Raw genomic sequence first — 50788 nt, forward strand, 5'->3', positions numbered from 1 at the left:
GCCGCCTGCCGGCCGAGCGGCTTGAGCTGGCGCCGCAGTTCGTCCGTCAGGTCCTGCACGCGCGCGAGGTTCGCCTGCATGGCGTCCAGCTTCCGCAGCGCCTTCTCCTTGCGCTTACGGTGCTTGAGGACGCCCGCGGCCTCCTCGATGAAGGCACGGCGGCCCATCGGATCGGCGTGCAGCACGGAGTCGAGCTGGCCCTGGCCGACGATGACGTGCATCTCGCGGCCGATGCCGGAGTCGGACAACAGCTCCTGAATGTCCAGCAACCGGCACGTATCACCGTTGAGCTGGTACTCGCTGCCGCCGTTGCGGAACATGATCCGCGTGATGGTGACCTCGGCGTACTCGATGGGCAGCGCGCCGTCGGAGTTGTCGATGGTGAGGGACACCTCGGCACGGCCGAGCGGTGGGCGCCCGGTGGTGCCGGCGAAGATGACGTCCTCCATCTTGCCGCCGCGCAGCGACTTGGCGCCCTGCTCGCCCATGACCCAGCTGAGCGCGTCCACGACATTGGACTTGCCCGAACCGTTCGGTCCGACGACACACGTGATCCCCGGCTCGAACCGGAGCGTGGTCGCCGAGGCGAACGACTTGAACCCTCTCAGGGTCAGGGCCTTGAGGTGCACGCCGCCGGACTCTACCTTCCGGGTCTGTCTCACTCCATGAACGAACGGTTTCGCCCATGAACGTGCAGGGCACACCAGACGTTAAAGAGAGTGAAAGAGTGCGCGGGACAGACTCGGGGGCAAAAAGAAGGGACGCCGAAGCGTCCCTTGCAACACTGGTTAGCGGCTGACACGGACAGCCTGATCACAGGCGGCCTTGTGGGCCCGAGTGGTCAGGTGAGCGCAGGCTCCGCCTGGGGTACGTCGATGCTCTTCAGGAGCTGTTCGTGAGAAGCGGCAGCCGTCAGCTCGTCGTTCTCGGCCTGGATCCGTACGAGCTCGGATTCCAGGTCCTGGACGCGCTGCTGGAGCCGTCGCATCTCGGCGAGGAGTCGCGGGTCGGAGCCGCCGACGTAACCGAGAAGCGCCTTTGCCATGATGGATGGTCCTCCACAATGAGTGACCGACCGAAGCGGTGTGGGTCGTGAGGGAATCGCACCCGTGGTGCTTGGCACTGTTCAGTTGTTGCTGCCGTTCTTACATGCCAAACAGCTAAGGTGCGCGGGGTTTTCAGCGTCTCACCAAAAAGTTTGACGGTCAACACGATCACGCCCCGTATTGACGGGCAACCCGGGGCGCGCGGCCTGAAAACGGGCGGCGCTGCCTCTCCTTCGGGGCCCTGAGGGCGTAGAGATCATCCTTCCTGCGCGAGCCTGCCACGGCAAGCGGTTCTTGGCAACCACCAGGTAGTTTCTGCCTCGGGCAGGTGCCCGGGGCTGCTCTCGGGTCCCGGCCTGCGGTGTTGCGGCCGGCGAGGAGCAGTGGATCTCAGCGGATGGCGAAGCCGTCGTAGCCGCCGCGGGGTGTGTCCCAAATCTCGGTGACTCCGTCGACCCGGCCGGGTGTGTCGTCCCCCCGCAGCCAGTCGAGCAGGCCCTCGCATCCGGTCCGCGGGCCCTCGGCGACCACCTGAACCCGTCCGTCGGGCAAATTGAGAGCAAAGCCACTCAGACCGCCGAGCTCCAGCGCCTTGGCACGGGTGAACCAGCGGAAGCCCACACCTTGGACGCTTCCGCGCACCCATGCCACGAGTCGCACATCGTCGTTCATGGGTGCACGCTAACCAGTCATTTGGTTCCGGAGCACTTCCTCCTCATGCGTCATGCGGTACCGTCCCGACGCAATGCACCTCATTCGTTCGAGTGAGGAACGTTGACTGCAAGATGAGGAAGGCCAGGAGATGGGACGCCACCGACGCTCCGCCGCCGGCCGCGCCGCCACAGGCCGCGCCACCGGCGTCACACAAACGTACGGATCACACACCGGCGGCTACTCAACGGCCGGCGCGGGTGCCTACGCGACCGACGCCATCTCTGCGGCCGGACAGGGCCGCCACGAGGGGCATGCCCTCCACCCGCAGAACGATGCCTACGCGCACAGTGACGCATATCTCTTCGCGACGGGCGACACCACCCAGGGAAGCGCCGCCTACCTCTACGCGACGGGTGACGTCGACGCATACGCCACGACCAGCTTCGCGTCCGTCCCCGGCCCTCGTGGGGGGCGCTCGCACCGCCGGCGCAAGAAGGCCAAGGCAGCGGTGCCCGTGCGTACCGGTCTGCTCGGTGTCTCCGCGGCCGTCGCGATGGGTGCCGTCGCGGTTGCCTCCGGGCTGATTCCGGGCGGCGGTGACACCAACACGGTCGGCGGCAGCAACGCGGGCAAGGTGCAGACCTCGGACTTCCCGACCGGCCTCGGCACCCAGGGCGGCGCGGACGGCTCCTCGGAGGACCGCGACGACTCCGGCACCAGCCGTGGCGCCAACCGTTCGCCTTCGCCTTCGCCGACGCCCACGAAGCCGACGAAGGAACCCACGAAGGAACCCTCCGCGAAGCCGACCACAAAGACTCCGGAGAAGCCGAAGCCCACTCCGCCGCGTGCGGCCACGAAGGTGCCCAAGCCCACCCCGCCCAAGGCGGTGTCCCCGCAGACCGCGGCGGAGACCGAGGTGCTCAAGCTGGTGAACCAGGAGCGGGAGAAGGCCGGCTGCAGCCCGGTGACGGCGTCCGGTTCGCTGGCCAAGCTGGCCCAGGCCTTCAGCGAGGCCATGGCCGAACTGGACTTCTTCGACCACACCGACCCGAACGGGGCCACCCCCTGGGACCGTGCGGACGTGCTCGGCATCGCGAACCTCGGCGGCGAGAACATTGCCCGCGGCCAGGCCGACGCCGAGGCGGTCATGGCTGCCTGGATGGACAGCCCCGGCCACCGCGCGAACATCCTGAACTGTGACTTCAAGACGCTGGGAGTCGGCGCTCACTTCGCTCCGGGCGGCCCCTGGTGGACGCAGGACTTCGGCTACTGAGCTTCGGCTCCGCACTTCGCCCGCTAGCGGTTTCTGTTGGTTAGCGCCACCTGCCGGTGCGCGCTGCGCCGGAGTACGCTGAAGGTATGGACCTCACGGAGACACAGGACCTTCCGTTCGACGTGTTCTCCAAGGCGTGCCCCTCGCGGGGCACCCTGGAGCACGTCACGGGGCGCTGGGGAGGGCTCACACTGGGGGCGCTGTACGAAGGCCCGTTCCGCTTCAACGAGCTGCGCCGCCGCGTCGACGGCGTGAGCGAGAAGATGCTGTCGCAGACACTGCACGCGCTGGAGCGCGACGGTCTGGTGCACCGTGAGGCGCAGCCCACGAACCCGCCGCGCGTGGACTACGAACTGACACCGCTCGGCCGCGAGGTCGCCGAGCGGCTGCTGGCCCTCATCCACTTCATGGAGGGGCGTATGGGCGAGGTCCTGGCGGCGCGCGAGCGTTACGACGCGACGCGCGGCACTCGCTGACAGCGCGGACAGAAGTAGCTGGACCGGTTCATCCAGGGCTGCCGCCGGATCGCGGTGCCGCAGCGCCGGCACGGCTCGCCCTCCCGCCCGTAGGCGTCGAGGGACCGGTCGAAGTAGCCCGGCTAGGACAGTATCTGACGTTCATCCCGGGCATTACTGACTGTGCGCCGACGCTAGCCCACTGACCAGCGACGATGGGTCGGCTGGTGCACCGTAGTGGGCACGTGGGTAAGGGCAGAACGGTCGTATACCTGTGGCGAATCCGTTGATCTCCGTCGAGCTGGGTCAGACCGGTTCCCACGCGCTCACCGCTGCGGTCCCCACCAGGTCGCACCGAAGGCTCGTCAGAGGGCTCCGCTGCTCTACGTCAAAGCGCGACCACCTTCGGTACGCCTTCGGCTTCCAGCTCGAAGGGCCACAGTAATACGCGCTTTCTGCCCTTCTGTCAGCGGAGGGGCGGAAGCCTCGATCGCGTCGATGTGGATCTGAGGGTCCGGACGAAAAAACGCAGCCTCAAGATCTGCGACCTTCATCATGATCTTAGTGACGCGACGACCGTTCCTGCCGATGACCTTCTTGCTGACGACAGGCAGCATTCCGTTTCTGATGCGTTTTAGAAGGGTCCGCCTGCAGCAACCTTGACGCTCGGCGGCGTCGATCAGATCGATCCATTCACTGGCGGCATGCACAAGCACCTCCGCTTGACTCATGGAGACGACTTGCCTCCATCCCGCGCCAATCGACGAGCCTGGGTCCGCCTCAATCTGGCCAATGATGAGGGCACTGCTGGTCAGCCGGACGCAGCAGGATCTCGTTGATGGCGAGGTGACGTGGGCGCGACAGGGCGAACGCAATCACTTCTGTGATCTCTTCGGGTTTGGCGGTCGCCGTGTTGTCCTTGAGCTGGTCGAGGAACACTTCGGTGGCGGTGATCGCGCCGAGCAGGTTGGCCTCGACCATCGCCCGGTAGGGCACTGTCACGTTGGCTGGCCGGTGGGATGATCTTCTGGTTGATCAGCCTGGGAAGGGTCGTCCGTGGGGAGCGCGTCGCTGTCGTACAAGGGGCACCGGTACCCGGTCGAGGTCATCTCCCACTGTGTGTGGCTGTATCACCGCTTCCCGCTGTCGTTCCGCGAGGTCGAGGAGCTGATGCTCGAGCGGGGCGTGACCGTCTCCTACGAGACGGTGCGCCGCTGGTGCGGCAAGTTCGGGCAGCGGTACGCGAGCGCGCTGCGCCGCCGGCGGCCTCGGCCTGGGGACAAGTAGCACCTGGACGAGGCCTTCATCAAGATCAACGGGCGGTTGCAGTACCTGTGGCGGGCCGTCGACCAGGACGGCAACGTCCTGGACATCCTGGTGCAGGACCGCCGGGACAAGGCTGCGGCCAGGCGCTTCTTCCGCCGCCTGATGAAGAAGACCCGAACGGTGCCGCAGGTGATCGTCACCGACAAGCTCCGCTCCTACGGCGCCGCCCACCGCGAGGTCATGCCCTCCGTCGAGCACCGCTCCCACAAAGGCCTGAACAACCGGGCAGAGAACAGCCATCAGCCAACGAGGCAGCGTGAACGGGCGATGAAGGGCTTCCGCTCCGCAGGCGGAGCGCAGCGGTTCCTGTCCGCGTTCAGCGGTATCTCGCCCCACTTCCAGCCCCGCCGACACCTGATGCCCGCACACAACTACCGCGCCGAGATGAGCATCCGCTTCGCCATCTGGGAGCAGATCACCGGAGTCGCCGACCTCGCCACCGCGGCCTGAGCACAGCGCGCAACCGGGCTCCACCACACCACGACACACCATCAGACACCTACCCACCCAACAACGTGACAGCGCCGTCATGCCGGGCCCGGAGGCCGGGAGCCCTGTTGCAGGGCCACGAAAAGGTAACGGGGGAGCGGTCCTGTCCCGGTGCCGTCAGCGGCAGGCGCGGACGGCCGCGGCCGGCTGTGGCCGACGGGGGGAGCGCTCGGCGGCCGTACCCGCGCCGGCCAGCGGCGTGGGGTCACCGACCGCAGTGAGCGTGCTGGTCGCGCAGCCGAGTACGAGTTGGTACTCGGTCACCTCCGACGAGCCGAGCACCAGATGGACGGAGGCGGTCCCGCCGCCCGCCGCGGCGATGTTGGACTCGGTGCTGAAGGGCAGCCGCGGCACCGTGGGGTTGAGGCCGAACTCCAGCCCGGTGACGCGGGCGTGGCCGGGGTCGGCGGTGAAGAGCGCCGACAGGGCCGCGGCCGCGAGTGCGGACCCAGACTCCGCCGCTTTCATGCCGGTCACCACCCCATCCTGGACCGTGAGGACCAGCGGATAGTGGGAGAGCGCGGAGAGCTTCTCGTACCACTCCTGCCACAGGCCGGGCACGGGTCGGCGCCCGTACACCACCGGACGTCCCTTGACGGCGACCCGGCCGTCCACCACGGCACCGGTCAACTGCTGGCGACCGGCCGGCGCGGCCTGCGCGACTCCCGGCCGGAAGGTGCCGGTGGCCGGTCCCTCGCCGCCGAGGCCGGTGCCGGTCACCGTGGCCAGCGAGCGGGTGAGCGGGTCCGTCAGGGCCAGACCGGCCGCCTCGGCCAGCGCGCCGGTCAGCGCCTCGGCGGTCCGCCGGATGGCCGCCGGGTCGCTCTCCTCGAGTGAGCGGAGCAGGGCGCGCAGCCGGTCGTGGGTGAGCGGCCCCGTGCCAGCGCGCAGCGTGGCGACCGCGCGTCCCGGTCCGACCTCCCGCGCGGGCGCCGATAGCAGCAGGTCGTCGCCGGCCACGACGAGGACATCGCTGCCGTCGGGCACCTCCGAGCGCAGGATGTCCGTCAGCGTGCTGTCCTGGCTCGCGGTCACCTTCCGCCAGTCCTGGTAGCGGTGCGGAGGGTCGATGCGGACGATGTCCGAAAACCTCTGTTCCACTACGAGCGTGAACCGGTTCCTGCCCGTCGGATACTGGCGGTATAAATCAGGGCGGACGATAATCATCGTGAGACTCCCAGATGAGTGAGAAATGGCTTCGGCAGGGCTGGTCGGAGCAATTCCGCTTTTGTGTCGGCAGCGAGTCGCGCGACCCTCCCAGGAGCACATCTGAGGCGACTCGGGCATGTTGGGGTGCGGGAGGGCGGCGGAATGGTAGCCGCCGCGACCTACTTGTCACCGGTCGGTTCGATCTACGAATCACTCAATACCACGGTGATGGCCCGACGCAACGAGGTCATCGCATCTGGCCGGAAGCGATCGCATGGGTGCGGGCGGCCCCCAGATGGAGTGGCGGATTCCGAATGCTGCCTGAACGAAGGGGCGTTGGCCGGTGCGGGCGGTACTCGGTGGCGTCGCGGAGGGGCTGACGGCGACCGATGCGCCCACTATTCACGTATACGCGACGAGCCGATGCGCTTTTTCAGCTAGCTGCGCGTCCAGGCGAACTGTCGTCGAATCCGTCAGCGTCGCATCGCCCACTGCGGGGGGAGAGGTGGCGTACGCCATGGCGTTAAGGGCTGAAGATATGCCACTCTTATTGAAGTCGTATGCCGAATGCACCCAGTGTTTCGGGATGATGCCAGGGGGAATAATGCCCGATCAGCATTCGTACGTGCCCGTTCCCGAGGAATGTCGACGGGCGCTCGTGAGTCGCCTGCCCCATCTGACCGAGTCGGTTCTGAACGAATTGCGGGCAACTGAACTCGCCTATCGGGACGGCACCATTCCGCCGGTCGAGCCGCCGATATGGATCAGCCGGTCGGTCGGCGCCGCACTCGACGCCATGTCCCTCGAGTCGGCGGACGAGATCACCGAGACCCTGTCCGTGGCCCGGACCACCGGGGCGCGCCGGGCTCGGCAGGGAGTGCCGATCGCGGCGCTGATCCGCGCTTACCACGTCGGCGGCCGCCTGATCAACTCCACGGTCGCCCAGTGGGCCGCGGAGCAGGGACTGGCGGCGGAGCGGTCAGCGGCCTTCATGGACACCGTGCTGACGGTCGCGGAGCAGCACAGCCTCGCCGCCATCAACGCCTATCAGGAGCTGCGGCGCTCCCTGCCGGCCGCCTCGGCCGCGGAGGGTCTGCTGCACGCCCTGCTGAACGGTGAGACCAGCGCCGTCGTGGCTGGCGAGCTGGCGCGGGAGTTGGCGTTGCCGGAGCGCGGTCGGTACGCGGTGATCGTGCTGCGCCCGGGTGCGCCGGGCGGTCCGTCGCGGCCGCTGGCCGAGCTGCCCGCATGGATCGCGGGCCTGCGCACCGTGTGGCGCGCGCACCACGATGCCGCGTTCGGCATCGTGGTGCTGAAGGACGCCGCCCCGGGAGTGCTGGGCGACGGCCTGCCGGCCGCCGGTGTGCGGGTCGGGATCAGCGCCGCCGTACCCGGCCTCACCGAGCTGGGCCGTGCGCGCCGCCAAGCCGAGCTGGCGGAGCGGACGCTAGGTCGCGGGACCGGTGTCGCGCACTTCGAGGAGCGTCTGACGCAGGCGATGCTCGCCATGGCGCCGGACGTCGCCCTGCAGATGCAGTCCCGGGTACTCGGCCCGGTGCTGGAGTTGGACGAGGCGACGCGAGACGTGCTGCTGGAGACGCTGCGTGCCTGGCGTACCGCCGAGGGGTCGATGGCTGAGGCGGCCAAAGCGCTCTACTGCCATCGCAACACCATCCTGTACCGGCTGCGCAAGCTCGAGCGCTTGACCCGGCGCTCCCTGTCGTCGCCGCACGACATGATCGAGATCGTGCTGGCGGCAGAGGCGTTCGAGCTGGCGCACGGAGCTGCGAGTCGGGGAACGAGGGCGCAACCGTTTCCCTTAGGTAAGTTGGATATGACAACCTATCCCCATGGGAACTCGTGACCTTCCACAGAAGCGGCTTCCGACACGCGTCCACACCCCGGGCGCACCCGGCAGGCCGTGCTCGATCGCCGCGGCGTTGAAGATCGTCGGAGAGCGCTGGGCGCTGCTCGCGGTCCGCGAGATCGGATTCGGCAACCACCGCTTCGACCAGATCGCGATCAACACCGGCGCGTCCCGGGACATCCTCACCGCACGCCTGCGCTCGCTGGAGGCGGCCGGCGTGCTCTACCGGAGCCTGTACAACGAGCGCCCGCCGCGCTACCAGTACCACCTCACCGAGGCGGGCCGCGACCTGTTCCCGGTGCTGGCGGCGCTGCGCGACTGGGGCGACCGCTGGCTGGTCGAGGAGAAGCCGACCGTCATCGAGCACACCTGCGGCCACGAGCTGCGTGCCGTGTCGGCCTGTGAGCACTGCGGCGGCCGGCTCGATTCCCGCGGCGGTCCGGCGGTGGCCCGCTTCCAGACCCCCGGCTGGTCGAAGTCGGGCCCGGTAGAGGGCTGACCGACCGCGGCCGAACCTCGGGCGTCCGGCGCCGGCCTCTGAGTCTGGCCGCGGTCGGGAATGCCCTGTGTCCGCCCCCGAGCCGGGCCTCGGTCAGGGGCGCCCCGTGTCCGCCCCTGAGCCGGGCCGCGCTCGGGGGAGCCCGCCGCCCGACCGGGCTACGGCCTCCGTCGGCCGGGCCGTTCAGTCGGCACGGCGCCGGAAGGTGCGGCCGACGCAGAGGCAGGCCAGCCCGGTCACCGCGGCGCACCCTCCGGTGAACCACCAGCCGCGGTCGAAGGCGCGCAGTATCCCGGTCGACTCGGAGTCCAGGATCGCCACAAGGAGCGCCACGCCCAGTACGGAGCCGAGCTGGCGGGCCATCGTCACCACTCCGGAGCCGGTGGAGAAGCTCTGCGGGGGGACCGCGGTGACGCCCGCGCCGATCAGCGTGGGCATCGTCAGGCCGACACCGATGCCGGTGAGCATCATGCCCGGCAGCATCCCGGTCGCGTAGCCGGAGTCCGCGTGCATCGCGCCGAGCCACCAGGCGATACCGGCCACGAAGACCATGCAGCCGGCGAAGGAGACAAGCGCCGGTCCGAAGCGCCGGACGATTCCGGCCCCACCGATGGCGAGGATGGGCACCATCAGCGGTCCCGGTGCGAGCCCGAGGCCGGTGGCGAGCGGAGACCAGTGCCAGACGTTCTGCAGCCAGAGCACGCAGGAAAGCAGCAGCGCGGCGAACGGGATGGCGAAGAGCAGGTTGGCGAACGAGGCCGTGGCGAAGGTGGGCAACCGAAGGAGCTCCAGCGGGAGCACCGGCGACACGGCCCGCGCCGAGCGCAGCACGAAGAGGCCGAGCAGCAGGACGCCGCCGATCAACGAGCCGAGCACCTCGGCCGAAGTCCAGCCCCACTCGGGGCTCTTGACCAGGCCGAGGGCGAGCACGCCGATCGCGGCGGTGAGGAGCGCCGCCCCGAGCAGGTCCGGCAGGTTCGCCTTGGTCCGGACCGGGGTTCGGGGAAGCAGCCGGGGACCGGCGAGCAGGACGACCAGGCCGATCGGGACGTTCACCAGGAAGACCCAGCGCCAGCTGATCTCGGTGAGCAGTCCGCCGGCTGCGGGCCCCAGCGTGGCGATGCCGCTGACCGCGGTCCAGCCCCGGATGGCGCCCAGGCGCTTGTCCGGTGGCGCCGCCGCGAGCAGCAGGCCGAGAGAGGCCGGGATGAGGGCGGCCGCTCCCGCCGCCTGCAGTCCGCGCAGCGCCACAAGGGCCCAGATGTTCGGCGCGACGGCGCAGGCCAGTGAGGCGAGGGTGAACACGGCGGTGCCGGCCAGATAAGTGGCCCGCGCGCCGAATCGGTCGGCGAAGTTGCCCGCCGGCACCAGGAGCGCGGCGAAGACCACCGCATAGGCGTTGAGCACCCAGGAGACGGAGGAGAGCGGGGAGTTGTCGAAATCGGCGGCGATCTGCGGCAGGGCGACGTTGACGATGAAGAGGTCGAGGTTGGCCATCAGGACCCCCGCCGCCACCACAGCGAACACGGGCCCGAATCTGGTCGGTTCGAGGGCCGCCGGCTTGGTGGCCGATTCCTGGACTGTCACGGTGCCTCGCAGTTGCTAGTGAGTTTGGAAGTCCAACTGATTAGGTCACGAATGATGCTAGCCAGGGTCCGTTGGACATGGCAACCAACTCGGCTACGGTCGGCGGCAGGCGTGAACTTCCCCACATCACGCATGAGTTGGCGGTCCGTCATTGCGCTGATGTCGCCGCTTGTCTACCGTCGGTCGCATCTTCCAACTGACGAGGAGTGGGCCTTGACGACCGCTCTCCCGGATTCCCCCGGCCGCCTGCTGGCGCGCGGACTCGACGGCCCGGTCGAGGCCGCACCCCATCTGTGGGGCTTCGGCGGCCTGCACGGCGGTCTCACGCTGGCCCTGCTGACCTCGGCGATGCGCCGGTCGGTGCCGGCCGACGCCGAACTGCGTACCGTGACAGCCCGCTTCCACCGGTCGCTCACCGGCCGCTTCGATGTGGAGGCCGCGGTGCTGCGGCCCGGCACGGTGACCACGCTCACCGCCCGAGCCGTACAGGCGGACAGCGGGCCAGGCCCTGAGGCCGACGCGACGGCGACCTTCGCCCCCCGGCGTCCGGCCCGCACCGCGCCGGTGAGTCCCGCACCGCCGGTCGCGCCGCCGCCTCAGGACTGTGAACTGTTCACCATTCCGCCCGAGTTCGTGCCCATCTCCACCTTCATGGAGATCCGGCCCGTCGGCCCCAACCGGCCCTATTCCGGCTGTGCGGAGCCCGAGCTCACCGCCTGGATCCGGTTCACCGAGGACGATCTGCCGCCGGACACCGACCGCTTCCTGACCCTGATCGACGCGCTTGCGCCGTCCTACGCCGCCGTCCTCACCGACCTGCGGCTAGTTCCCACGCTTGAGCTCACCGTCCGCCCCACGCCGGGTCTGGCGCATGCCTCCTCGCCCTGGATCCTGCTGCGCGCCAGGACCCATCGGGCCGACGCCGGGGGCTGGGTCGACGAGCACATCGACGCCTGGGACGGGGCGGGCACGCACCTCGGCTCCGCCTACCAGCTGCGGCTCGTACGCCCGTCGGCGGACAACTGACCTGCACCGAAACCGACTTGGGTCCCACCGGTGATCCGGCGGGGCCTAAGTCGTCGTACCGCGCTCAGCCGATGTCCACGAGCTCCCGGCGGTATCCGGCGAGCTGCCTCGGGCTGTTCCAGCCAAGCAGCCCGGTGGTCGCCCCGTCCTGTGTGAAGCGGGCGACGAACGCCCCGGAGCCCGGCCGGCCCTCCAGGACCTCAAGCTCCGCGCCCGGCGGGCAGGTGCCGTGTAGCTGGATCCTGACGTCGTACTGGTCCGTCCAGACATACGGCACCGCGTGGAAGGCACGCCCGGCGCCGAGGAGGTTGCGGGCGGCCGCCGCACCCTGCAGTACGGCGTTGGTGCGGTGTTCCTCCCGTACGAGCGAACCGTGCGCCCGATGTCTCAGGCGGGCCACGTCGCCCGCCACGAAGACGCCGGGCGCGGCCTCGAGCGTCGCGTCGCACACGATGCCGTCGGCCAGTTCGAGACCGGCGTCCGCCAGCCAGCCGGTCGCGGGCGTCGAGCCGACCGCGACCACGACCGCTTCGGCGGCCAGCACGCCCCCGTCGTCAAGCCGTACGCCGGCCACTCGCCCCTGCGCCGACGTGAAGCCGTCGACCGCCACTTTGGTCCGCAGTGCCACACCCCGCTCGGTGTGCAGACGGGCGACGAGCGCGCCCGCATCGGGACCGAGCCGCCCGGCCAGCGGGGCGGGCTCCGGGCAGACCAGCGTGACGTCGAGCCCGAGACCGCGGGCCGTGGCCGCCACCTCGGTGCCCGTGAACCCGCCGCCGACCACGGCGAGGCGCGGCCGCCCGGCCAATGTGGCGCGCAGCGCGGCGGCATCGTCCAGAGTGCGCAGCAGATGCACCCCGGCCAGGGGGTGGTGCGCGGACGGCAGCGGGCGCGGCGTCACACCGGTGGCGAGGAGCACCTGGTCGTAGTCGAGGCGCTCCCCGCTGTCGAGCTCGACGCGGCGGGCCACCGGGTCGAGTCCGACAGCCCGCCTCCCGAGACGCAGGTCCAAGTCCAGTTCCCGGTATCGCCCGGTCGGCCGGAGCGCGGTCCGCTCGGCAGGCCAGACACCCGCGAGCACCTGCTTGGAGAGCGGAGGGCGGTCGTACGGGAGGTGCTTCTCCGCACCGACCAGCGTCAGCGGCCCGGGAAAGCCCTCCCGGCGCAGGGTCTCGGCCGCCGACACACCGGCAGCAGAGGCCCCGACGATGAGGATCCTCATGCCCGGAGGTTTTCCAGCACGAGCGCGTTGGCGAGCCCACCCGCCTCGCACATCGTCTGCAGGCCGTACCGCGCACCCCGGTCCTCCAGGGCGTGCAGCAGGGTGGTGAAGATCCGGGCGCCGCTGCCGCCGAGCGGATGGCCGAGGGCGATGGCGCCGCCGCGGACGTTGGTCTTCGCCAGGTCGGCGCCAGTCTCGCGCTGCCAGGCGAGGACGACCGAGGCGAACGCCTCGTTGACCTCGAAGAGATCGATATCGGAGAGGGAGAGACCGGTCCGCTCAAGAACCTTGGCGGTGGCCGGGATCACCGCGGTCAGCATGAGCTGCGGGTCGTCCCCGGCCACCGCGAACCCCGTCAGGCGCGCCCGCGGCCGCAGCTCGAGCCGGGCCGCGACCTCCTCGTCCATGATCAGCACCGCGGAGGCGCCGTCGTTGATCGGCGAGCTGTTGCCGGCCGTGACCTGCCAGCCGATCTCCGGGAAGCGCTCCTCGTACTCCGGCGTGTAGTACGCCGGCCGCAGCCCCGCCAACGCTTCAAGGGAGGTGCCCGGCCGCACCGTCTCGTCCCGCACCCCCGGTACGGTCACCTCCCGGTCGAACTCCCCTGCCGCCCAGGCGGCGGTGGCGCGCTGGTGTGACTGAAGAGCGAACGCGTCGAGCTCGGAGCGGTCGAGCTTCCACTTGGACGCGATCAGCTCCGCGCTGATCCCCTGGCCGATCAGACCCTGCGGGTAGCGCTCGGCGAGCGGGGCGAACGGATTGCTGCCGGGCAGCACGCTGGAGCCCATGGGCACCCGGGACATGGACTCGACACCGCAGGCAATCACGATGTCGTACGCCCCGGAGATGACGCCCTGGGCGGCGAAGTGCACCGCCTGCTGCGAGGAGCCGCACTGCCGGTCGACGGTGGTGGCCGGCACGCTGTGGGGGAACCCAGCCGCAAGGACGGCCGACCGCGTGAGGTTGACCGACTGGTCGCCCACCTGGGAGACGCAGCCGCCTATCACGTCGTCCACAAGGGCGGGGTCGACGCCGGTGCGCTCGACCAGCGCGCGCAGCGTGCCGGCGAGCAGCGCGACCGGATGCTCGTCGTGGTGCATGCCCCCTTGCTTGCCCTTGCCGATGGATGTCCTGACGGCCTCGACGACCACTGCGTTGCGCACGTGTCCTCCTGTTTGACGGGCAGCCCTGGGACCAGGGAGCCGCGGGTGAATCAATCTGTGGGTGGTGGCCTGTTACGCGGACGGGACCGCTTCCAGGCGGGTGAAGCCCAGCTCCCCGAGCGGGCCGCTGACCGATGCGAGCGTGAAGCTGGCCTGGGCGAGGAGTCCGCGATACTCGTCCTCCGTACGTTCCCGGCCGCCGGTCAGGACGAGCATCAGCATGTCGGCGAGCAGGGCGCGGCGGTGCTCAGCCCCGACGACGTCGGGGACCACCCACTCGAAGATGATCAGACGGCCGTCCGGCTTGATCGACTCGCGGATGCCGCGCAGGATGCGCAGCGATTTCTCGTCGTCCCAGTCGTGCAGGATCAGCTTCATGACGTACGCGTCCGCGCCCTTCGGCACCGATTCGAAGAAGCTCCCCGCCGTCACGGTGGCGGCGGCCGCCAGCGTCTGCGTCGCCTCCGTCACGCCGGTCGGCATGTCGTACACCACGCCGGCGGCCGTCTTGGGGGCGGAGCGGAGGATCTCGGCGAGGAAGACCCCGCTGCCCTCCCGCCGACGTCGGCCACCGTATGGAACCGCGTGAAGTCGCAGCCGGCGATAAGTCCGGCGGCGGTCTCGCTGGTCATCCTGCCCATCGCCCCCGTTGAGCTTCGCCCTCCTCGGAGTGCTGTCCGAGGTAGGCGAACGCGGGCATGCCGTAGTTGCGCTCGAAGGCGGTGTCGCCGGTCCGTATGGAGTGCGCCGCATCGCCCCAGGAGGACCAGGCGCCGGCCGAGCAGAGGAACCGGAAGACGTCCCGGACGCTGCCGGGGGTGCCCGTGCGGAGGTCGCCGCCCAGCTCGGTGAGCTCGAAGCGGTCGGGCTCGGTCTGGGTCACGACGCCGAGCGTCGCGAGGACCCGAAGCAGCCGCAGTACGGACGGGCCGTGCGCCGCCGTCTCCTCGGCCAGCTGCCCGCTGGACCGCGGCCCCTGAGTAAGCCGGTCGATGAGCTCCAGGTCCGTCGCCACGTGCAGGATCTGCGCCGACATGTACTCCCAGGCGACGTCGGTTCTGATTCTCAGTTGAGAGACCCGGCTTGTCAGTTGAAGAAGTCGGCGAACGCGGCGAGTACGGCTTCGGGCTGCTCCTCGACCAGGTAGTTGCGCGTGCCCTTGATCTCGGCGACGCGGACCTTCGTGGCCGAGGCGGTCAGCGCCTTCTCCATGTAGGCGAAGAACGGGCCGTAGGCGAGGCCCAGCATCTCCACGGTGACCTGCGGATAGGAGGCGAAGTCCGCGATGTCCTGCTGATACGTCTGGAACCAGCCGGTGCAGGCCCGGATCGCCCCGGGGGCGTCGTACGCCTGGGTGTACACCCGCCGGTCGAAGTCCGTGATCGCGTCCGGGTTCACCAGGCTGATGCCGAACATGTAGTCGATGATGTGCCGGGACCGTCCGGCGAGGAGCTGCTCCGGCAGCTCCCTGACCTGGTTGAACGCCAGCCACCAGCGATGCGGCGGGGCATCCCCAGGGCGCGGCACCATCGGGAAGTCGTAGTAGCTGTCGTCGATGTGGGTGGTGTTGAGGATCGCTACCTTCTCTACCACCTCCGGGTGGTTGGCCGCGCAGGCGTAGGCGACCATGGCGCCGATCCCGTGCCCGGCGACCGCGGCCCGCTCGTAACCGAGGTGGTGGATCAGCTCCTTGATGTCGCGGGCCATCGTCTTCTTCTCGAAGCCGGACTCCGGCTTCTCGGAGGCGCCCATGCCCCGGATGTCGACGGCAATCACCCGATGGCGCTCGGCCAGCGCAGGCATCAGCTTGCGGTACTCCCACCAGGTCTCCGGCCAGCCCGGCAGCAGCACCAGCGGCGGGCCTTCGCCCCCGCTGACGTAGTGCAGGCGGACTCCGTTGACCTCGGCGAACTCGCTGGTGAACGTGTCACCCAGCGAGGCCGCCAGCTCCTGGTCGGTGATCGTGTGTTCCGTGGACATCTGCACTCCCTGTGCGGTGTCAGTGTCGGTCTGTACGAAGTCGGTGTCGGACTGCGCGGTGTCGGTGCTACTTGACGGTGACGGGCAGCCGGTCGTGCCCGCGCTGGACGATTTGGTCGCGGAAGGACGCTCCCTTGGCGAGCGCCAGCCCGGGGAGCCGGTCGAACAGCCGCGGCAGCATCGACTCGACGGACATCCGGGCCAGTGCGGCGCCCAGGCAGTAGTGGCTGCCGGCGCTGAGGGTCAGCGGCTGGTTGTCGCGCCGCGTGGGGTCGAAGACGCCGGGGTCGGTGAAGCGCCGGGGGTCCCGGTTGCCCGCCGCAATGAGCAGGGTCAGCGGGGTGCCCTGCGCCACCGGGAGGCCGAAGAACTCGAAGTCCCGCGAGGCCACCCGGTTCAGCGCCTGGACGGCGGGGTCGAAGCGGAAGGACTCGTCCACGAAGCCCGCGGTGAACTCCGGGTCGGTGCGCAGCCCATCGTGGTGGTCCGGATGCTCGACCGCCAGCCGCACGGTGTTGCTGATCAGATCCATCGGCGCCTCGGTGGCCGCGACCAGGAGCAGCATGAGGTTGGCGACCAGCTCCTCCTCCGTGATCTCCCCGCCGTCGCCCATCGCCCGGATCCAGCCGCTCGTCATGTCCGGGCCGGGGGCGGCACGCAGCCGGGCAACGAGCGCGTAGAAGTACTCGGCGAAGCGCTCCATGGCCTGGTCGCCGGGGACCAGGACGCCGAGGTCGCCGATGGGGTCCAGTGCGAGGGTGATGGCGCCGATGTCCGCACGCATGCCCGGCTGGTCCTCCGGCGGAATGCCCAGGAGTTCGCCGATGACCCCGATCGCGTAGCGGAAGGAGAACTCGCCGACCAGGTCGACGGTCCCGCCGTCCGCGCCCGCCTGGGCGAGGTGCTCCACGGCGTCCGTGGAGAGCCGGTCGACCATCTCGCGCAGCGCCACCACGCGCTGGGCGGAGAAGGCGTTGCCGAAGAAGCGGCGCAGCCGCTCATGCCGCGGATCGTTGCTGAACAGCATGTTCCTGGTCAGCCAGCGCCATGACGCGTGCTCGCGCCAGCCCGGCAGCCGCTGGTCCTGCACCGCGTCGTCGGTGGAGAGCAGCAGCGCCGGCTCGCGCAGGGCCTTGGCGCACTCGGCGTGGCCGGTGACGAAGACGTGAGCGCCGCCCACGTCCACGAGGGGGCCGTGCGCCCGCATCTCCTCGTACAGCGGATAGGGGTTCTGCTTGCCCTCGTACGAAAGGAGCTGAACCATGATGTCCAGCGGGTCGCGCAGGGTGGTCGTACCGTTCATGTTCACTCCTGATCGCAGGTGTGGCGTGGCCTGGGGACTGTCGGCCCTAAAGCGGGGCCACGACGAAGTCCGCTTTGCTCACGCCGCAGTCGGGGCAGCTCCAGTCGTCGGGGATGTCCTCCCAGGCGGTGCCTGGCGGGATGCCCTCCTCCGGCAGGCCGAGGTCCTCGTAGTAGACCCAGCCGCAGATCAGGCACATCCAGGCCCGGCCGCGGACGACTTCGGTCGAGGTGTTCACAGGACGCTCTCCTCCGCGTGCTCGGCGACGAAGGCCGCCGTCGTCTCCTTGGTCACGGGGGACATCAGGATCCCCAGATGCCCGCTGTCTGGCACGCTCCGCAGCCGGGCGCCGGGAAGCCCGGCGGCGATCGCCTCTGCCTCCGCGAACGGCACCACCGGATCGTGCGGATCCGCCACGACGAGCACCGGCGCGGTGAGCCCGCGGCCGTGCGCGAGCACGTCCCAGTGGGTGACGGGCACGCCGTTGCGCTGGTGCAGCTCCGCGCGGATCAGCCCGACGGTCCGCGCTGGCAGCCGGCTGGACGCCCACCGGTCCAGCACCCCGCTGAGCGTGCGGGTGGGCGCCACCAGGGTGAGGCTGTCGATCCGCAGCTCCGGCCGGCCCGCGAGGGCCGCCGCGGTCACGATCGAGCCGAGGGAGTGCGCCACGACCACCCGGACCGGGCCGAGCGTGTCCAGCACCGCCCCCACCGCATCCGCGTACTCGGTCATGGTGGCCTGCGTCCCCGCCGACACCCCGTGCCCGGGTGCGTCGAAGGCCGCCACCCGGTAACCGAGCTCCCGCAGCGGGCCGATCAGGCTGTGCATGCTGCTGGAGTCGGCTCCCCAGCCGTGCACCAGCAGCGCGGTGGGCGTGTCGTCGGCGCCCCAGAGATAGCCCTCGCGTACGCGCGGCGCTCCCGGTACGGGGAACGGCCGTGCGCCCAGTGGTGACAGGTCCGCGGGGTGGATCCCGAAGGCCCGGGTGGTGCTGAACGCGTCGGTGGCCCGGCGGCCGGCCGTTCTGGGGGCCAGCGCGCCGGCCGCCGCGTACGCCATCCGCCCGATCACGCCGCGGGCTCCTTGGAGCGGTCCCGCGCCGGTACGGGATGGTGGCCGAAGTCGGTGTAGAAGCCGGACTCCGTGTCGTAGAAGTGGCAGTCCCGCAGGATTCGCCAGAGCTCGCCGAAGGTGAACCGGCGCTCGCGGACCATGCCCGGGTAGGCCTCCTTCAACGCTTCCTGAGCCTTGGGCAGGTTGTAGAACGGCACCGCCGGGATCACGTGGTGGGCCGTGTGGATCGAGATGTTGTGGGTAAGGAAGAGCAGCCACCGGGGGTAGGTGTAGTCGGTGGTCACCAGCAGCCGGCTGGCGTTGCGGGTCCAGTGCTCCCCGGACAGGTAGGGGATGTCGCTGGTGCTGTGGTGCATGAGCGTGGTGGCGCTGAACCAGGCGTGGATGAAGAGCCACGGGGCCAGGAACATGGTGAGTAGGCCCTGGACGCCGAAGAAGTAGCCGAGCGCCGGGAGGTAGAGCGCGCTGACGGCGGCGACCACGGCGATCGACTGGGCCACGTCCCGGCGCATCTGCCGCTTCGGGAAGAAGCCGGGGCGGAAGCCGGAGACCCGCCAGTAGTTGACCGTGCCGAACCAGAAGGCGAAGGTCCGGGTCCCCTTGTAGACGATCTTCTGCCGGAGCGGCATGCCGTCGTACATCCGGCCCGGCAGCGGCCGCCAGTCGGTGTCCAGCTCCAGGTTGTTGGTGTGCGCGTGGTGCAGGTTGTGCACATGCCGCCAGGCGTGGAAGGGGTAGACGAGCGGCAGCAGCGCCGCGTGTCCGATCACCGAGTTGAGGCGGCGGGAGCGGGAGAACGACCCGTGCCCGCAGTCGTGGGCGATGCAGTGCAGGCCCCAGCCGCCGAGGCCGGCCACCACCCACAGGAGCGGCCAGAGGTAGGCGGGGGCGAACGCCGTGCCGGCGACGGCGCCCGCGTACAGCAGCCAGCTCAGCGCGAAGCCGAGCAGGCCCCGGGCCACGTTCGGCTTGAGGTACTCGCTGGGCACGGCCTCTTGCAGCCGCACCCCCTTCAACTGGTCCGACTTGCGCATGAACTCGCTGAACTCGGGGCCGGGCGCGGTGGGAAAGGAGTAGGCGGCCATGGTCATCCCGCCTGTCCGGTGAGCCGCAGCTCCTTGGCCAGATAGCCGCTGAGCGCGTCGATGGTCGGGTGTTCGTAGAGCAGCGCGGGCGACAGCCGACGCTCCACGAGCTTCTCCAGGGCGCCGGAGACCTGGACCGCGACCCGCGAGTCGAGCCCGTAGGACTCGAACGAGGCGGCGGTGTCGACCTCGTCGACGGTGATACCGACCCGGCCCGCCAGATGCTCGACGAGCCAGCCGCGGAGCACCTCCTCGGTGACCGGGCCCTCGGGCAGGGACTGCTTGCGGCGCTTGAACATCAGGGATCTCCTTCAGGCTTGGGGGGTGCGGGCGTGCGAGCGGCGGCGGCGGGCGGCGATGGTGGCCTTGTCCGGTTGGCGCAGGTCCCACACGACGCGAACCTTGCCGAGGGTGGTCAGCACCCAGCCGGAGAGGTCCGGCTCCCAGGCCCGTACCGCGTGCTTGTACGAGCCGGGGAAGGCGTGGTGGTTGTTCTGCAGCCCCTCCCCGAAGGTGAAGACGGCGACCGGCCAGTTGTTGGCGCTGCGGTCACCGTTGTCGAACGGGCGGCCGCCCCACATGTGTGAGATCGAGCCGACGCACCAGGCCGCCTGGTTGGCGACGAAGATCCGGGCCAGACCGCCGAAGACGAACGCGGTGAACCCGGCCATCAGGCTGCCGCCGACCACGAGCCCCCCGACCGTCGGGATCAGCAGACCGAGGGCCAGCCAGTACAGGTAGGTACGGTGGTAGAACATCAGCTGGCGGTCGCGCAGCACGTCGGGGGCGAAGACAGTCCAGCGGGAGGTCTCGTCGCTGAGCATCCAGGGCATGTGCGCGTGCCACAGCCCGCGCAGCTTGCCCAGCACGCCCGGACCGTGCAGGTTCGGCGAGTGCGGGTCGCCCTCGTGGTCGCTGAACCGGTGGTGGCGGCGGTGCGTGGTGACCCAGAACATGATCGGGCCCTGGCCGCCCATGGATCCGGCGATCATCAGCGCGCCCTCGAAGAAGCGGGACGTCTTGAAGGACTTGTGGGCGAGATAGCGGTGGAAGCCGATGGTGATGCCGGCCATGTGGACGGCGTACATGACGCCGAAGAGCGTCCAGTCCACCGCGGTGACCTGGCCCGTCCAGAGCAGGTACAGCGCGGCGGCGAAGCCGATCGCGGGCAGCGTCATCAGGGTGAACGCCGTCACCCACTTGATCCTTCGGCTCGCCGGGTCGAGCTTGACGATGGCCGGCTCCAGTGCCGGGCCGACGGTGGTCGACATGGGACTACCTCCTTGCGTTCTCGGCGGAGCGCCTGCCGCGGCTCGGATAGCGCACGTTCGTCACCAGTCCCGCGCGGTCGGCCAGCCTGATCACCGAACCGGCGATGTCGAGCTGCCAGAACGTGCGCCGGGTGACGGCCAGGGCGGGCTGGGCGTGGTGGTTGTTGTGCCAGGAGCCGCCGACCGAGAACGGGGCGAGCGCCGCGACGTTTCGGCTGTTGTCCCGCGTCCGGTACGGGCGGTTCCCGAGGGTGTGCCCGATCGAGTTGACCCCCCAGGTGACCTGGTCGAGCAGGAAGATCCGGGCCAGACCGCCCCAGAGCAGCCCGCTGACGGCACCGGTCGCGCTACCGCTGAGCAGGCCGCCGACGGCGGCGGGGAGCGCGAGACCGAGCGCCACCCAGGTGAAGTAGTGGCGGTTCAGACGCATCACGGTCCGGTTGGCCATCAGGTCCGGCACATGGCCGCTCCAGCCGCTGCGCCGGACGGTGAACAGCCAGCCGACGTGCCCGTGCCACAGCCCGCGCAGCCGGGCCAGCCGGCCCGTGCCGATGGGGCGCGGGGAGTGCGGGTCGCGGTCGGTGTCGGTGTGGGCGTGGTGCATGCGGTGGGTGGCAACCCAGAAGAGGATCGGCCCCTGCGCCGCCATGCTGCCGGCGACGCCCCAGACGGTGGTCACCACCGGGCCGGCGGCGAACGCCTTGTGCGAGAAGAAGCGGTGCAGACCGCCCTCGACTCCGAGCGCCGTCACCAGGTACATGCCGGCCAGCAAGGCGCCGTCGGTCACGGTGAACCCGTAGTGCCAGGCGAAGGCCACGGCGGCGGCGAAGCCGGCCGCGGGGACGCAGACGGTCAGATAGGCCAGACGGCGGGCCAGGTGATCGGTGTCGGACCGGGTGGCCGCGGGCATGGCGGTGGTCATCGGAACTCCTGGGGTCAGAGCGCGACGGGGGTGGTGGCCGGGTGGGGGTGCTTGAGCTTCCCGGCGAGGTAGTTTTCGCGGACCGCGCCGCGGCGGACCTTTCCGCTGGTGGTCACCGGGACGGTGCCGGGCGGACCGAGGTGGATGGCGCCGGGCGCGATGCCGTGGTCCGCGGTCACCGCGGTGGTGATCTCCTGCGCGGCGCGGGCGAGCTCGCCGTCGGTGCGTACCGCTGACGGGGCGAGCTCAGCGACGACGACCAGCTCTTCGGCGGCCGCGCCGGGGCGTACGACGCTGAAGGCGGCCGCCCGGCGGAGCCAGTCGCAGGCGGTGAGCGTGGAGAGCTCGATGTCCTGCGGGTAGAGGTTGCGGCCGGCGATCACGATGAGGTCCTTGATCCGACCGGTGATGTACAGCTCGCCGTCGTGCAGGAAGCCGAGGTCGCCGGTGCGCAGCCGGCCTGCCGGAGTGTCGGCGTCCGTGCGGGTGCCGGCGGTGCGCGGAGGGCCGTCGGGAGCGCCGGCGGTGTGCGGACGCCCTCCGGGGGTGCCGCTGGAGCCCGCGTCCGCCGGGCGGGCCCCGAAGGTCTCGGCGGTGAGCTCGGGGCGTTGGAAGTAGCCGTGCGCCACGTTGGGCCCGCTCACCCAGACCTCGCCGACGTGTCCGTGCGGCGCCGGAACCAGGGTCTGCGGATCGACGATGAGTACCTCGTGGCCCTCGGCGACGGCGCCGCAGCTGACCACCTCGACGGCGTCGTCCGCCCACGGCGCGCCGGCCACCACCCGCCCCTGCTCCAGCCCGGCCCGGCCCAGCCAGCGCGTCCTGACCGGCGTACCGTCCGGCTTGCCCGAGACGAAGAGGGTGGCTTCGGCCATCCCGTAGCAGGGGATGACGCACCCCTCGTCGTAGCCGGCCGGCCCGAAGCGGTCGCGGAAGCGGTCGAGCGTCGCCTTGAAGACCGGCTCGCTGCCGCAGTAGAGCTGGCGCAGCGTACTCAGGTCGAGCGCGGCCAGCTCCTCGTCGGTGACCGAGTCCACACACATGTCGAACGCGAAGTTCGGTGCCACGGAGATGGTGGCCCGGTGGTCGCTGACCGCCTTGAGCCAGCGGTACGGGCGCTGCACGAAGTGCACGGGGGAGAGCAGGACCAGCGGCCAACCACCGTGCAGGGAGAGCATGATCGTGCCCATCAGGCCCATGTCGTGGTACGGCGGCAGCCAGCTGCACCCGAGGCGGTCCGGGTCCGCGCCCATGTTCGCTTCCAGGACACGGCAGTTGCTGACCAGGTTCCCGTGCGTCAGCACGATCCCCTTCGGATCGCCGGTGGAGCCGGAGGTGTACTGGATCAGTGCGGGCTCGTCCGCCGCCACCGGCCGATGCGCCGAGGCTGCGGCGGGGCCGGCGGTGTCCGGGCCCGCCAGGTCGGCGTCGTCCAGGGTGAGCACCCGGACGCCGGACAGCGGCTCCGCGGCCATGGCCTCGCTCTGCAGATGGTGGCCCGCCATGATGACCGCGTCGGGCCGGCAGTCGGCGATGATCGACACGAAGCGGCTGGAGGCCTTGCGGCCGAACGGGGGGAAGGACGGCACGGCGACCGCACCGGCCTGGAAGATCCCGAACAGCGCCGCGATGTAGGGCAGTCCGGGGTCCAGCGCGAGCACCACCCGCCGCCCGGCGCAGTCCCCCAGCCGGCCGGCCACCTCCGCCGCGCGCCGGGCGAGGTCGTGGTAGCTCCAGTCCACGGCGCTCTGCGCGGTGCCGTCGGCGAGGAACCGGTAGGCGAGCACGGGCGGCTCGGTCAGCCGCTCACGCAGGATGTCGGGGAGCGTCATCAGGCGCATCAGCAGTCCCTTCGGGGAAGTCGGACCCAGGGGATGCCGGGGGCGGGGGGCCGGTCAACGGCCGCCCGGAGATCTCTGTGCAGGCGAACAAAGCCCCGTGCTGCCGTTGTTGCCGTGCACGGGTCCCGCGCCCTGCCCCGTCCGCACGGCCCTACAGTCGTGGCGCCGGGACAGCTGTGGAGAGGAAGAACAGCATGAAATCGTTGATCCTGGGTGGCGCGCGGACCCCGATGGGCAAGCTCATGGGCTCGCTCAAGGACTTTTCAGCACCGCGGTTGGGCAGCCTGGCGATCCACGAGGCGCTCGCGCGGGCCGGGGTTCGGCCGGAGCAGGTGGAGTACACGATCATGGGGCAGGCGATCGGCGCCGGCGCTGGCCAGAACCCGGCCCGGCAGGCCGCGGTCGCCGCGGGCATCCCCATGAGGGCTCCCGCGATGACCGTCAACAAGGTCTGCCTGTCCGGCCTCGACGCCGTGGCCCTGGCCGACCAGCTGATCAGGGCGGGGGAGTTCGACCTGATCGTGGCCGGCGGGCAGGAGTCGATGACCCGGGCGCCGCATCTGCTCGCCGGAGCGCGGGCCGGCTTCAAGTACGGTGAGACGGCGCTCGCCGACGCCATGGAGCTCGACGGACTGTACTGCGCCTTCGACGACATGGTCATGGGCGAGGCGACGGAGCGCTACAACGGCCGCTACGGCGTCACCCGCGAGGAGCAGGACGCCTTCGCCGCCGCCTCGCACCACAAGGCCGCCGCGGCGATCGCGAGCGGCGCGCTCGCCGAGGAGATCGTGCCGGTGCCGGTGCCCCAGCGCAAGGGCGGCGAGGTGCTGGTCGAGCACGACGAGACGGTGCGCCCCGACACCAGCGTGGAGATCCTCGGCAAGTTGCGCCCCAACTTCGGGGCGGCCGGGACCATCACCCCCGGCACCTCCTCACCGCTCAACGACGGCGCCGCGGCGGTGGTGGTGTGCAGCCCGCGCAAGGCGGCGGAGCTCGGCCTCACCGCGCTGGCCGAGATCGGGGCGCACGGGACGGTCGCCGGCCCCGACCCCAGCCTGCACGAGCAGCCGGCCAACGCGATCAACGCCGCGCTCGCCCGCGCCGGCCTCGGCCTCGGAGACCTCGACCTGGTGGAGATCAACGAGGCGTTCGCCTCGGTCGGACTCGTCTCGGCCGGCAAGCTCGGCCTCTCCGCGGAGATCCTCAACGCCGACGGCGGCGCCCTGGCGCTCGGCCACCCCCTCGGTGCCTCCGGGGCCCGCCTGCTCGTCCACCTCGCGTACGCCCTGCGCCGCCGCGGCGGAGGCACCGCCGCCGCCGCCATGTGCGGAGGCGGCGGGCAGGGGAGCGCGCTCCTGGTGCACGGGGTGGCCTGAACCGGGATCCGCCTGGGTGGTCTCCCCGCGGCCGATGGCGCGATCGATCTTCTCGATCTCTGCCCAGGTAAAGCTGAGGCGACGGTACTTGTTCCGCTGCTTCGGCCGCATGTGCTGGATGTCCTCTTTTGAGGCTGTGGTCATCCCTGGGTGCCACGGCCGGGCCTGACGGCTAGTCATCTTGGGCATGGCGCTCCTCTCTCGCCCAGACCGGCTGTGCGTTCTCTGCGTAGTGCTCCCGATTCCGCGGCCGAAGTTCGGTGTTCGTCGGGGGGATGAGCGCCGTGGCAGTCCGCTCGGGCGGGGTCTGGACCACCTTGTGCCGCGGCTTGGGCGGGCGAGGCTCCTGGCTAGCCGTGCTCGGCTGCCCTCGATGATCGGAGATCTCGCCAGCGACGATGCGAGCGGCACGGGCGCGCGCAGCGGCTTTCGCCGCGGCCTTCCGCGCCCGCTTGGCCTCAGACGGGTACCGGCTTCATCTATGTCGTCGCGATCCCCGGCGCGGTGTCGTACGTGAAAGTGGGCTCCACGGCTGGGCCACGTGCCCGCTTCGAAGCACTGCGTAGTGAGGCGCACCGTGTCGGGTCGACCGTGACCCGGGCCGGCTCTCGCCCGCGCATCCGCAGTACCAGACGAGCGAGTCCCGCACCCTCGCGGCCTGCCGCGCACTGTCCCCCTCATCGACGCCTCGCGGCGAGTACTTCCCCGAGCTCGACTTCGTCAGCGCCCGGCGCGAGGCCGTGAAAGCGGCACTGTCACGTTGGCTGGCCGGTGGGATGATCTTCTGGTTGATCAGCCTGGGAAGGGTCGTCCGTGGGGAGCGCGTCGCTGTCGTACAAGGGGCACCGGTACCCGGTCGAGGTCATCTCCCACTGTGTGTGGCTGTATCACCGCTTCCCGCTGTCGTTCCGCGAGGTCGAGGAGCTGATGCTCGAGCGGGGCGTGACCGTCTCCTACGAGACGGTGCGCCGCTGGTGCGGCAAGTTCGGGCAGCGGTACGCGAGCGCGCTGCGCCGCCGGCGGCCTCGGCCTGGGGACAAGTAGCACCTGGACGAGGCCTTCATCAAGACCAACGGGCGGTTGCAGTACCTGTGGCGGGCCGTCGACCAGGACGGCAACGTCCTGGACATCCTGGCGCAGGACCGCCGGGACAAGGCTGCGGCCAGGCGCTTCTTCCGCCGCCTGATGAAGAAGACCCGAACGGTGCCGCAGCTGATCGTCACCGACAAGCTCCGCTCCTACGGCGCCGCCCACCGCGAGGTCATGCCCTCCGTCGAGCACCGCTCCCACAAAGGCCTGAACAACCGGGCAGAGAACAGCCATCAGCCAACGAGGCAGCGTGAACGGGCGATGAAGGGCTTCCGCTCCGCAGGCGGAGCGCAGCGGTTCCTGTCCGCGTTCAGCGGTACCTCGCCCCACTTCCAGCCCCGCCGACACCTGATGCCCGCACACAACTACCGCGCCGAGATGAGCATCCGCTTCGCCATCTGGGAGCAGATCACGAGAGAGACCCCTCCTCGATCGCCGCCCTCGGCGCGGACACGCGGATAGGATCCGATGCGCTTCTTCACCTGGGAAGTGCCTCCGACGGTGGCAGTGGATCTCGATAATCCACATTCTCCCTGGTCAGAGGAATTTTCTGCTTACGTGATCACCCGTCGGACACCACACTTCGCGAAAGCCCGAGGTTAGGCCGGGCTACTGGCCTGGACTGCCACGAATATGGCGCGATCGTCCCCTACCGCGGCCAAGAACGAGGGTGCTACAAATTTCCTAGACCTCGAACCACCCTGTGCCACACCGTCGGCAGAGAGTGAATCTCAGTGTCCGAACTCTTCCATGTACCGTTCGTCAGCGCGGACCGTGAATTCGAAGAAATTGGACAGGAGCTACTGGCGACCATTGAGTCGGTATTGCGAGGCGGGCAGATACTGAACGGAGAGCCCGTATATCAACTGGAGAACGCACTTGCGGTGCTCGGCGGTCGAAAATACGGAAGAGTGGTGAACTCCGGTACCGACGCACTCTACTTCGCGCTTGTCGCCGCAGGCGTCGGCGAAGGCGACGAGGTCCTTCTCGGTGACTTGTCGTTCGTCGCGACTGTCGATGCGATCCTTCGGGCCGGCGCAACACCGGTGTTCGTCGACGTAGACGACGATTGCACCGTCGATCTCGACTTGGCTGCCGAAGCCCTGGGGCCTCGCACGAAAGCGCTTGTAGCCGTACAGCTCTATGGGCGCATGACGGATCCTTATCTCTTGGAGAGATTCGCCCGAGAAAATGGTCTTCTTCTTATCGAAGACGCTGCACAGTCGCTCGGTGCGGCTGTTTCCGGAAGGCGCAGCGGCTCGGTGGGGGTGGCCAGCTGTCATAGCTTCGATCCGATGAAGGTAATCCCGGCTCCGGGTACCGGCGGGGTTGTGCTCACCGATGATCCCGACATAGCTGAGCGTGTCGAGCAGCTCAGACGGTGGGGATTCTCTGGAGGCGACTTCGTACGCCTCGGACACAACTCCCAGATGTCCTCACTCACAGCCGCGGTCATCCAGGTGAAGCTCAAGCACGAAGAGCGGTGGCTGAAGCGGCGACGTACCATCGCATCGACGTATTCCGCAGGCTTCGACGACGGTCCGTGCCGCGTGCCGGAACACGGCGAGTTGCGCGAAAACGTCTATCACAAATACGTGCTTCGCACTTCTCGGCGAGACGCCCTGGCGGCTGCTCTTCGGGCAGCCGGTATCGAAACGCACGTGCATTATCCGTACGTGCTGCACGAGCTGCCTTTCATGGAACGATACCCGAACAGGCTGATCGACCGTGGACGGGCGAAACGGCTCACAAAAGAAGTGATCTCACTGCCGATACATCCTTTCCTCACCGACCAAGAGGTCGACCGTGTCGTGACAACCGCCCGTAAAGCGCTCGACGTCTAGCTGACGGGTCAAGCGGAGGAATTATGGGCACGACCGAAAACACCAGGCGCATCACGTACCAGTTCGAATACGAAGAGCGCCTTCGCTGCGCGTTCATAGGTGCTGGCGGGCATTCTTACAGGAACATCTACCCCGCCTTTCAGTACGCGCCGGTCGAACTCCGGGCCGTCTGTGATCTCGATGCCGGAAGGGCGGCCGCGTACGCCGGAATCTTTGGTGCGGCCCGGCATTACAGTGACCACCGGGTCATGCTGGAACGCGAGAAGCCGACCGCTGTCTTCATCGTGACCTCGTACGACGCGGACGGTCGCGTCCAAGCGTTGGATTTGGCGCTCGACTGCTTGGCGGCCGGCGCCCATGTATGGATGGAAAAGCCGACCGCGAGTTCCACTGCGGAGGTGGCGAAACTCGCCGAAGCGGCGCGGCTGGCCGATCGCATCGTTGTGACCGGAACGAAGACAGTATTCTCACCGGTCATGCGCAAGGTGAAGGCGATCGTCTCCTCACCCGAGTTCGGTGAGCCGTCATCAATATTCATCCGCTACCCCCTTTCCATGCCGTCGTTCGAGCGGCGCGCCAGTCTCGTGGAGATGAACTGGTTTCTCGACTGCATATTTCACCCGGCGGCCGTACTGTTCCATCTGATGGGGTCCATCGACCGGATCAGCCACGAGTGGGAAGCAAAAACCGGCGCGAGTGTCACCGCCATACGGTTCCAGTCGGGTGCGGTGGGGGCACTGCACCTCGCGGCGGGAGCATCGCCCGGCAGTCCGGTGGACAGAACAGAGGTGATCGGGAACAACGCCAACGTCGTCATCGAGAACGGGACCACGCTGACATATTATCGGCCGACGCCCGCCCGGGAGTCCGGCCGCGTGGGCTCCTTCCTCACGCCGACGGAAAGCGCACCGCTGCGCTGGGAACCGGAATACACGTACGGCCAGCTCTACAACAAAAACCTGTTCTATCTGGGCTACGTCGATGAAATCGTGTACTTCTGCGACTGCATCATGAGCGGCACCGCCCCGGACCGCGGTTCACTTACGCAGGCGTTCCGGATTCTGGAGCTTTTCGAAGCCTACCGCCGGGCGGAGCCCGGGACCTGGACCACCGTCGACGCCAAGTAGGGGGAGGACATGCAAGTTGGTGCGCGCGCCGAACGTCGCTACATGCGGAAACTGAGGGTTTGGGGTGAGCGACAGCCCCTGCGCCTCCCCTTCACGTCGGCCTGGGTTCGGCAACGCTGGGTGCGCAACACATACGCACAGTCGATCTGGATGCTCCGCCGGAACACCTTTCTGGCGGCATCGCGACACTGCGAACTCAACGCTGTCACCACCGGATACTACTTCGAGTTCGGGTGTCACAACGCAAGGACCTTTCGACTCGCCTACGACGCGTTCAGCCCACTCCACGACTTCACCTACGTCGCCTTCGACTCCTTCGAGGGGTTACCCGACGTCACGGGCATAGACGTTCACGGCGACCTGTGGTATCGCGGCCAGATGAGCACAAGCGAGGCCGACTTCAGGAGATTGTGCAAGCGTCACGGAATACCGGACGAAAAGTACAGAGTCGTAAAAGGGTTCTACGACAAGACCTTGACGCCGGAACTCGCCGCCGAACTCGGACCGCTGCACGCGGCCGTCATATACATCGACTGCGACCTGTACGTGTCCACGGTCCCGGTCCTCAAATTCGTAAAGAGCTTCCTCCGCCCGGGTACGGTCATAGTGTTCGACGACTGGTTTCTTTATAACGGAGACCCCCAGCGCGGTGAGCAAAAGGCTTTCGCCGAATTCTGCCTGGAGAATCCCGGGTTTCGATTCCAGTCATTCCTCAGCAACAACGAGCACCAAGCTTTCATCTTTCTTGGCGAAACATCGCAACCCCAACAAGACACGTCGACACAGTCGACATTGTAGGGAGTGGACCGATGCCATCGACTGCAGGTGCGCCGATATGGGCGATAACGAGTTACTACAACCCGGTCGGCTATCGATCGCGACGGGAGAACTACCACCGCTTCCGAGATCACTTGCAAGTGCCACTGGTCACCGTGGAACATTCCGCATCGGGGCGTTTTGATCTCGGCAGCGCCGACGCCGACACCCTGATCCGCCTCGACGGCGGGGATGTCATGTGGCAAAAGGAACGTCTGCTCAATGTTGCCCTGGAGGCCGTGCCGGCAGCGTGTGAGGCCGTTGCCTGGTTGGACTGCGACGTGCTCCTGCGTAATCCCGATTGGGCCGAACAGTCCCTCGCGAAACTCGACGAATCATCCCTCGTCCAGCCCTTCTCACGAGCCTACGAAGTACAGGCCACCGGAAACGACGACCCGCCGACGGCGAAACCCCCCACCACGACCCGACCTTCTTTCGCCGCTCGCTACGCCAAACAGGAATTGTCGCCGGATGAGATCCGCACATGGCGTATCGGTGACGACAACGTCCCGATTCACTGCGGCTACGCATGGGTCGGACGCTCGGACCTGCTCCGCCGGCACGGCTTCTACGACGCGTCGATCATGGGTGGCTGCACACGCGAGACCGCCACAGCAGCGATCGGCGAGGTCGAGGTCGCGGCACGGTGTCATCCGCGTAGTCGGGCACAGCTCGACCATTTTCTGGCATGGGCTCACAAATGGTCGGCGGAAATAGACGGGCGCATCGGTTACATCGAAGGAGAACTGATGCACCTTTGGCACGGGGAAACCGCCGACCGCGGTTACGGAAAGCGTTATTCCATACTGGTGGAACACGACTTTGACCCGAGTGCCGACATCGCCCTCTCCGAGGACGGCTGCTGGAAATGGGCCACACCCAAGGCGGAGCTGCACGAGCAGGTGGCCCGGTACTTCACAACGCGCCGCGAGGACGGAGATTTAGAGTCGGCATAATCATGCGATTCACATCGGAGGAATCTATGGATAAGAACGGAAGCGCCGACCACAGGATATACAACCCCAGGGGCTGTGAGGTCAACGCCGTCCTGCACTGCAACTTCCGCTGCCGGTCCTGCAGTCACCTGTCGCCGATCATGCCTCCGTGGTTCGCCGACCCCCAACGGGTCTTCCTCGATCTGTCCCGACTGGCCCGGCACTACCACTGCGAATTCGTCAAGATTCTCGGTGGGGAACCGTTGCTCCATCCGCGGTTGCCGGAGATCATCCACGCCGCCCGTGAATCATCCGTCGCACAAAGGATAGTTTTGTGCACCAACGGATCACTTCTTGACTCTTCCGCAAGCGAGGTGTGGTCCGCGGTCGACGAGATCGAGATCTCAGTGTACCCGGGCAAAGCGATCTCCAACGACGAACTGGACAGTTACCGCCGTCGCGCACGAGACCATGGCACCGACTTGCGTGTGAGACTCAGTCCAGAATTCCGTGAGTCGTATTCCGAATCGGGTACCGACGACGGAAACCTCATCGACCGCATCTTCCGTACGTGCCAAATCGCTCACGTATGGCGCTGCCACACCGTGCATGAGGGGTATTTCTACCGCTGCCCCCAGAGCTACTTCATCCACAGATTGCGGCACGCGAACCCCGAAGACTCGGGGGACGGCCTGAAGATCCGTGACGACGACTTCGCCGACGATCTGCGCCGTCACATCGACTCCGCGATGGGCCCCGCAGCGTGCCGATGGTGCCTCGGCAGTGTCGGTCGCCGGTTTGCCCATGAGCAGGTGTCACGCCGGCGGTGGGCAGAGCTCGCGAAAGAACCCACCGAAGCACTCCTCGACCGGCAACTATTGGCTGAACTCGAGGACGACATCAACGAGGAGAGGCACGGAAAAATAAAGGTGGAGAACGGACCGATCCCCGACTCGTGGACCAAGTCCTGAGTCGTACGACGGGTTCGACCTCAGCGGAAGAGGCCGCAGTGACGACACGGCTTGTCCTATGGGACATCGACCACACGGTTCTCGATACCCGCGGCGTCGGGCAAGAACTGTCTGCTTACGCATTCCGAAAAACCACCGGTTTGGAAATGAGGCGGCGAGTTCGCGTGGACGGTCTCACCGAACGCGTCATCTTTCGCGAGACGGCGAAACTCAACGGACTGGCCACCACGCACAAGGACTTCGAAGCCTTCGCCCAGGCCCTGACCGAGTGCCATCGGTGCCACCGCGGCACGCTCCGCGAACGCGGCCGAGTACTCCCTGGCGCCGGTGCCGTCCTGGGGGCCGTGAATCAGCTGCCGGACGTCGGACAAACCGTGGTCACCGGCAACATCCGCGGAAGCGCCGAAATCAAACTAGCGGCGTTCGGGTTGGACCGGCACCTGGATCTCACTTCCGGGGCATATGGAGACGAGCACGACGACCGCTCCGAACTCGTAGCACTCGCCCTTCGTCGGGCCGCCTGCCCCTCCGCATCAGCTGTTCTCGTCGGCGACACGCCTCACGACGTAAGGGCCGGACTCACCCACAAGGTTCGCGTCGTAGCCGTAGCGACCGGGAAGTTCACGGAAGACGAACTCCGATCGGCCGGCGCACAGGTCGTGGTGCCCGACCTGACGGCCACGCGGAACGTCGTCAACGCACTCATCGGGAGGCGGATCCGCTGATCGACACAGTGGTGCGAACAGGGCACGACGAACTCCCGTGGCACGTACGTAAGTCGAAGAAGCGGCAAAACGCCCTGCCCGCGCCCCGCCTCAAACTCGAATGACGGGAGCTTGAACATGAGTGGAACCTCCCATGCAGCTGTCGACGCGGAACTAAGTCGGGCGATCGACAAGCTGGCGGCGGCAGGATGCCCCGACCCTCGATCCGATGCCGAACAGCTCATCGCAGCGGCCTTGCGACTCGATCGTGGCGAGCGACAGGAGCACGGCCGCAACGACCTCACTCCCCCGGTCTTGGACCTGCTTTCCGGATGGTTCGATCGTCGCGCGGCGCGGGAACCCGTGGAGTACATCGTTCGGCGCTGCCAGTTCCGGGACCTCCATCTCCGCATCGATCACAGGGCGCGGGTACCGAGGACGGAAAGTGGGACTCTGGTAGAGGCCGCGCTCACCCTGCCCGAGGGAGCACGGGTCCACGACGTAGGAACCGGATGCGGCGCCATCGCATTGGCGACCAAGGCTGAGCGCCCCGACCTGGTCGTCACCGGCTCGGACATCGCACCCGACGCAATCGGCCTGGCCCGAGAGAACGCGGTGCGCCTCCACCTCGATGTGCGGTTCGCTGTCGCATCGGGCCTCCCCGACGGTACGTATGACCTCGTCGTCGCCAACCTGCCCTACCAGGATTCACACACCTCAGCGGTCCCGAGTGTCCCCGAAGACGACCACCAGCCTTCTGTTTCGCAGCTAGGCGGTTGCGATGGCCTGGAAGTCATCCGCGACTTCCTGGTAAAGGTTTCTCCGGGAGTCATGGTCGCGTTGAAGCACGCGCCGTCGCAGGCCGAAGCCATCAGCGCCCTTCTTCGGGACCCTCGGCCAATTGGCCCGAGCAGTGGACCCGCCCGATTCACGCTCGGCCAAACGCCTGAATGACTCGGGACTGGTATGACGACAGTCACTCGTGGGACAGACCAGACACCGAACCATTACCAGGATCACGACAGGGCGGGCGTACACGGACACGTCGGCCACGGGCCTCGGCTTCGGCAGTAGCCATTGGCCGCCGCGGTGACCTGGCTTTCGAGGGTCTTGCGCCGTCGCCGCCCTTGGCCACTGCACGTTGCCCGCAGCGGTCAGGTGCCACACCTTCTCCCGGTCCGCGAGAGTAACGACGGCCCGGTAGCCGAGGTCACGAACGGCTCCACGGGAAGGCCCAGCCAGACGGCTGGACCCTTCGCGTGCGCCGGTACGACCCGGCGTGGTCATCACCGGGATCCGTCCTCCTGCGGGGGGAGTGGGGGTTGGGGTCTTCATAGTTGAGCGGTGCGGAGGTGCCCGCGGGCTCGGCGGGTGGTGACGCAGCGTGTCCGGAGGCGTTGATTGGTCGCGTTCCTGAACCCGAACACGTTGCGTGCGGTCAGCTTGATCACACGGTTGACGCTGCGCCTGCCGAAAAACTCATCCGTCCTGGTGGGGGCTGGTGTACGGGTGGTGTCGAGCGCGGGCGCTCGGGCGGGTGCTCTGGGCACCTGGTGAGTGCCCCGGCAGCATGATCGACCGTGCTGCTGCGACTTGCCTGTCTGGGTGTGGCGAACGTGTTCGCCCTGCTGCGGCTGCTACCGGTGAGCAACCAGGACAAGGACGCGGAGATCCTCGCGCTGCGTCATCAGATCACGGTGCTGGAACGCCGGCTCGGCCGGGATCGGGTGCGGTTCGCCCCGAGTGACCGGGTGTTCCTGGCCGCGCTGCTGCGCCGGCTCCCGCGCGGTGTGCTGCGTCGGGCACGGCTGCTGGTGCGCCCCGACACCGTGCTGCGCTGGCACCGCGACCTCATCTCGCGCCGCCACGCGGCCCGTTCCCGGCCGGGGCGTGCGGGTCGGCCGCGTACCGTGCGCTCGATCCGCGTGCTCGTGCTGCGTCTGGCGCGGGAGAATCCCGGCGGGGGCTACCGGCGCATCCACGGCGAACTGCTGGTCCTGGGCGTGCAGGTGGCCGCCTCCACGGTGTGGGTGATCCTGAAGGAGGCGGGAATCGACCCGGCACCCGAGCGGGGTTCCAGCACCTGGACGGACTTTCTGCGCTCCCAGGCTGATGCCCTGCCGGCATGTGACTTCTTCGAAGCGGTCACCCTGTCCGGGGCGCGGCTGTACGTGTTCGCGGTGATCGGGCACGCCGGCCGGCGCATCCGCGTCCTGGGCGCGAGGGCGCACCCGACCGCCTCCTGGGTGACACAGGCCGCCAGGAACCTCGTCATGGATCTCGAGGATGCCGGCTGCCGGGCACGGTTCCTCCTCCGGGACCGCGACGGGAAGTACCCCGCCCTGTTCGACACCGTCCTTGAGGATGCGGGGATCGAGGTCGTACTCAGCGGGATCCGGATGCCGCGGATGAACGCGCTCATGGAACGGTGGGTGCAGACCTGCCGACGCGAACTGCTGGACCGCACCCTGGTCTGGAACCAGCGCCACCTGCTCCACGCCCTGCGCGAGTTCGAACAGCACTACAACTCCCACCGGCCCCACCAAGGCATCGCAGACGCCCGCCCGCTGCACCCCCTGCCACCGCCGATCACCGACCCGGACGCCATCGCCCACCTCGACATACGACGACGCGACCGCCTCGGCGGCACCCTCCACGAGTACCAGCATGCGGCCTGACCTGCACGGACGAGATTCTCGGCAAGGACAGCGCCGAACATGAACGTCAATGCGAAGTCAGACTCTTCCCTCATTGGAGTTGAACTTTGACGACGTCGACCCTACGCCGCCAACGAAGTAGAACCGCTTCTCACCTGGGAAAACGCCCTCCGCTGCTCTTCGGAATGGGCTGACACTTCGGGCAGAAGTAGGAGGAGCGGTTCATGAACGGGGCTCTTCTGATCCTCGTTCCACACCGGTTACACGCCTGGTCAGAGCGCCCATACACGTTCAACTCTCTACTGAAATAACCGGACTCGCCGTTCACGTTGACGTACAGGCTGTCGAAGCTGGTGCCGCCGGCGGTGAGAGCCTCGTACAGCACGTCCCGTACTTGGCCGAGGAGTTCGGCGGTGCGCGGGCGGGTGAAACCGGTGGCCGGACGCTCGTAGTGCAGTCGCGAGCGCCACAGCGCCTCGTCCGCGTAGATGTTGCCGACGCCGCTGATCAGCGACTGGTCGAGCAGGGCCCGCTTGATGGTCGTACGCCGTCGCCGCAGCGCCTCGTGGAAGGCGGCGTCGTCGAACTGCGGGTCCAGTGGGTCGCGGGCGATGTGCGCGATGACGTCCGGCAGCCCTTCTGGAGTGGTCGTGTGCAAGGAGAGCCCGCCGAAGGTGCGCTGGTCGACGAAGCGGAGTTCGGTGGTGAGGGTGTCGTCGAAGCGGACGCGGATGCGCAGGTGCTTCTCGTCGGGCGCACTCTCCGGTTGCACGAGCAGCTGGCCGCTCATGCCGAGGTGCGCGAGAACGGCGCTCGGCTGGTCGGCGAGAGGCAACCAGAGGTACTTGCCGCGCCGCTGAGGCAGCCCGATGCGGTGCCCCTTCAGCCGGGCCCCGAAGTCCTCCCCGCCCGCGACGTGCCGGCGCACCGCGCGCGGATGCAGCACCTGTACGTCGGCGACGATCCGTCCGCTGACCCAGCGCTCCAGACCGCGCCGTACGACCTCGACCTCAGGAAGCTCGGGCACGGTTACTCCTCCGGATGCGTGGGCGCTCCGCTGGAAGGGCGCCTTGAGAACTGCGGGCCCGTCGTCGTGGCTGTCGCGCGGGCCCGGCCAGGGCTGTGAACACCGTCGCCCGCCCCCTCGGCCGGGGACGGGCGATCGGTGACGGCTGTGGCCGTGTGTCAGGCGGGAGCCGCGTCCGACCTCGCGGTCGAGGGGACGCCGACGTCCCCGTCGGCTTCCGCGGCTGCCTTCGCGCGTTCGTCCGCGGCGGAGCGGATCTCCCGCCACGCGGACTCCGCGGCCTGCTGCTCCGCTTCCTTCTTGCTGCGGCCGGTGCCGGTGCCGTACGAGACGCCTCCGACGCGGGCGGCAGCAGTGAAGGTCTTCTCGTGGTCCGGGCCGGTCTCCGTGACCAGGTACTCGGGCACGCCGAGCCCCTCGGTCGCGGTGAGCTCCTGGAGGCTGGTTTTCCAGTCCAGGCCGGCACCGAGATTCGAGGACTTCTCGATCAGCGGGTCGAACAGGCGGTGCACCAGCTCCGCCGCCGAGTCCAGCCCTTGGTCGAGGTACACCGCGCCGATCACCGCTTCAAGGGTGTCGGCGAGGATGGACGCCTTGTCCCGGCCGCCCGTGCCCTCTTCACCGCGGCCGAGCCGGATGAAGGAGCCCAGTTCGAGCCCGCGGCCCACCTCCGCCAGTGCACGCGAGTTGACCACCGCGGCCCGCAGCTTGGCCAGCTGCCCTTCGGGCAGGTCGGGGTGGGTGCGGTACAGCGTGTCCGTGACCACCAGGCCGAGCACGGAGTCCCCGAGGAACTCCAGGCGCTCGTTGGTGGGCAGACCGCCGTTCTCGTACGCGTACGAACGGTGGGTCAGCGCACGCACCAGAAGGGCGGACTCGAGCTTGTAGCCGAGCCGCCCTTCCAGAAGCGTGTGGGACGAGGCTGTGGTGTTGTCCGCCCTTTTCTTGGCGTTTACGTCCGCCTTGGCGTCAGACATGAAGCCTCTCACCAGCCGCTCAGACCTCGAGGACCTGGCGCTTGTTATAGGTGCCGCAAGCGGGGCACGCGATGTGCTGCAGCTTGGGCTCGTGGCAGCGCTCGCACGCAACCAGGTTGGGGACCGCAGCCTTCCACTGCGACCGGCGGTGGCGCGTGTTGCTGCGCGACATCTTCCGCTTCGGAACAGCCACGGCTACTTCTCCTGCTTCTCGTCGACGCCCGATTCGGCGCCGCTGATCTCGTCCTTCTCGCCATCTTCGAGTGAACCGGCGAGTCCCTGCAGTGCCGCCCAACGGATGTCGACGGCGTCATGGTGGTGGCCCGGTTCGTCCGAGAGACGTACTCCGCACTCGGAGCACAGTCCCTCGCAGTCGTCCTGGCACACCGGCTGCATCGGCAGTGCGAGCACCACCGCATCACGCAGCACAGGCTCGAGGTCGAACAAGCCGTCCTCGATGAAAAGCCTGTCCTCATCTTCCTCGGCGTCGTCGGCCGGTTCCGCCTTCGGGCGGCCCCGGTCATCGGCGTCGGGGTACGAGAACATCTCCTGGAAGTCCGCTTCGAGCTCCAGCTGAAGCGGCTCCAGACACCTTACGCACTCCCCCTCGGCGACGGCCCGGGCGGTCCCTGTGACCAGGACACCCTCCATGACCGACTCGAGCCGGAGTTCGAGCTCCACCGGGGCGCCTTCCGGCACTCCGATCACTCCCTGGATACCGAGGTCCTTGGGAGCGTCGACCGCGCGGGTCAGCCGCTGCAGCGCACCAGGACGTCGCCCCAGCTCGTGTGTGTCGAACACGAGAGGGTTGCGGTGGTCGAGGCGGGCGTTCAGGGCCATTCCTGCTTTCGATCTTGAAACTCAGTCGCCGCCCCAGATGCTCCCGGGCAGCGTAGATCGCGGACGAACGCGCGACCGAAGAGCCAGGATACTGGACCTTCCGCTCTCGGCCCAATCCGGTGCACACCGGCGGTCAAGGACACCGGCGTACGCCGGTGTGGGCGCCCTTCGTCAGCGTCCGCCGCGCTCCTGCTCGTACTGACGCAGCTGCTCGGCGCTGATCATGCTCGTGTCGAAGAGGCTGGTCTCGTCGAGGGCGTGCGCCTGCGGCTCGGGCTGCTGCTGCCCGTAGGCCTGCTGCCCCTGGTGGGGGTCGTAGCCGGTCTGCTGGACGTTCGGATCGTAGGCCTGCTGCGGATACGCGGCGTATGGATCGGCCTGCTGTTGGTACGCGTACTGCTGGTCCTGCTGGCCGTACGGCTGCTGATAGCCGTACGCGTCGGACTGTTGCTGATACGCGTACTGCTGCTGGTCCTGCCCGCCGTACGGCTGCTGGGCGGGAACGGCAGGTGCCGGTTCGGCGGGCCGGGCGGGGGCGTCCACGGGGGCCGCGAGGCCGTCCAGGTACTCGGCGTCGCTGGTGTGCTGCACGGGCGACCCGTCGTCCGTGAGCGCACCCAGGTCGTCGGTGGCGATACGGCCGTGAAGCTTCTGGCGGCCGCGGCCGACGGCCTCCAGGGTCTTGGCGAGGACAGCCTCGAAGGCACCGAGCTTGACGTCGACGTATTCATCGGCGTTGCGGCGCAGGGTCTGGGGGTCGTGGCTGCGCTCGGGCGCGTCCTCGTCCTCGTAACCGTGCTCGTCGAGGCCGGGTCCGGTGCCGAGCAGCTTCTCGCGGCCGCGGCCGACGGAGCCGAGGGTCTTGGTGAGGACGACCTCGAAGTTGGCGAGCTTGGAGTCGACGTAGTCGTCGGCCTCCGCGCGGATCTCCTCGGCCTCCTGGCGGGCCTCGGCGAGGATGCGGTCCGCCTCGCTCTGGGAGCGGCGGGCGATCTCGGTACCGGAGACCAGCGAGCCGCGCTCGGCGTGCGCGGACTCGATGATCCGCTGGGCCTCCTCGCGGGCCTGCTCGACCAACTGCTCGCGCCCGCCGATGAGTTCCTGGGCCTGGGCGAGGGAGCCGGGCAGCGCCTGACGCACCTCTTCGAGCAGGGAGAGCAGCTCGGCGCGGTTGACCACGCACGAGGCCGACATGGGCATCGAACGGGCGCTGCCGACCGCCGCGACGATCTCATCGAGCTTCTTCTGCACGTCCACCGTGTGCTCGCCACTCTCTACAGCTGTGATGGAGACGGACGGATCGACTGTACGGCCACTCCCGCACCATCCGACACCGGGTGACGCACTGTCAGCCCGCAGGGGCCGTCGCGGTCCCGTCCGAGTCCCGTCTCAGTCCTTCTTGAGGCGTTCGTTGAGGGCTTCGAGGACCATCGGCGGCACCAGGTGGGAGACGTCTCCGCCCCAGGCCGCGACCTCCTTGACGAGCGAGGAGGACAGGAAGCTGTAGGTGGGGTTGGTGGGGACGAAGAGGGTCTCGACTCCGGAGAGGCCGTTGTTCATCTGGGCCATCTGCAGCTCGTAGTCAAAGTCGCTGACCGCGCGGAGTCCCTTGACGATCGCGGGGATGTCACGCTGCTTGCAGAAGTCGACGAGGAGGCCGTGGAAGGACTCCACCTCGACGTTCCCGAACTCCGCGGTGACCTGGCGGATCAGGTCGATCCGCTCGTCGATCTCGAAGAGGCCCTTCTTGGACTGGTTGATCATCACCGCGACGTGCACGACGTCGTACAGCTTGGACGCTCGGGCGATGATGTCGAGGTGTCCGTTGGTGATCGGGTCGAATGACCCGGGACAGACGGCGCGGCGCAACTGAGGTCCCTCGCTCTCCAGTCCGGTCATCGTGCGTCTTCGCACGTAGAGGCGGCGCGACCGTACCAAAACGTCCCCTCGCCGTAACGACGGGAGCGCAGGGCCTCAAAACCGCCGGGCCACCGGAATTCGCCGCCTCTAGTACTGCGTTCAACGGTGACGAGCGCTTCGCCCGCGAGCCAGCCCTCCGCACGGAGTGTGAGCAGTATCTCGCGAAGATCGTCGTCCGGGACGTCGTACGGCGGATCGAGAAATATCAGGTCGTACGGGGCTGTCGGCGCCCCCGCGCGGATGATCTGCGCCGCTTTGCCGGATCTCACCTCGGCGCCGGGCAGCCCGAGCGTTTTCACGTTCTCCCTGAGGGTGCGTACCGCTCGGGCGTCGACCTCGACAAGGAGGGTGTGCCCGGCGCCGCGTGACAGTGCCTCCAGTCCGACGGCGCCCGAGCCGGCGTACAGATCGAGGACGCGCTCGCCCTCCAGGGGGCCGCCGAGCAGGGACTGCCAGGTCGAGAAGAGGCCCTCGCGTGCCCGGTCGGAGGTGGGCCGGGTACGGGTTCCGTGCGGGACGGCCAGGCGGCGTCCGCCGGCCCGGCCGGCGATCACGCGGGTCATCTCTGTCCTTGTCGTGGAACGAGCGGTTGTGACAGTTCCAGTCTGTCAGCCCTTCTCCAGGTACTGCTCCCTCTCCTCGTCCAGCAAGGCCTGCAGAGCCGTGCGCAGGGCGGGCAGGCGCTTGAGCTCGGGGTCCGCGGCGACGACCGCGGTCGCCTCCTCGCGGGCCTCGGCGATGATGTCCTCGTCCTCTATGACGGTGAGCATGCGCAGCGAGGAACGCACCCCGGACTGGGCCTGGCCGAGGACGTCGCCCTCGCGGCGCTGTTCCAGGTCGATACGGGACAGCTCGAAGCCGTCCAGCGTGGCGGCCACGGCGCCAAGGCGCGCCCGGGCCGCGCTGGCCTCCGGCATCTCGGTGACCAGGAGGCACAGGCCCGCGGCCGAGCCCCGGCCGACCCGGCCTCGCAGCTGGTGCAGCTGCGATACGCCGAACCGGTCCGCGTCCATGATCACCATCACCGTGGCGTTCGGGACGTTCACCCCCACCTCGATCACCGTCGTGGCGACCAGGACGTCCGTCTCGCCCGCGGCGAAGCGGCGCATCACGGCGTCCTTGTCGTCCGGCTGCATACGGCCGTGCAACACCTCGACCTTGAGCCCCTGGAGCGGACCCTTGACGAGTTGATCGGCGACATCCAGGACGGCGAGCGGCGGACGCTTCTCGGCCTCGTCCTCGGGGGACTTCTTCTTGGCCGAGCCGTCCTCCTCGTCCCCGATGCGCGGACAGACCACGTACGCCTGATGGCCGCCCTCGACCTCCTCGCGCACGCGCTCCCAGGCGCGCGCCAGGAAGTGCGGTTTGTCGGCGGCGGGGACGACATGGCTGGCGATGGGTGAACGTCCGGCGGGCAGCTGGTCGAGGACGGAGGTCTCCAGGTCACCGAAGACGGTCATCGCGACCGTACGCGGGATGGGTGTGGCGGTCATGACCAGCAGGTGAGGTGGCTGCTTGCCCTTGCCGCGCAGGGCGTCCCGCTGTTCGACCCCGAACCGGTGCTGCTCGTCGACCACGACCACGCCCAGGTCGTGGAACTGCACCTTGTCCTCGATCAGCGCGTGCGTGCCGATCACGACCCCCGCCTCGCCCGTGACGAGATCGAGAAGCGCCTGCCTGCGGGCGGCGGCGCCCATGGAGCCGGTCAGCAGCACCACCTTGGTGGCCTGCTCGGCCCCGCCCAGCATCCCTCCCTCGGCCAGCTCCCCCATCATCTCCGTGATCGACCGGTGGTGCTGCTGCGCGAGCACTTCGGTGGGCGCGAGCATCGCGGCCTGTCCGCCCGCGTCGACGACGGCGAGCATGGCGCGCAGAGCGACCATCGTGTTGTGGGTGACCGTGAAGTTGTCGGTGACGTAGGCATGGCTCGGATGGGCGACGCTGATGCACTGGACGGCCTTCCGCCCCACGTACTCAACCGCGCGAATTCCACGCCGGAATGTGTTGTATTTCGGCCGGGGCCGCACACGTTCGGCCTTGCGGGTCAGTCTGAACGGGGGGTACTCCTCAGGCAGGGCCACCGAGACTTCAAAAGCAGCTCTCTTCGGCAGAACTCGCGCCCGGCCGCCCAGCGAACGTACGAGCCAGGCGACATCCTCTGCGAGCCTGCGCGAGGCCGAGCAGAGCGAGATGCTCATGCCAGTCGCCTGGATGGTGCCATCGGTGTCCAGGAGCCCTTGCAGCAGAGCGAGCCGGTTCTTGATCGACGTGTTCTTGAACTCATCGGGAACGAACTTGCCGTGTGACGTCATGCCCCACAGGTTCAAGTCACGCAGGGATTGGATTACGGGATTGCGTACGCCTCCGGTACGGCGCGTCAGCTGAATCGTGTAGTCACAACGGGAACCCTTGACGGGAACCAGTCGACATTCAGGCGCCACGGCTGTCTCCACAGCGTCACGGATCTCGTTGTCCATCGTGGACACACGCAGGTTGTGCCGGAATGAGCCGTCTCCCAGGAGCAGGCCGAACAAATAAGGATCGAGCGGCAGTCTGAGGTCACCTCCGAGGTCGACCGGGGTCACCGCCGGGATGTACCACTTCGAGGATCCGTTCGCCTTGAATGTATCGAGACGGATCTCCCGAGTCGTCATGACCTTGGGGGCCTGGCCTCGGTGCCAACCACAGCTCGTACCGACGAACCAGAGATGTTCGTCGTCGCACTCCACCGAGCTTCCGTCGGAAAGAACCAGGCGCCAGACGTCGCGCTCTCCCTGCGGGAAGACGCCGTCGATCATTGCGATCTCTCCGTCCGGCACAACGACTTCGTCCCCCAGTCTCAAGTCCCCCATACGCCGGAAGCCAGCGGGTGTGAGCACGAGCGAGTCAAAGGGCTGGGCCTTGCCTGAACCCACTTCTCCCTGGAGCAGCCGGTGCATCGGATGCTCGGTGGCGAGGTCGTCGAAGATCTCCTTGGAGACCTTCTGCTGGCCCTCGGTGAGAGTGAAGGGGAGCTTGGCGTCGAAGGCGGTGAGCAGGCCGTCGGGGGCGGGTTTGCGCGGAACGGCCGGGAGTTGGGCGTCCGCGTGGCGACGGCGGGCCAGGGCTACTTGGAGCACGAAGGCCTCGTCCCACTTGAGGCGGTCGCGGGCTTCTGTGTAGTCGGCTTGGGTGCGCGGCTGGTGGATCTTCAGGAGCGCTTCGGGGAGAGGGAGGAGAGCACGGTCGTCCCTGAGCGAGTCCGGCAGCGGATCAACTGCCTCCTGGGCGCTCGGCAGCACGGTCTGGATGGACTTGCCGATCTTCCAGGACTCCAGCTTGGCGGTGGCGGGGTAGATCGGGATGAGCGATCCGGCCCACTTGTCGATGGCCTCTTCGCCGTCTCCGCGCAGCAACTCGTAAGCGGGATGGGCGAGTTGTAGTCGGCGGTTGAAGACGGACACCTTGCCCGCGAACATCGCTCGCGTGCCCGGCAGGAGCTCCTTGTGCGGCTTGTGGGCGCCCTTGCCGAAGAAGACCAGCTGGAGACGGCCGCTGCCGTCCGTGATGGTCACTTCCAGGCGCTGACCTTTCCCGCGCGGGGCCTTGGGCGAGGCGAAGGTGACCAGGCGGGCGTCGGCGACCTGGGCGACCACCGTGACGTGCTCGTCCATGGGCAGGTCGGCGAGGTGGGTGAGCTGCCCGCGCTCCTCGTACCTGCGCGGATAGTGGTGCAGCAGGTCGCCGACGGTGTGCAGGCCGAGGAACTCGGCCATCACCTTCGCGGTGGCGGGGCCGAGCACCTTCTTCAGTGGTTCATCTAGCGCGGGCACGAGATCCATTGCACACCACACCACTGACAACGCCGTATACGTCCCGGAATTCCGCTGGTCAGACGGGTCTGTTCAGGCCTAGGATGGCGCGCTCCGGCCTTGTTCGCGGTCACCTCGCGGGACCGCCCGACCCCGCGCCGTCGCACGTCCCCCCACCGGCGCAGCGACGATGGACTCTCAGACTTCGGATTCTCAGAACTCCCAGGCATCTCAGTCACCCCATACGTTCCAGGTCGACCTGCGCGGACTTGTGGACCTGCTCTCCCACCATCTCTACTCCAGTCCCAAGGTCTACCTCCGCGAGTTGCTGCAGAACGCAGTGGACGCGATCACCGCCCGCCGCGCCGAGCAGCCAGACGCGCCCGCCCGGGTGCGCCTGTTCGCGGAGGACGGCGCGCTGCGCGTGGAGGACTCCGGGATCGGGCTCACCGAGGCGGACGTGCACAACCTCCTCGCGACAATCGGCCGAAGCTCCAAGCGGGACGAGGGTCTTGAGTCGGCGCGCTCCGACTTCCTCGGGCAGTTCGGGATCGGCCTGCTGGCCTGTTTCGTGGTCGCCGAGCGCATCCGGGTGGTCAGCCGCAGCGCGCGTACGCCCGACGCGCCGCCCGTGGAGTGGACGGCGACGGACGACGGCTCGTACCGGGTCCGTACGCTGCCGAATGAGGCCCGTACCGAGCCGGGCACGACCGTGCATCTGGTGGCCCGCCCGGGCGCCGCCGAGTGGCTCTCCGGGGAGCGTGTGCTGGCGCTGGCCCGGGACTTCGGATCGCTGCTGCCGTACGACGTACGGGTGGGCGACGAGGCCGTGACCGACCTTCCGGCGCCCTGGGACCGCTCGTACCCGTCTCCCGCCACCCGAAGGGTGGCCCTGGCGCGGCACTGCCACGACTTGTTCGGCTTCACACCGCTGGACTCCATCGAGCTGAACGTGCCGCTCGCCGGGATCCGCGGCGTGGCGTACGTCCTGCCGTCCGCGGTCAGCCCCTCCCAACGCGCCGGTCATCGTGTGCACCTGAAGGGCATGCTGCTCACCGAGCGGGCCGAACGGCTGCTGCCCGACTGGGCGTTCTTCGTGCGCTGTGTCCTCGACACGGACAGTCTGCGGCCCACCGCGTCCCGGGAGGCGCTGTACGAGGACGAGACCCTGGCGGCCGTACGGGAGGCGCTGGGCGAGCGGATACGGTCCTGGCTGACCGGGCTCGCCGCGGGCGATCCGGAGCGGCTTGCGGCCTTCCTGTCGGTGCACCACCTGGGCGTGAAGTCCCTTGCGCGGCACGACAAGGAGATGCTGCGCACGATGCTGCCGTGGCTGCCCTTCGAGACGAGCGACGGGCGGCTGTCCCTGGAGGAGTTCGCGTCGCGGCACCCGGTGGTGCACTTCACGCGGACCGTGGAGGAGTTCCGGCAGGTCGCCCCGATCGCCTCAGCACAGGGCGTCGGGGTGATCAACGGCGGCTACACGTACGACACTGAGCTCGTCGAGGCGCTGCCCTCGGTGCGCCCGGGGACGGTGGTCGCCGAGCTGGACGCCGACACGGTGACCGCGCACCTGGACGCGGTCGACCCGGCCGAGGAGCTGGCGCTGTCCGGCTTCCTGGGGGCCGCGCGGGCGAAACTCGACCCCCTGGGGTGCGATGTAGTGCTGCGCGCCTTCCATCCCCTCTCCGTGCCGGCGCTGCACCTGGACGACCGGTCGGTGCGTCACGAACAGGCGCGCGCGGACGCCGAGGAGCAGGCCGACGACCTGTGGGCGGGCATCCTCGGCTCACTGCGCGGCAGCGCCCCACGCGCGCGGCTGGTGCTCAACCACCTGAACCCGCTCATCCGGAAGGTCAGTTCACTCGACGACCCGGAGCTGATCGGAACGGCCACGGAGTCCCTCTACGGGCAGGCGCTACTGATGGCGCAGCGACCGCTGCGCCCCGCGGATTCGGCACTCCTGAACCGTGCGTTCATCGGCCTCCTGGAGTGGGCCACCCACAGCAACTCCCCGGAGGAGGGCGGCCGATGAGCGCGACCATGGACTTCGAGGCGTTGCGCCGGGCGATGGCCGAGAACTACGAGCAGCCGGAGGGCCCCGCCCGCAACGCGCGCGCGGAGCAGCTGCTTTCGGAGGCCGAGAAGCTGAACATCCCGCTCGCCGTGATCGAGGCGCTCGGGCACCAGCTGAAGGTCTACAACTACAGCTCCGAGAAGGACAAGATGTTCGTCCCCTTCGCGCGGCTGCTGCGCATGTGGGACGAACGGCCCGAGGACTTCGACGAGTACGAGGTCCACTCGCTGCACTGGGTCTTCAAGTGGATGTCGGCCGGCATGCTGAGCCAGCCGCACATACCGCTCGGCTCCATCGAGAAGTGGCTCGGCGAGATGGAGCACCGTTATCGCCTCGCCGGGCACTCCGAACGGGCCGTGCGCAGCGCCGAGTGCAGCGTGGCCACGCATGTCGGGGACATGGCGCGTGCCGAGCGGGCGTACGCGGCGTGGCTGGCCGCCGACCGGGACAGCATGGCCGACTGCCACGCCTGTGAGCTGCACGGCCAGGGCTGGTGGCAGGCACAGCGGGGCGAAGACGCCCGTGCGCTGGAGCTGTGGTGGCCGGTCCTGGAGGGCGAGTACACCTGTGCCCACGAGCCGCACACGGCGCTGGCGTCCTCCCTGCTCCCGCTGCTGCGCCTTGGCCGCCTCGACGAGGCACGGGCCCACCATCTGCGCGGCTTCCGGCTGGTGCGGCCCATGGAGAGCATGCGGAGCGCGTACGCCGACCATGTGGAGTTCTGCGCGCTCACCGGCAACGAAGCGCGCGGCCTGGAGCTGCTGGCGGAGCGTCCGGCGTACTTCACGGACTCCGGGGAGCCGCGCAGCAAGCTCGACTTCATGTCCGTGGTGGCCCTTTTGATGGACCGCGTGACCGAACTCGGCAGGGGCGACCAGCCGGTGCCCGGCCCGGCAGGCCGTACGTGGACCGCACGCGAACTCGCCGCCCACGCGCGCGGGGAGGCACTTTCGCTGGCGGCCCGCTTCGACGAGCGCAACGGCACGCCGTACGTCGGCACCCTCGCCCGGGAGCGCATGAGCCGGCAGCCGCTGGTGGACCGGCTGCCTCTGGGCATACGGGCCCGGACCGTGACGGCTCCTGTGAGGCCCACATCCGCCCCGAGTGCCACGGACGCCGCCGCAGCCGCATCCTCCGAGGCGGACCTGTCCGCACTGCTCGCCGAGGCCCGTCGGCTCTCGGCCTCGCTGCACCCGCAGTCCGTCGCGGCGTGGGACGCGGTCGCCGAGGCGGCCGGTGACGAGGAGCTGGCACCCCGGGACCGCGCGGAGATGACCGACCACCAGGCGATGGGCCTCGGTCCCGAAGGCGCGGAACTGTTCGCGCGCGCCGCCGAGTTGTACTCCGAGGCGGGCGACCCGGGTGAGGCCCTGGCGGCACGCGCGCGTGGAGCGTACGTACTGGCCCTCTCCGGCCGTACCGAGGAGGCGCGGGCCGCGGTCTCGGAGCCGTACGAGCGGGTGCTCGCCCTGCTCGCGGACGGCGGGACCGGCGTTCAGCAGGCGGCGTCCGTGCTGGTGGGGCGGGCCCGGATCCTGATGCAGCGGGTGCAGGAGGCAGCGGAGGAGGGCGAGAACGGCCTCTCCGGCGACGAGGGAGCCGAGGCAGACGAGGCGTTCGCCGCCGCGGAGTCCGCTGTGCGGGAGCTGCTGGCCCTCGCCGAGACGCACACCGTGGACGACCTCCTGGTCGCTTCACGCGCCGCGGAGGCGCACGCCATGCTCGGGGAGCTCGCGGCGCACGCCGGGGACGTGGAGAGGGCCACAGAGCTGCTCACGCGGGCCTCGGAGGCGTTCGTGGCGGCCGGGTTGCCGTGGTTCGCGGTGGAGTACGAGGCCCGGCTCACCGGCATGGCACGCCACCTGGGCGACGCCGAGGCGGCGGAGCGGGCGGCCCGGGCGGCGCTGGAGCACGGCGGGCCGTACCTGGAAGCGACGGGCAACGCCCAACTGCACCTCCAGCTGGCCGAAGTCCTCGGCGCCACCGGCCGGTTCGGACCCGCCGCGGAACACGCCCTTCAGGCGGCGCACTGGGCCGACGAGGGCGGCGAGGGGGCCACGCTCGGCGCCTGGGCGCGGCATCAGCTCGGCGGCTTCCTGGTACGCCAGGGCCGGTGGGCGGAGGCCGCGGAGGTACTGGAGTCGGCGCTGCCCGAGCTGGCCGCGGAGACGCACGGCGAGGGTGCGCTCGTGCAGACCCGATGGTGGCTCGGTGACTGCCTCTCCGAGCTCTCAGAGCACCGCGAGGCCGCCGAGCACTGGCTCCAGGCCGCCGAGATCGCCCGGCACTGGCCCGAGCAGCGCGACCACGCCATGCTCGCGCACCTCGCCGCGGAAGCCCTGGGGAACGCCGGGCTGCCCGACCAGGCGGAGCGCGCCTACGAGCGTGCCGGTGACCTGTGGCGGTCCCTCGGCAACGTCCACGGGCTGGTCCGCTCCCTACGGGCGCGCGCATGGATCGCGGCACGCGAGGAGGGCTCCGGGCTCGACGCGGCACGGGAGTTGATGACGGAAGCCGTCCAAGGGTGCGAGGCGGCCGTACCGGAGGACGACGCCGCCCGTGACCGGCTCGCCGCCGAACTCGCCGATACACACCGCCAGTTCGGCGACCTGATCGCCCGGTCCGTGACCGGCGACGCCGAAGACGAGTTGATCAACGCCGTGTTCGAGGAGTCCCTCGCCCACCTCACGCGGGCCATCACGGGCTTCGCCTCCTTGGGCGAAGCGGGCCTCCACAGCCGTACGGGCGCCGAACTCGCCGCCGGCTGGCTGGAGGCCGACCTCGAGCGCCCCGAAGCGGCGGCGGCACGCGCGCGCGTAGTTCTCGCGGCGTACAAGGAGAGCGACGCCACCGCCGATGCCGACGAAACGGTGGCGTCCCGACGGGCGGAGGCGGAGCACCTGCTGCGCATGACGGGAACGGAGACCCAGGAGCCGTAGAACGGGCGGCTTGCCCGTACCCACGCCCGTCGGTTTCGGTTTCGGGCTACTCCACCCCGATCAGCAGCAGCGCACCCTGTCGACCGCCCCGGTACACCACCGTGTCGACGGCCAGGTAGGACTCGCGTACCCGGGCTTCCAGGTGGGCCGCGATCGTGTCGGGAGCCTCTTCGCCCAGGACCAGGGTGACCATCTCGCCGCCCGCCGAGAGCATGCGGTCGAGGACGGTTTCGGCGGTGGCCGTGATGTCGGAGCCGATCACCGCGACGTCGCCCTCGATGAGGCCCAGGATGTCCCCGGCCTGGCAGATGCCGGCCATGGTCCAGGACTCCCGTTCCGCGACGGCGAGTTCGGCGTAGCGGGTCGCCCCGGCCGCCGAGGTCATCGAGACGACGTCCTCGTCGAAGCGCCGCTCCGGCTCGTGCACGGCGAGCGCCGCGATCCCCTGCACCGCGGAACGCGTGGGGATGAGGGCGACCCGGACTCCGTCGGCGCGGACCTGCTCGGCCGCCGCGGCAGCCGTGTGCCGCAGCTCGGCGTCATTGGGCAACAGCACCACTTCGCGCGCGTGGGCCCGCCGTATCGCCTCGACGAGCTCTCCGCTCGCGGGCGGCTCCTCCGGGCGCGCGAGAACGGTGGTCGCGCCGGCTTCGGTGTACAGCCCGGCCAGCCCCTCTCCGGGGACCACGGCCACGACCGCGCGCTGCACCCGCTCACGCACCGGTCGCCCGGCGGCGCCCGCCATATGCGCGTCCCCGGCCCCGAAGTGCGTGATCCGGATCCGGTACGGCCGCCCGGCCTCGACGCCCGCTTCCACGGCCGCGCCCGCGTCGTCGACGTGCACGTGGACGTTCCACAGTCCGTCACCGCCGACCACGACGAGCGAGTCGCCCAGGGTGTCGAGCCGCTCCCGCAGCCGGTCCACGGCGGCGTCCTCCGCCTCCAGGAGGTAGATCACCTCGAACGCGGGCCCACCCTCCTCCAGGGCCGGGTCCGGGTCCGCGCACTCCCCCACGTCGCCCAGCGGCTCCACGACAGCGGCCTCCACGCGCGCGTGCCCCATGAGAACCGGCACCGCCCCCGCGACGCCGGGTGCCTCCCCCGTGAACGTCTCGACCAGCGCCGCCAGTACGGCCACGAGCCCGCGCCCACCCGCGTCCACCACTCCGGCCCGCTTGAGGGCCCCCAACTGCCCCGGAGTCGCCGCCAGAGCGGCCCGCGCACCCTCGTACGCCGCCCGCGCCACCGCCCCGCAGTCGCCCTCGGCCCCGGAGGCCGCGTCGGCGGCGGCCGAGGCGACCGTGAGCACCGTGCCCTCGACGGGATGCGCGACGGCCTGCCGTGCCGAGTCGGCCGCCTGCCTGAGGGCGAGCCGCAGCCCCTGGCCGTCGGCGTGGGCGGTCTCGCTGTCGGCGGAGAGCACCTGGGCCATGCCCCGCAGCAGCTGCGCGAGGATCGTCCCGGAGTTCCCCCGGGCCCCGATGAGCGCGCCGTGCGCCATCGCCCGTACCGCGTCGGCGAGCGTCGGCCGCCCAGCCGCCCCTTCGCCGGAGGCACCGGAAGCACCAGAGAGCGCGGAGACGCCGGAGGCACCGCCGGAGACTCCGCTTGAAACGGCGGAGTGCGCCGCGAAGACCGCCTCGACCGCCCCGGCCGCCGACTCCACGGTCAGATAAAGATTGGTACCGGTGTCCCCGTCCGCGACCGGATAGACGTTGATCGCGTCGATCTCCTCGCGCGCGCGGCCGAGTGCCTCGAGCGCGAGTCCGCACCAGGCGCGCACCGCGAGAGCGTCCAAGTTCTGCGGCACCTGCGGCACCTGCGCCTCCTTGAGCAGCGAACGTGGGACGCAGCGTAGACCCAGGTCAGGTTTCCGCGGGAAGTGGGCCGGGGCAGGCCCCGGGCCGACCATGGTAGTTTCGTTGCACGGACGCAGTCGTTGTATGCTGCTCCGGTTGCCCGATCCGATCGGGCCTTCCCCTGGCACCGCCACTCAGATCCTGGATTCCTAGATCTTGTCCCGGCATGCCGGGATCAACCGTAAGAGCATCTGAAGTCTTTGGAGTGACCCGTGGCTGCCAACTGCGACGTCTGCGGCAAGGGGCCGGGCTTCGGCAACAACATCTCGCACTCACACCGCCGTACGTCCCGTCGCTGGAACCCGAACATCCAGCGCGTCCGTACCGTGGTGGGCGGGACGCCGAAGCGCGTGAACGCTTGCACCTCGTGCATCAAGGCCGGCAAGGTCTCGCGCTGACGCTCTGCTAGCGCGCGGCCACTGCTGGTTCGCTGCATGGCCGGTCCACCGGAAGGTGGGCCGGCTTTTTGCTGCGCGCTCCGGGCAGACGCGTAAACGCTTACGCCAAGCACGGCTGCATCGCCCCCACCTAAGCGTTCGCGTAAACGCTTGCGCAAGCGTTTACGCGAACGCTTACGCGCGCCCCGCTCCCCACCGCCATCCATGAT

46 protein-coding genes and 3 pseudogenes (1 of these 49 running past the window's edge) are annotated in these 50788 nt (G+C 69.0%); 19 read left to right on the forward strand and 30 right to left on the reverse strand.

What is annotated here, in order from left to right; translation table 11 throughout:
* From smc to G6048_RS04215, 3 genes are all read right to left on the reverse strand, one after another.
* On the reverse strand, nucleotides 1–629 hold the 5' portion of the coding sequence (gene smc / locus G6048_RS04205; protein WP_165338054.1) for a chromosome segregation protein SMC. The gene continues 2953 nt to the left of window position 1, outside the view; the window shows 629 of its 3582 coding nt (coding positions 1–629); it begins with the start codon at nucleotides 627–629; the stop codon falls past the left edge of the window.
* A gap of 212 nt (nucleotides 630–841) precedes the next feature.
* On the reverse strand, nucleotides 842–1045 hold the full coding sequence (locus G6048_RS04210; protein ID WP_165338055.1) for a hypothetical protein: 204 nt from the start codon (nucleotides 1043–1045) through the stop codon (nucleotides 842–844).
* Nucleotides 1046–1436: 391 nt separating this feature from the next.
* Entirely contained in the window at nucleotides 1437–1718 is a 282-nt protein-coding gene (locus G6048_RS04215) for an acylphosphatase (protein WP_165338056.1), read from the reverse strand.
* 130 nt (nucleotides 1719–1848) lie between these two features.
* Between G6048_RS04215 and G6048_RS04220 the strand changes: the two genes are divergently transcribed.
* Both G6048_RS04220 and G6048_RS04225 read left to right on the forward strand, forming a co-directional pair.
* Nucleotides 1849–2973, forward strand: coding sequence for a CAP domain-containing protein (locus tag G6048_RS04220; RefSeq protein ID WP_165338057.1), 1125 nt, complete (start codon nucleotides 1849–1851; stop codon nucleotides 2971–2973).
* An 86-nt stretch (nucleotides 2974–3059) separates the two neighbouring features.
* Nucleotides 3060–3449, forward strand: coding sequence for a winged helix-turn-helix transcriptional regulator (locus G6048_RS04225; RefSeq protein WP_165338058.1), 390 nt, complete (start codon nucleotides 3060–3062; stop codon nucleotides 3447–3449).
* Here the strand turns inward: G6048_RS04225 and G6048_RS04230 are convergent.
* From G6048_RS04230 to G6048_RS04240, 3 genes and pseudogenes are all read right to left on the reverse strand, one after another.
* Nucleotides 3422–3568, reverse strand: a pseudogene (locus tag G6048_RS04230) (zinc finger domain-containing protein); the annotation flags it as partial. The gene G6048_RS04225 and the pseudogene G6048_RS04230 sit on opposite strands and share 28 nt — an antisense overlap.
* Nucleotides 3569–3811: 243 nt before the next feature.
* On the reverse strand, nucleotides 3812–4159 hold the full coding sequence (locus G6048_RS04235) for a hypothetical protein (protein ID WP_165338059.1): 348 nt from the start codon (nucleotides 4157–4159) through the stop codon (nucleotides 3812–3814).
* A 49-nt stretch (nucleotides 4160–4208) separates the two neighbouring features.
* Nucleotides 4209–4409, reverse strand: a complete 201-nt coding sequence (locus tag G6048_RS04240; RefSeq protein ID WP_206341145.1) for a hypothetical protein — start codon at nucleotides 4407–4409, stop codon at nucleotides 4209–4211.
* A gap of 75 nt (nucleotides 4410–4484) precedes the next feature.
* Between G6048_RS04240 and G6048_RS04245 the strand changes: the two are divergent.
* Nucleotides 4485–5204, forward strand: a pseudogene (locus G6048_RS04245) (IS6 family transposase).
* A 156-nt stretch (nucleotides 5205–5360) separates the two neighbouring features.
* On the opposite strand, the gene G6048_RS04250 reads toward G6048_RS04245, so the two are convergent.
* The gene (locus tag G6048_RS04250; protein WP_165338060.1) at nucleotides 5361–6344 is read right to left on the reverse strand and encodes a hypothetical protein; all 984 of its coding nucleotides are present in this window, start codon (nucleotides 6342–6344) and stop codon (nucleotides 5361–5363) included.
* A gap of 652 nt (nucleotides 6345–6996) precedes the next feature.
* On the opposite strand from G6048_RS04250, the gene G6048_RS04255 reads away from it, so the two are divergent.
* Nucleotides 6997–8256, forward strand: coding sequence for a PucR family transcriptional regulator (locus tag G6048_RS04255; RefSeq protein ID WP_165338061.1), 1260 nt, complete (start codon nucleotides 6997–6999; stop codon nucleotides 8254–8256).
* Nucleotides 8243–8758: a winged helix-turn-helix transcriptional regulator gene (locus G6048_RS04260; protein WP_165338062.1), complete on the forward strand. Its 516-nt coding sequence runs from the start codon at nucleotides 8243–8245 to the stop codon at nucleotides 8756–8758. Before G6048_RS04255 ends, G6048_RS04260 begins: the two co-directional genes overlap by 14 nt.
* Before the next feature lie 183 nt (nucleotides 8759–8941).
* On the opposite strand, the gene G6048_RS04265 is transcribed toward G6048_RS04260, so the two are convergent.
* Nucleotides 8942–10285 (reverse strand): MFS transporter, encoded by a 1344-nt coding sequence (locus G6048_RS04265; protein WP_328825667.1) that lies wholly within the window; start codon nucleotides 10283–10285, stop codon nucleotides 8942–8944.
* A gap of 273 nt (nucleotides 10286–10558) precedes the next feature.
* Here G6048_RS04265 and G6048_RS04270 point away from each other — a divergent pair, with 273 nt between their 5' ends.
* Nucleotides 10559–11371: a thioesterase family protein gene (locus G6048_RS04270; protein WP_235989458.1), complete on the forward strand. Its 813-nt coding sequence runs from the start codon at nucleotides 10559–10561 to the stop codon at nucleotides 11369–11371.
* A 64-nt stretch (nucleotides 11372–11435) separates the two neighbouring features.
* On the opposite strand, the gene G6048_RS04275 is transcribed toward G6048_RS04270, so the two are convergent.
* The 13 genes from G6048_RS04275 to G6048_RS04330 form a co-directional block, all read right to left on the reverse strand.
* Nucleotides 11436–12593 carry an NAD(P)/FAD-dependent oxidoreductase gene (locus tag G6048_RS04275; RefSeq protein WP_206341146.1) on the reverse strand — a complete coding sequence of 386 codons (1158 nt, stop codon included), beginning with the start codon at nucleotides 12591–12593 and terminating at the stop codon, nucleotides 11436–11438.
* Nucleotides 12590–13756, reverse strand: a complete 1167-nt coding sequence (locus G6048_RS04280; RefSeq protein ID WP_165338064.1) for a thiolase family protein — start codon at nucleotides 13754–13756, stop codon at nucleotides 12590–12592. Before G6048_RS04280 ends, G6048_RS04275 begins: the two co-directional genes overlap by 4 nt.
* A gap of 72 nt (nucleotides 13757–13828) precedes the next feature.
* On the reverse strand, nucleotides 13829–14353 hold the full coding sequence (locus tag G6048_RS04285) for a methyltransferase (protein ID WP_235989464.1): 525 nt from the start codon (nucleotides 14351–14353) through the stop codon (nucleotides 13829–13831).
* A 31-nt stretch (nucleotides 14354–14384) separates the two neighbouring features.
* Nucleotides 14385–14792 carry a methyltransferase family protein gene (locus tag G6048_RS49185; protein ID WP_235989459.1) on the reverse strand — a complete coding sequence of 136 codons (408 nt, stop codon included), beginning with the start codon at nucleotides 14790–14792 and terminating at the stop codon, nucleotides 14385–14387.
* Between the two features lie 50 nt (nucleotides 14793–14842).
* The gene (locus tag G6048_RS04290) at nucleotides 14843–15736 is read right to left on the reverse strand and encodes an alpha/beta fold hydrolase (protein ID WP_165338066.1); all 894 of its coding nucleotides are present in this window, start codon (nucleotides 15734–15736) and stop codon (nucleotides 14843–14845) included.
* Nucleotides 15737–15803: 67 nt separating this feature from the next.
* Nucleotides 15804–17039, reverse strand: coding sequence for a cytochrome P450 (locus G6048_RS04295; protein WP_165338067.1), 1236 nt, complete (start codon nucleotides 17037–17039; stop codon nucleotides 15804–15806).
* A 46-nt stretch (nucleotides 17040–17085) separates the two neighbouring features.
* A complete protein-coding gene (locus G6048_RS04300; RefSeq protein ID WP_408056114.1) occupies nucleotides 17086–17277 on the reverse strand; it encodes a rubredoxin in 192 nt (63 codons plus the stop codon).
* Nucleotides 17274–18110 carry an alpha/beta fold hydrolase gene (locus G6048_RS04305; RefSeq protein WP_328825668.1) on the reverse strand — a complete coding sequence of 279 codons (837 nt, stop codon included), beginning with the start codon at nucleotides 18108–18110 and terminating at the stop codon, nucleotides 17274–17276. The genes G6048_RS04300 and G6048_RS04305 overlap by 4 nt, the downstream gene beginning before the upstream one ends.
* Nucleotides 18107–19198 carry a fatty acid desaturase gene (locus tag G6048_RS04310; protein WP_165338068.1) on the reverse strand — a complete coding sequence of 364 codons (1092 nt, stop codon included), beginning with the start codon at nucleotides 19196–19198 and terminating at the stop codon, nucleotides 18107–18109. The genes G6048_RS04305 and G6048_RS04310 overlap by 4 nt, the downstream gene beginning before the upstream one ends.
* Nucleotides 19199–19200: 2 nt before the next feature.
* A complete protein-coding gene (locus G6048_RS04315) occupies nucleotides 19201–19497 on the reverse strand; it encodes an acyl carrier protein (protein WP_165338069.1) in 297 nt (98 codons plus the stop codon).
* A 12-nt stretch (nucleotides 19498–19509) separates the two neighbouring features.
* Nucleotides 19510–20469 (reverse strand): acyl-CoA desaturase, encoded by a 960-nt coding sequence (locus G6048_RS04320; RefSeq protein WP_165338070.1) that lies wholly within the window; start codon nucleotides 20467–20469, stop codon nucleotides 19510–19512.
* Between the two features lie 4 nt (nucleotides 20470–20473).
* A complete protein-coding gene (locus G6048_RS04325; protein ID WP_165338071.1) occupies nucleotides 20474–21391 on the reverse strand; it encodes an acyl-CoA desaturase in 918 nt (305 codons plus the stop codon).
* A gap of 14 nt (nucleotides 21392–21405) precedes the next feature.
* The gene (locus tag G6048_RS04330) at nucleotides 21406–23232 is read right to left on the reverse strand and encodes a fatty acyl-AMP ligase (protein WP_165338072.1); all 1827 of its coding nucleotides are present in this window, start codon (nucleotides 23230–23232) and stop codon (nucleotides 21406–21408) included.
* 194 nt (nucleotides 23233–23426) lie between these two features.
* Between G6048_RS04330 and G6048_RS04335 the strand changes: the two genes are divergently transcribed.
* The 10 genes and pseudogenes from G6048_RS04335 to G6048_RS04380 all read left to right on the forward strand — a co-directional run bounded on the left by G6048_RS04335 (nucleotide 23427) and on the right by G6048_RS04380 (nucleotide 34772).
* Complete coding sequence (locus tag G6048_RS04335; RefSeq protein ID WP_165338073.1) at nucleotides 23427–24608, forward strand: acetyl-CoA C-acyltransferase; 1182 nt, start codon at nucleotides 23427–23429, stop codon at nucleotides 24606–24608.
* Nucleotides 24609–25421: 813 nt separating this feature from the next.
* Nucleotides 25422–26111, forward strand: a pseudogene (locus G6048_RS04340) (IS6 family transposase); the annotation flags it as partial.
* Between the two features lie 320 nt (nucleotides 26112–26431).
* Nucleotides 26432–27541: a DegT/DnrJ/EryC1/StrS family aminotransferase gene (locus G6048_RS04345; protein WP_165338074.1), complete on the forward strand. Its 1110-nt coding sequence runs from the start codon at nucleotides 26432–26434 to the stop codon at nucleotides 27539–27541.
* A gap of 23 nt (nucleotides 27542–27564) precedes the next feature.
* Nucleotides 27565–28668 carry a Gfo/Idh/MocA family protein gene (locus tag G6048_RS04350; protein WP_165338075.1) on the forward strand — a complete coding sequence of 368 codons (1104 nt, stop codon included), beginning with the start codon at nucleotides 27565–27567 and terminating at the stop codon, nucleotides 28666–28668.
* A 150-nt stretch (nucleotides 28669–28818) separates the two neighbouring features.
* Nucleotides 28819–29466, forward strand: a complete 648-nt coding sequence (locus G6048_RS04355) for a TylF/MycF/NovP-related O-methyltransferase (RefSeq protein WP_165338076.1) — start codon at nucleotides 28819–28821, stop codon at nucleotides 29464–29466.
* 11 nt (nucleotides 29467–29477) lie between these two features.
* A complete protein-coding gene (locus G6048_RS04360; RefSeq protein WP_165338077.1) occupies nucleotides 29478–30440 on the forward strand; it encodes a hypothetical protein in 963 nt (320 codons plus the stop codon).
* A gap of 26 nt (nucleotides 30441–30466) precedes the next feature.
* Nucleotides 30467–31390 (forward strand): radical SAM protein, encoded by a 924-nt coding sequence (locus tag G6048_RS04365; RefSeq protein ID WP_165338078.1) that lies wholly within the window; start codon nucleotides 30467–30469, stop codon nucleotides 31388–31390.
* Nucleotides 31391–31428: 38 nt separating this feature from the next.
* Entirely contained in the window at nucleotides 31429–32115 is a 687-nt protein-coding gene (locus G6048_RS04370) for an HAD family hydrolase (RefSeq protein WP_165338079.1), read from the forward strand.
* A 117-nt stretch (nucleotides 32116–32232) separates the two neighbouring features.
* The gene (locus G6048_RS04375) at nucleotides 32233–33048 is read left to right on the forward strand and encodes a N5-glutamine methyltransferase family protein (RefSeq protein ID WP_165338080.1); all 816 of its coding nucleotides are present in this window, start codon (nucleotides 32233–32235) and stop codon (nucleotides 33046–33048) included.
* A gap of 626 nt (nucleotides 33049–33674) precedes the next feature.
* Nucleotides 33675–34772, forward strand: coding sequence for an integrase core domain-containing protein (locus G6048_RS04380; RefSeq protein ID WP_165338081.1), 1098 nt, complete (start codon nucleotides 33675–33677; stop codon nucleotides 34770–34772).
* A gap of 130 nt (nucleotides 34773–34902) precedes the next feature.
* Here G6048_RS04380 and mutM read toward each other — a convergent pair whose 3' ends face one another.
* The 8 genes from mutM to G6048_RS04420 all read right to left on the reverse strand — a co-directional run bounded on the left by mutM (nucleotide 34903) and on the right by G6048_RS04420 (nucleotide 43336).
* A complete protein-coding gene (gene mutM / locus G6048_RS04385) occupies nucleotides 34903–35778 on the reverse strand; it encodes a bifunctional DNA-formamidopyrimidine glycosylase/DNA-(apurinic or apyrimidinic site) lyase (protein WP_165338082.1) in 876 nt (291 codons plus the stop codon).
* Between the two features lie 158 nt (nucleotides 35779–35936).
* On the reverse strand, nucleotides 35937–36755 hold the full coding sequence (gene rnc / locus G6048_RS04390; protein WP_165338083.1) for a ribonuclease III: 819 nt from the start codon (nucleotides 36753–36755) through the stop codon (nucleotides 35937–35939).
* A 19-nt stretch (nucleotides 36756–36774) separates the two neighbouring features.
* A complete protein-coding gene (rpmF, locus tag G6048_RS04395) occupies nucleotides 36775–36948 on the reverse strand; it encodes a 50S ribosomal protein L32 (protein WP_033321093.1) in 174 nt (57 codons plus the stop codon).
* Nucleotides 36949–36950: 2 nt separating this feature from the next.
* Complete coding sequence (locus G6048_RS04400; protein ID WP_165338084.1) at nucleotides 36951–37595, reverse strand: YceD family protein; 645 nt, start codon at nucleotides 37593–37595, stop codon at nucleotides 36951–36953.
* 171 nt (nucleotides 37596–37766) lie between these two features.
* Entirely contained in the window at nucleotides 37767–38852 is a 1086-nt protein-coding gene (locus G6048_RS04405; protein ID WP_165338085.1) for an ATP synthase F0 subunit B, read from the reverse strand.
* Nucleotides 38853–38984: 132 nt separating this feature from the next.
* On the reverse strand, nucleotides 38985–39464 hold the full coding sequence (gene coaD, locus G6048_RS04410; protein ID WP_206341169.1) for a pantetheine-phosphate adenylyltransferase: 480 nt from the start codon (nucleotides 39462–39464) through the stop codon (nucleotides 38985–38987).
* Nucleotides 39465–39490: 26 nt separating this feature from the next.
* Nucleotides 39491–40078 carry a 16S rRNA (guanine(966)-N(2))-methyltransferase RsmD gene (gene rsmD / locus G6048_RS04415; RefSeq protein WP_165338087.1) on the reverse strand — a complete coding sequence of 196 codons (588 nt, stop codon included), beginning with the start codon at nucleotides 40076–40078 and terminating at the stop codon, nucleotides 39491–39493.
* 45 nt (nucleotides 40079–40123) lie between these two features.
* Complete coding sequence (locus tag G6048_RS04420) at nucleotides 40124–43336, reverse strand: helicase-related protein (protein ID WP_165338088.1); 3213 nt, start codon at nucleotides 43334–43336, stop codon at nucleotides 40124–40126.
* Nucleotides 43337–43496: 160 nt separating this feature from the next.
* On the opposite strand from G6048_RS04420, the gene G6048_RS04425 reads away from it, so the two are divergent.
* Entirely contained in the window at nucleotides 43497–45341 is a 1845-nt protein-coding gene (locus G6048_RS04425) for an HSP90 family protein (RefSeq protein ID WP_165338089.1), read from the forward strand.
* Nucleotides 45338–48322 carry a tetratricopeptide repeat protein gene (locus tag G6048_RS04430; protein WP_165338090.1) on the forward strand — a complete coding sequence of 995 codons (2985 nt, stop codon included), beginning with the start codon at nucleotides 45338–45340 and terminating at the stop codon, nucleotides 48320–48322. Before G6048_RS04425 ends, G6048_RS04430 begins: the two co-directional genes overlap by 4 nt.
* Nucleotides 48323–48368: 46 nt before the next feature.
* On the opposite strand, the gene G6048_RS04435 is transcribed toward G6048_RS04430, so the two are convergent.
* On the reverse strand, nucleotides 48369–50141 hold the full coding sequence (locus G6048_RS04435; protein ID WP_165338091.1) for a DAK2 domain-containing protein: 1773 nt from the start codon (nucleotides 50139–50141) through the stop codon (nucleotides 48369–48371).
* A gap of 252 nt (nucleotides 50142–50393) precedes the next feature.
* Here G6048_RS04435 and rpmB point away from each other — a divergent pair, with 252 nt between their 5' ends.
* Nucleotides 50394–50579 carry a 50S ribosomal protein L28 gene (gene rpmB / locus G6048_RS04440; RefSeq protein ID WP_003993230.1) on the forward strand — a complete coding sequence of 62 codons (186 nt, stop codon included), beginning with the start codon at nucleotides 50394–50396 and terminating at the stop codon, nucleotides 50577–50579.
* Nucleotides 50580–50788 lie beyond the last annotated feature (209 nt).

The sequence above is a fragment of the Streptomyces ureilyticus genome, assembly GCF_011045025.1.
Taxonomy (GTDB): Bacteria; Actinomycetota; Actinomycetes; order Streptomycetales; family Streptomycetaceae; genus Streptomyces; species Streptomyces ureilyticus.

Coding starts and splice junctions, on each gene's coding strand:
- G6048_RS04210 (WP_165338055.1), bottom strand. CDS start 1,045: ATGGCAAAGGCGCTTCTCGGTTACGTCGGCGGCTCCGACCCGCGACTC.
- G6048_RS04215 (WP_165338056.1), bottom strand. CDS start 1,718: ATGAACGACGATGTGCGACTCGTGGCATGGGTGCGCGGAAGCGTCCAA.
- G6048_RS04220 (WP_165338057.1), top strand. CDS start 1,849: ATGGGACGCCACCGACGCTCCGCCGCCGGCCGCGCCGCCACAGGCCGC.
- G6048_RS04225 (WP_165338058.1), top strand. CDS start 3,060: ATGGACCTCACGGAGACACAGGACCTTCCGTTCGACGTGTTCTCCAAG.
- G6048_RS04235 (WP_165338059.1), bottom strand. CDS start 4,159: ATGAGTCAAGCGGAGGTGCTTGTGCATGCCGCCAGTGAATGGATCGAT.
- G6048_RS04240 (WP_206341145.1), bottom strand. CDS start 4,409: ATGGTCGAGGCCAACCTGCTCGGCGCGATCACCGCCACCGAAGTGTTC.
- G6048_RS04255 (WP_165338061.1), top strand. CDS start 6,997: ATGCCCGATCAGCATTCGTACGTGCCCGTTCCCGAGGAATGTCGACGG.
- G6048_RS04260 (WP_165338062.1), top strand. CDS start 8,243: ATGGGAACTCGTGACCTTCCACAGAAGCGGCTTCCGACACGCGTCCAC.
- G6048_RS04275 (WP_206341146.1), bottom strand. CDS start 12,593: ATGAGGATCCTCATCGTCGGGGCCTCTGCTGCCGGTGTGTCGGCGGCC.
- G6048_RS49185 (WP_235989459.1), bottom strand. CDS start 14,792: ATGTCGGCGCAGATCCTGCACGTGGCGACGGACCTGGAGCTCATCGAC.
- G6048_RS04290 (WP_165338066.1), bottom strand. CDS start 15,736: ATGTCCACGGAACACACGATCACCGACCAGGAGCTGGCGGCCTCGCTG.
- G6048_RS04295 (WP_165338067.1), bottom strand. CDS start 17,039: ATGAACGGTACGACCACCCTGCGCGACCCGCTGGACATCATGGTTCAG.
- G6048_RS04310 (WP_165338068.1), bottom strand. CDS start 19,198: ATGGCCGCCTACTCCTTTCCCACCGCGCCCGGCCCCGAGTTCAGCGAG.
- G6048_RS04315 (WP_165338069.1), bottom strand. CDS start 19,497: ATGTTCAAGCGCCGCAAGCAGTCCCTGCCCGAGGGCCCGGTCACCGAG.
- G6048_RS04320 (WP_165338070.1), bottom strand. CDS start 20,469: ATGTCGACCACCGTCGGCCCGGCACTGGAGCCGGCCATCGTCAAGCTC.
- G6048_RS04325 (WP_165338071.1), bottom strand. CDS start 21,391: ATGACCACCGCCATGCCCGCGGCCACCCGGTCCGACACCGATCACCTG.
- G6048_RS04330 (WP_165338072.1), bottom strand. CDS start 23,232: ATGCGCCTGATGACGCTCCCCGACATCCTGCGTGAGCGGCTGACCGAG.
- G6048_RS04335 (WP_165338073.1), top strand. CDS start 23,427: ATGAAATCGTTGATCCTGGGTGGCGCGCGGACCCCGATGGGCAAGCTC.
- G6048_RS04350 (WP_165338075.1), top strand. CDS start 27,565: ATGGGCACGACCGAAAACACCAGGCGCATCACGTACCAGTTCGAATAC.
- G6048_RS04355 (WP_165338076.1), top strand. CDS start 28,819: ATGCTCCGCCGGAACACCTTTCTGGCGGCATCGCGACACTGCGAACTC.
- G6048_RS04360 (WP_165338077.1), top strand. CDS start 29,478: ATGCCATCGACTGCAGGTGCGCCGATATGGGCGATAACGAGTTACTAC.
- G6048_RS04365 (WP_165338078.1), top strand. CDS start 30,467: ATGGATAAGAACGGAAGCGCCGACCACAGGATATACAACCCCAGGGGC.
- G6048_RS04375 (WP_165338080.1), top strand. CDS start 32,233: ATGAGTGGAACCTCCCATGCAGCTGTCGACGCGGAACTAAGTCGGGCG.
- rnc (WP_165338083.1), bottom strand. CDS start 36,755: ATGTCTGACGCCAAGGCGGACGTAAACGCCAAGAAAAGGGCGGACAAC.
- G6048_RS04400 (WP_165338084.1), bottom strand. CDS start 37,595: ATGGCCCTGAACGCCCGCCTCGACCACCGCAACCCTCTCGTGTTCGAC.
- rsmD (WP_165338087.1), bottom strand. CDS start 40,078: ATGACCCGCGTGATCGCCGGCCGGGCCGGCGGACGCCGCCTGGCCGTC.
- G6048_RS04420 (WP_165338088.1), bottom strand. CDS start 43,336: ATGGATCTCGTGCCCGCGCTAGATGAACCACTGAAGAAGGTGCTCGGC.
- G6048_RS04425 (WP_165338089.1), top strand. CDS start 43,497: ATGGACTCTCAGACTTCGGATTCTCAGAACTCCCAGGCATCTCAGTCA.
- G6048_RS04430 (WP_165338090.1), top strand. CDS start 45,338: ATGAGCGCGACCATGGACTTCGAGGCGTTGCGCCGGGCGATGGCCGAG.